At 43.6% G+C, this 57,671-nt stretch carries 51 protein-coding genes and 1 riboswitch (2 of these 52 running past the window's edge); of the genes, 35 read left to right on the top strand and 16 right to left on the bottom strand.

The window, feature by feature from the left end; genetic code table 11:
- From K3G39_RS07170 to K3G39_RS07145, 6 genes are all read left to right on the top strand, one after another.
- Positions 1 to 779 carry the 3' portion of a hypothetical protein gene (locus K3G39_RS07170; RefSeq protein WP_220625500.1) on the top strand. Its footprint begins 232 nt before the window's first position, so 779 of the gene's 1,011 nt are visible here — the last part of the coding sequence; the start codon falls outside the window, past its left edge; it ends in the stop codon at positions 777 to 779.
- A gap of 201 nt (positions 780 to 980) precedes the next feature.
- Positions 981 to 1,517 carry a pentapeptide repeat-containing protein gene (locus tag K3G39_RS07165; RefSeq protein WP_220625499.1) on the top strand — a complete coding sequence of 179 codons (537 nt, stop codon included), beginning with the start codon at positions 981 to 983 and terminating at the stop codon, positions 1,515 to 1,517.
- Positions 1,518 to 1,609: 92 nt separating this feature from the next.
- A complete protein-coding gene (locus K3G39_RS07160; protein ID WP_220625498.1) occupies positions 1,610 to 2,068 on the top strand; it encodes a (deoxy)nucleoside triphosphate pyrophosphohydrolase in 459 nt (152 codons plus the stop codon).
- Between the two features lie 46 nt (positions 2,069 to 2,114).
- Positions 2,115 to 2,528, top strand: coding sequence for a hypothetical protein (locus K3G39_RS07155; protein ID WP_220625497.1), 414 nt, complete (start codon positions 2,115 to 2,117; stop codon positions 2,526 to 2,528).
- A gap of 39 nt (positions 2,529 to 2,567) precedes the next feature.
- Positions 2,568 to 3,371 carry a hypothetical protein gene (locus tag K3G39_RS07150; RefSeq protein ID WP_220625496.1) on the top strand — a complete coding sequence of 268 codons (804 nt, stop codon included), beginning with the start codon at positions 2,568 to 2,570 and terminating at the stop codon, positions 3,369 to 3,371.
- 28 nt (positions 3,372 to 3,399) lie between these two features.
- Positions 3,400 to 4,377 (top strand): hypothetical protein, encoded by a 978-nt coding sequence (locus K3G39_RS07145; protein WP_220625495.1) that lies wholly within the window; start codon positions 3,400 to 3,402, stop codon positions 4,375 to 4,377.
- A gap of 44 nt (positions 4,378 to 4,421) precedes the next feature.
- Here K3G39_RS07145 and K3G39_RS07140 read toward each other — a convergent pair whose 3' ends face one another.
- Together K3G39_RS07140 and K3G39_RS07135 are read right to left on the bottom strand one after the other, a co-directional pair.
- Positions 4,422 to 4,910, bottom strand: a complete 489-nt coding sequence (locus tag K3G39_RS07140) for a YqiA/YcfP family alpha/beta fold hydrolase (RefSeq protein WP_220625494.1) — start codon at positions 4,908 to 4,910, stop codon at positions 4,422 to 4,424.
- Positions 4,911 to 4,919: 9 nt separating this feature from the next.
- Positions 4,920 to 5,906, bottom strand: a complete 987-nt coding sequence (locus K3G39_RS07135; protein WP_220625493.1) for a recombinase family protein — start codon at positions 5,904 to 5,906, stop codon at positions 4,920 to 4,922.
- Positions 5,907 to 6,160: 254 nt separating this feature from the next.
- Here K3G39_RS07135 and K3G39_RS07130 point away from each other — a divergent pair, with 254 nt between their 5' ends.
- The 22 genes from K3G39_RS07130 (at position 6,161) to K3G39_RS07025 (ending at position 30,223) form a co-directional block, all read left to right on the top strand.
- Positions 6,161 to 7,369: a hypothetical protein gene (locus K3G39_RS07130; RefSeq protein ID WP_220625492.1), complete on the top strand. Its 1,209-nt coding sequence runs from the start codon at positions 6,161 to 6,163 to the stop codon at positions 7,367 to 7,369.
- Positions 7,370 to 7,455: 86 nt separating this feature from the next.
- On the top strand, positions 7,456 to 8,106 hold the full coding sequence (locus K3G39_RS07125; RefSeq protein WP_220625491.1) for a hypothetical protein: 651 nt from the start codon (positions 7,456 to 7,458) through the stop codon (positions 8,104 to 8,106).
- A gap of 27 nt (positions 8,107 to 8,133) precedes the next feature.
- Positions 8,134 to 8,646, top strand: coding sequence for a murein L,D-transpeptidase family protein (locus tag K3G39_RS07120; protein WP_220625490.1), 513 nt, complete (start codon positions 8,134 to 8,136; stop codon positions 8,644 to 8,646).
- 157 nt (positions 8,647 to 8,803) lie between these two features.
- Positions 8,804 to 8,900: riboswitch (SAM-I-IV-variant riboswitch) on the top strand.
- A gap of 105 nt (positions 8,901 to 9,005) precedes the next feature.
- On the top strand, positions 9,006 to 9,890 hold the full coding sequence (locus K3G39_RS07115; protein WP_220625489.1) for a hypothetical protein: 885 nt from the start codon (positions 9,006 to 9,008) through the stop codon (positions 9,888 to 9,890).
- Between the two features lie 306 nt (positions 9,891 to 10,196).
- Positions 10,197 to 10,955, top strand: a complete 759-nt coding sequence (locus K3G39_RS07110) for a hypothetical protein (RefSeq protein ID WP_220625488.1) — start codon at positions 10,197 to 10,199, stop codon at positions 10,953 to 10,955.
- Positions 10,956 to 11,000: 45 nt separating this feature from the next.
- On the top strand, positions 11,001 to 11,402 hold the full coding sequence (locus tag K3G39_RS07105) for a hypothetical protein (RefSeq protein ID WP_220625487.1): 402 nt from the start codon (positions 11,001 to 11,003) through the stop codon (positions 11,400 to 11,402).
- 102 nt (positions 11,403 to 11,504) lie between these two features.
- Positions 11,505 to 12,002, top strand: coding sequence for a CAP domain-containing protein (locus tag K3G39_RS07100; RefSeq protein ID WP_220625486.1), 498 nt, complete (start codon positions 11,505 to 11,507; stop codon positions 12,000 to 12,002).
- Between the two features lie 8 nt (positions 12,003 to 12,010).
- Positions 12,011 to 12,400 (top strand): hypothetical protein, encoded by a 390-nt coding sequence (locus K3G39_RS07095; protein ID WP_220625485.1) that lies wholly within the window; start codon positions 12,011 to 12,013, stop codon positions 12,398 to 12,400.
- A 25-nt stretch (positions 12,401 to 12,425) separates the two neighbouring features.
- Positions 12,426 to 13,397 carry a hypothetical protein gene (locus K3G39_RS07090; protein WP_220625484.1) on the top strand — a complete coding sequence of 324 codons (972 nt, stop codon included), beginning with the start codon at positions 12,426 to 12,428 and terminating at the stop codon, positions 13,395 to 13,397.
- 6 nt (positions 13,398 to 13,403) lie between these two features.
- Positions 13,404 to 13,970: a hypothetical protein gene (locus K3G39_RS07085; protein ID WP_220625483.1), complete on the top strand. Its 567-nt coding sequence runs from the start codon at positions 13,404 to 13,406 to the stop codon at positions 13,968 to 13,970.
- Between the two features lie 364 nt (positions 13,971 to 14,334).
- Positions 14,335 to 16,005 (top strand): AAA family ATPase, encoded by a 1,671-nt coding sequence (locus K3G39_RS07080; protein WP_220625482.1) that lies wholly within the window; start codon positions 14,335 to 14,337, stop codon positions 16,003 to 16,005.
- A gap of 8 nt (positions 16,006 to 16,013) precedes the next feature.
- Positions 16,014 to 17,039 (top strand): hypothetical protein, encoded by a 1,026-nt coding sequence (locus tag K3G39_RS07075; RefSeq protein WP_220625481.1) that lies wholly within the window; start codon positions 16,014 to 16,016, stop codon positions 17,037 to 17,039.
- A gap of 5 nt (positions 17,040 to 17,044) precedes the next feature.
- The gene (locus tag K3G39_RS07070; protein WP_220625480.1) at positions 17,045 to 17,491 is read left to right on the top strand and encodes a hypothetical protein; all 447 of its coding nucleotides are present in this window, start codon (positions 17,045 to 17,047) and stop codon (positions 17,489 to 17,491) included.
- Positions 17,492 to 17,521: 30 nt separating this feature from the next.
- A complete protein-coding gene (locus K3G39_RS07065) occupies positions 17,522 to 18,991 on the top strand; it encodes a class I SAM-dependent DNA methyltransferase (protein WP_220625479.1) in 1,470 nt (489 codons plus the stop codon).
- Positions 18,988 to 20,229, top strand: a complete 1,242-nt coding sequence (locus K3G39_RS07060) for a restriction endonuclease subunit S (protein WP_220625478.1) — start codon at positions 18,988 to 18,990, stop codon at positions 20,227 to 20,229. The genes K3G39_RS07065 and K3G39_RS07060 overlap by 4 nt, the downstream gene beginning before the upstream one ends.
- A gap of 6 nt (positions 20,230 to 20,235) precedes the next feature.
- Complete coding sequence (locus K3G39_RS07055) at positions 20,236 to 20,808, top strand: hypothetical protein (RefSeq protein WP_220625477.1); 573 nt, start codon at positions 20,236 to 20,238, stop codon at positions 20,806 to 20,808.
- A gap of 9 nt (positions 20,809 to 20,817) precedes the next feature.
- Positions 20,818 to 21,507 (top strand): hypothetical protein, encoded by a 690-nt coding sequence (locus K3G39_RS07050; protein ID WP_220625476.1) that lies wholly within the window; start codon positions 20,818 to 20,820, stop codon positions 21,505 to 21,507.
- Between the two features lie 31 nt (positions 21,508 to 21,538).
- On the top strand, positions 21,539 to 21,829 hold the full coding sequence (locus K3G39_RS07045) for a hypothetical protein (protein ID WP_220625475.1): 291 nt from the start codon (positions 21,539 to 21,541) through the stop codon (positions 21,827 to 21,829).
- Between the two features lie 3 nt (positions 21,830 to 21,832).
- Positions 21,833 to 22,243, top strand: a complete 411-nt coding sequence (locus K3G39_RS07040) for a hypothetical protein (RefSeq protein ID WP_220625474.1) — start codon at positions 21,833 to 21,835, stop codon at positions 22,241 to 22,243.
- 91 nt (positions 22,244 to 22,334) lie between these two features.
- Positions 22,335 to 25,754 carry a DEAD/DEAH box helicase family protein gene (locus K3G39_RS07035; protein WP_220625473.1) on the top strand — a complete coding sequence of 1,140 codons (3,420 nt, stop codon included), beginning with the start codon at positions 22,335 to 22,337 and terminating at the stop codon, positions 25,752 to 25,754.
- 89 nt (positions 25,755 to 25,843) lie between these two features.
- Positions 25,844 to 28,759: a hypothetical protein gene (locus K3G39_RS07030; RefSeq protein WP_220625472.1), complete on the top strand. Its 2,916-nt coding sequence runs from the start codon at positions 25,844 to 25,846 to the stop codon at positions 28,757 to 28,759.
- 30 nt (positions 28,760 to 28,789) lie between these two features.
- Positions 28,790 to 30,223 (top strand): M48 family metallopeptidase, encoded by a 1,434-nt coding sequence (locus tag K3G39_RS07025; RefSeq protein ID WP_220625471.1) that lies wholly within the window; start codon positions 28,790 to 28,792, stop codon positions 30,221 to 30,223.
- Positions 30,224 to 30,372: 149 nt separating this feature from the next.
- Here K3G39_RS07025 and K3G39_RS07020 read toward each other — a convergent pair whose 3' ends face one another.
- The 8 genes from K3G39_RS07020 to K3G39_RS06985 form a co-directional block, all read right to left on the bottom strand.
- Positions 30,373 to 30,738: a hypothetical protein gene (locus K3G39_RS07020; protein ID WP_220625470.1), complete on the bottom strand. Its 366-nt coding sequence runs from the start codon at positions 30,736 to 30,738 to the stop codon at positions 30,373 to 30,375.
- A 51-nt stretch (positions 30,739 to 30,789) separates the two neighbouring features.
- Complete coding sequence (locus K3G39_RS07015; RefSeq protein ID WP_220625469.1) at positions 30,790 to 31,434, bottom strand: VWA domain-containing protein; 645 nt, start codon at positions 31,432 to 31,434, stop codon at positions 30,790 to 30,792.
- A gap of 70 nt (positions 31,435 to 31,504) precedes the next feature.
- A complete protein-coding gene (locus tag K3G39_RS07010; RefSeq protein WP_220625468.1) occupies positions 31,505 to 32,773 on the bottom strand; it encodes a DUF2130 domain-containing protein in 1,269 nt (422 codons plus the stop codon).
- Between the two features lie 330 nt (positions 32,774 to 33,103).
- Positions 33,104 to 34,036 carry a hypothetical protein gene (locus K3G39_RS07005; RefSeq protein ID WP_220625467.1) on the bottom strand — a complete coding sequence of 311 codons (933 nt, stop codon included), beginning with the start codon at positions 34,034 to 34,036 and terminating at the stop codon, positions 33,104 to 33,106.
- Between the two features lie 69 nt (positions 34,037 to 34,105).
- Complete coding sequence (locus K3G39_RS07000; RefSeq protein ID WP_220625466.1) at positions 34,106 to 34,708, bottom strand: 3'-5' exonuclease; 603 nt, start codon at positions 34,706 to 34,708, stop codon at positions 34,106 to 34,108.
- A gap of 9 nt (positions 34,709 to 34,717) precedes the next feature.
- Positions 34,718 to 35,512 (bottom strand): hypothetical protein, encoded by a 795-nt coding sequence (locus K3G39_RS06995; RefSeq protein ID WP_220625465.1) that lies wholly within the window; start codon positions 35,510 to 35,512, stop codon positions 34,718 to 34,720.
- Between the two features lie 12 nt (positions 35,513 to 35,524).
- Positions 35,525 to 37,027 carry a hypothetical protein gene (locus K3G39_RS06990; protein ID WP_220625464.1) on the bottom strand — a complete coding sequence of 501 codons (1,503 nt, stop codon included), beginning with the start codon at positions 37,025 to 37,027 and terminating at the stop codon, positions 35,525 to 35,527.
- Positions 37,028 to 37,048: 21 nt separating this feature from the next.
- Positions 37,049 to 38,104: a hypothetical protein gene (locus K3G39_RS06985; RefSeq protein ID WP_220625463.1), complete on the bottom strand. Its 1,056-nt coding sequence runs from the start codon at positions 38,102 to 38,104 to the stop codon at positions 37,049 to 37,051.
- A gap of 330 nt (positions 38,105 to 38,434) precedes the next feature.
- Between K3G39_RS06985 and K3G39_RS06980 the strand changes: the two genes are divergently transcribed.
- The 6 genes from K3G39_RS06980 to rmuC all read left to right on the top strand — a co-directional run bounded on the left by K3G39_RS06980 (position 38,435) and on the right by rmuC (position 47,267).
- On the top strand, positions 38,435 to 39,913 hold the full coding sequence (locus K3G39_RS06980; RefSeq protein WP_220625462.1) for an RNA repair transcriptional activator RtcR family protein: 1,479 nt from the start codon (positions 38,435 to 38,437) through the stop codon (positions 39,911 to 39,913).
- A gap of 126 nt (positions 39,914 to 40,039) precedes the next feature.
- On the top strand, positions 40,040 to 40,663 hold the full coding sequence (locus K3G39_RS06975; RefSeq protein WP_220625461.1) for a hypothetical protein: 624 nt from the start codon (positions 40,040 to 40,042) through the stop codon (positions 40,661 to 40,663).
- Between the two features lie 219 nt (positions 40,664 to 40,882).
- On the top strand, positions 40,883 to 44,230 hold the full coding sequence (locus K3G39_RS06970; RefSeq protein ID WP_220625460.1) for a DEAD/DEAH box helicase: 3,348 nt from the start codon (positions 40,883 to 40,885) through the stop codon (positions 44,228 to 44,230).
- 167 nt (positions 44,231 to 44,397) lie between these two features.
- Positions 44,398 to 44,598, top strand: a complete 201-nt coding sequence (locus tag K3G39_RS06965; protein WP_220625459.1) for a DUF4236 domain-containing protein — start codon at positions 44,398 to 44,400, stop codon at positions 44,596 to 44,598.
- Entirely contained in the window at positions 44,598 to 45,533 is a 936-nt protein-coding gene (locus tag K3G39_RS06960; protein ID WP_220625458.1) for an ADP-ribosylglycohydrolase family protein, read from the top strand. The genes K3G39_RS06965 and K3G39_RS06960 overlap by 1 nt, the downstream gene beginning before the upstream one ends.
- A gap of 78 nt (positions 45,534 to 45,611) precedes the next feature.
- A complete protein-coding gene (gene rmuC, locus K3G39_RS06955) occupies positions 45,612 to 47,267 on the top strand; it encodes a DNA recombination protein RmuC (RefSeq protein WP_220625457.1) in 1,656 nt (551 codons plus the stop codon).
- Positions 47,268 to 47,389: 122 nt separating this feature from the next.
- Here rmuC and K3G39_RS06950 read toward each other — a convergent pair whose 3' ends face one another.
- The 4 genes from K3G39_RS06950 to K3G39_RS06935 all read right to left on the bottom strand — a co-directional run bounded on the left by K3G39_RS06950 (position 47,390) and on the right by K3G39_RS06935 (position 51,336).
- Positions 47,390 to 47,893, bottom strand: a complete 504-nt coding sequence (locus K3G39_RS06950; RefSeq protein ID WP_220625456.1) for a hypothetical protein — start codon at positions 47,891 to 47,893, stop codon at positions 47,390 to 47,392.
- Between the two features lie 230 nt (positions 47,894 to 48,123).
- A complete protein-coding gene (locus K3G39_RS06945; protein ID WP_220625455.1) occupies positions 48,124 to 48,999 on the bottom strand; it encodes a lipopolysaccharide assembly protein LapB in 876 nt (291 codons plus the stop codon).
- Between the two features lie 284 nt (positions 49,000 to 49,283).
- Complete coding sequence (locus tag K3G39_RS06940; RefSeq protein ID WP_220625454.1) at positions 49,284 to 50,306, bottom strand: hypothetical protein; 1,023 nt, start codon at positions 50,304 to 50,306, stop codon at positions 49,284 to 49,286.
- 145 nt (positions 50,307 to 50,451) lie between these two features.
- Positions 50,452 to 51,336, bottom strand: coding sequence for a hypothetical protein (locus K3G39_RS06935; RefSeq protein ID WP_220625453.1), 885 nt, complete (start codon positions 51,334 to 51,336; stop codon positions 50,452 to 50,454).
- Positions 51,337 to 51,469: 133 nt separating this feature from the next.
- Between K3G39_RS06935 and K3G39_RS06930 the strand changes: the two genes are divergently transcribed.
- The gene (locus K3G39_RS06930) at positions 51,470 to 52,867 is read left to right on the top strand and encodes a HEPN domain-containing protein (RefSeq protein ID WP_220625452.1); all 1,398 of its coding nucleotides are present in this window, start codon (positions 51,470 to 51,472) and stop codon (positions 52,865 to 52,867) included.
- A gap of 44 nt (positions 52,868 to 52,911) precedes the next feature.
- Here K3G39_RS06930 and K3G39_RS06925 read toward each other — a convergent pair whose 3' ends face one another.
- Together K3G39_RS06925 and K3G39_RS06920 are read right to left on the bottom strand one after the other, a co-directional pair.
- On the bottom strand, positions 52,912 to 56,091 hold the full coding sequence (locus tag K3G39_RS06925; protein ID WP_220625451.1) for a DEAD/DEAH box helicase family protein: 3,180 nt from the start codon (positions 56,089 to 56,091) through the stop codon (positions 52,912 to 52,914).
- 9 nt (positions 56,092 to 56,100) lie between these two features.
- A protein-coding gene (locus K3G39_RS06920; protein WP_220625450.1) for a DNA methyltransferase crosses the window boundary here: on the bottom strand, positions 56,101 to 57,671 show its 3' portion. Its footprint extends 1,480 nt past the window's final position; the window shows 1,571 of its 3,051 coding nt (coding positions 1,481-3,051); its start codon lies beyond the right edge, outside the window; its stop codon occupies positions 56,101 to 56,103.

The raw sequence follows: 57,671 nt of genomic DNA, 5'->3' as shown, positions 1-57,671 counted from the left end.
CACTGGCTACCACCAACGGTCTTACCTGGAGTGAGAATCTGGTAAATTCGGTATGCTATACCAATGCCAGCCTGTATCATGCCATACGTTATGCCGTGCAGCACCCCGAAGTGCTCACCTTCAGTCCGACCAGTGGCTTTCATCATGCCAAACCAGAGCGAGGTGCCGGATTCTGTACGTTCAGCGGTCAGGTAATTGCTTCTGTAAAACTTTACCGTGAATTGGGAATATCCGGGGCCTATCTGGACCTGGACCACCATTTCGGAAATTCTATAGAGGACAGCCGCAGCTTTGTACCAGGCTTGGATAAAGCCATACCTACCTATGCTAACGTGAACCTAAGCGGTACCAACGACAGCTACCTGGTTGACTTATACAGACACTTGGCTACATTAAAAAAGAAAATACTCGCCAAAGAGATTCACTATATCGTCTGGTGCCATGGGGCAGACTCCCATGTGTATGACGACTTGGGAGGCAGCGTGAATACCGAATACTGGTTGTTAGCCGCTGAGTTGTTTTATAAGTGGGTGCTGGAAGTAGAGCAGGAGTTAGGCTATCACCTGCCAGTTGCCATGTCGCTCTTCGGGGGCTATCGAACCAATTCCTACAACTCGGTACTGTCGTTGCACACTGCCGACTTGGTTATGGCTGCCAACACCTTGATGGAGCACTCTATTGCTTACGAGCCAGTGGTAGAGGTTAATCCTTATATTAAGAAGGAGCCGTTTCGGATGGCGATTGCCGCTGGTGAAACAATTATAGATTATTTTGAATAAATAGACCTAGTAATTAGGATTTGTAAATATGTTATTTTGATTATATAGATTTTTTACTTACTTTTGCAGTACAATTCCCCTTTTATTTATTGGTTTAAAGAGTGAAAGTGCCAAAAAGGGCGCTTTGCATTTGCTCGTGCCCTTTTTGGGGTGCGATGTGTTCCTGTGTATCTGTCATTCAACCATATAAACCCTGCTCGTATGAAAAAGAAGCTTTTTAGATGCCGTCCTTTAAAGAATGTTATTAAGGTTTATAATGCGCCGATGGTGCTTAATGAATCTAATAAGGATTTAAGTGGGGTAGATTTGTCCGGTTTCAATCTGGCAGGCTCTCGCTTTGAGCGTGTGAACTTAAGTGGAGCAAATCTAAGCGGTGCCAACCTGACTGGGGCTACATTTTTATGTGTAGACTTAACGGGTGCCAACCTGGAAAGCGCATGCTTGGTTGGGGCTGCCATCGTTGAGTCAGAGGCTGTGAAAGCTAGTTTTAAGCATGTTGAGCTCCGAAAAGCCAACCTTTATGGCACGACGTTTTCTTTTTCAGATCTGACTGGTGCAGACCTGGCTGGCAGCTATCTCGCTGATGCAGATTTTTCCCATGCTTCCATGGATGATGCAAACTTGTTAGGTGTAGACCTGGGTGTTGCAGACTCCTTTGCTTTTGCCTCCTTGTATGGTGCTCATTTCGATGCACCGTATGCAGGGGAATATCTTCACGAGAAGGAAGCTGAGTTTTAACCAACCCATGCAGGTTGGCTTACGGATGCTAGGTGAGTCAACCTGTTTATAACACGGGATAAACGAAATAATGTAGGCTTAAAACTGAACATATGATAGAAGTAGTTGCTGGGGTTGTCCAGCGCAGTGGTCTATACCTGATTGCTAAGAGAGCGCCAGGCAAAAGTCTTGCGGGTTATTGGGAATTCCCAGGCGGAAAGTTAGAAGCAGGTGAGACCCATGAGGCTTGTCTGGCCCGTGAACTGAAAGAGGAGCTGGATCTGGATGTAACCGTTGGGGCATACATTTGCGAATCTGTTTTAGGTGAGAGCGATAACCAGTTTCGCTTAGTAGCCTATGCTACCCGAACGGAGCAGGAGCACATTACTTCCACTGATCATGATGAGGTGAAATGGGTTGGTATTGATGAGTTTGGAAATTATGAATTTGCTCCAGCTGATATGCCTATTGTGAAAGCGCTGTTGGAGAATAGGATAAATTTGCTTGCCACATTGGTTAAGGAAATCGAAATGTATAAGCTTATTTATAACGATAATACTCTCAAGACATGAGCAAATCAATGAATAGTAACGGCAAGGGCTACATAAAAGAGAAGCTATGATTTCGCTTGTTGGCAGTGCATTACCTGCTAACATTCTGGAAGTTTTTCAGGACTATAACAAACGTGTAGAAGACGATGGCAGAAGAAATGTAGGGCTAACTGCCAGAAAGATACTGGAGCGCTTAAACAGGCATGGAAAATTAGCAGACCTGATGCATAATTTGACGTCAACTAGTTACAGTAAGGAGGTGCTAAAGCTAAAACGTGCGTCTTTTATAGATGAAGCTGGTGCTACGGGGCTTGTTAGAAAAGGTGATAGACCAACTGCAAGGTATTATAAGAAACCTATTGTGGTTGATTCCAAAGCCTATTTTCTAACGAACGATTGGTATTCCTCCACTCAAAAGTCTCCTAAACAAGCCAACAATCTTCAAGGATTGTATGAATTAGCAAATGGAGTTTTCAAGTAAGCAGCACAGTATTTTTAAAATCATCTAAAGACAGATTTCATGGAGACAAGTACTACGCACGGTGAGTCAATTATTCACACGGCAAGATGCACTTTGCAAGGCATAGAGGCTAATGTGGATGTAAAGGACAAGCTTGAGGACTTAACACGCAAAACGGCAACACTTTATAAATTAATTCGCAACTATGAAAACATCCATCATGAGGGCATTTCTTCTGATTGTGAAATATTGAACTGGACACTCCCAGTTGTTGAAGATGAGTTGAACGCCGCAGTTTGGAATTTGACTAGTGGATTTTACAAGACCGCTGCCACTTGCCTTAGAGGAGCCTTAGAGATGGGGCTTGCTGCTCTATATTTTCAGATACTTGAAAACGGAAACTTTAATGACGGTGAGTACAACCAGACTTTTGCTGATTGGAATCGTGGTGTAACTGCTACGCCGAGTTGGCAAGAAATGGAGCCTGTGTTAAAACAACATGCAAATGCGAAAGATTTTAGCGTAGGTTTAGGTTATTGCCCTATCAACGAAGTAGGTCAGTACCTTGAGTTGTTGAACCAATTTGCTCATAACTGTTCGTTCTCATCGACGAATGGTGAGGGAGCCAACATTTTGAACATGAAAAGTGGTGCTAGTGGTCACTTTTCGCAAGAAATGTTTGACAGAATGTACGGAGCTGTTAATACAACTATCTCTATTATCGCATCTACCTGGCTTACCATTTATCCGCAAATAATACCTGAATTAGATGGCGAGCTTGCTGAGGCAGTTAAAAGCTTATTTGTTCTGAAGCCTGCTCAGGATGCGTTTGAGTTTGCGAACCAAGCAAGTCAAAATATGTAATCTAGACTGTATTAGAAAATCAATTTATATGTCAAAAAGAACAAACCCAGGTGATGTTGCTAATCTATTTATACGTTGCCTCTTATCTGATGCAGGTGCACAATTAGGAAGTTTTAACAAAAAAGACTGGGAGAACACCTTAAAATTCTTCGATTATAAATGTGCCTATACAGGAGAACCTTTAACAGATAGCTCTGCTGTAAAGGACCATTTAGTATCACATAACAAAACTAGTGTAGGGCTCAACCTCTATGGGAATATCATTCCTTGTACTGCCAGAGCAAATGCTGCAAAAAGAAACTTAACCCTTGAAGACTTTTTCAACTCTAATCATGAAGTATTGAGCCATTTATCAGAGGATGAAAAAGCTTTAAAAATGGAGACAATCAAAAGCTTTGTTAGAGAGAGTAAATACGAAGAAAAAGTTAGTCGTCTTAAAGATTTAACAACTTATTGTCACGCTCAATATGAGATGATAAAAAAGCTGTGCGAGATTAATAGAGAGTATATCGCAAACTCAATTGGAGAGCCAGTAATGGAGGATGACGATCAATTTGATTTGGTAGAAGAAATAAACCTTGAATCTTTTTCAGTTGGAAGTACAGTAGCTCTTTCTCCACCAAATGAAGTTTTCGGTAAGGTCATTGAAGATACTAAAATACAGGATATTGCTAAAGAAGCATTTTTCTTTTTGATAGAGAAAGCGAATTATTCAGATTATCATCAGGACCTTTTACTGAAAGTTCAGAATTTAGAATATTGTAGAGAAAATCTCTTATTAGATTATCCAGCAATAAAAAAGGTTTCTAATCCGAATAAGGCTATGGAGGAGAGAATTGAAAAGAATTATGCCAGATATTATGCCACACTTTATGAGAATCAGTATCTTCTAACTAGTCAATGGTTTAATCCTGAAACTGTAAATCCTACTAAGAAGAAGCAAAAAGATAAGCTTATTCATTGGGTAAAAAACACCTTGCTAGTTGAGGCAACATTTTTTAATTAGGATATAAGGTGGCACACAATCAGAAAAATGACAAGTGTGTCACTTTAAAACTTTATACCCCAAAACCTCACCACCTGATCCTCAAAAACCACGTCAGGTATACGGTGCCCCAAACCGTCAACCTTTACGACCCGAAGATTAGCTAATCCCAATTCCCTAGACACGTACGCTAGGTTATCTCTATACATAATTACGTTATCCAATTTGCCCAGCACAATACTGGTATGGCTGGTTTTAGAGTTAGGTATGGCTATACCACCCAAATCAGGTGCAGGCGATTTGGTAACAAAAGCCGGATTAAACAGCAGCGTAGGTTTATCATAGAGCAAGGAAAGCAAATACGCCGTATGGCCGCCAAAGCTTGAACCAATGATGACATCGGCGGTACGGGCAAGGTCAGTTAATTTCTTAAAGTAATCTGGTTTGTCATAGGCTATGGCGGGAGCCGCCACGTTGCCGTAGCGCTCCAGTATAGCTTGCTTGGCTGGCGAGAGTGAGCCATTGTAGCCGTGCAGGTATAAGATGCTCTTCATACAGTTAGCTTAAGGTTGTATCTCAACAGGCTGAACAGGTATTTCAGTATCCTCCGCCAGCTTATACAGCTCCCTATAATCGTTGCGGTGCAAGTGGTACAGGTATACGGACTGTGGATAGGGGAATCTGTCTTGGTGGGCTTGCAGGTAGTTCAAGAAACGGGTATAGTTGCCTCCCAACCAAGGCGTGAGGCCCAGCTTTTCGATTCGGTGCAGATTGCAATAATGGAGCATTGCCTCAAAACTGGCGTCCTGCTCTTCGCTGCGATAGTAGCGCGGGCGATAAAGCGGCTGCGCTTTGGGTGCCATCAGCTGTAGCTGTCTTTCTTCGGTTGGGGAACAACGTACCATCAACATATCCAGCATGTCGTAGTCGTCCCAAATGTTTTTGTGCTGCAGCGTCAGGGTTCTATTGCCTACGTTAAAGGACACCGCTTTGCCAGGTTGCTTGGTTACACTCCAAACACAGGCGGCATCTCCATAGCGACTGTAATCCGAAAATACACTCGGGTTGATGTACTCAGGGTGCGTCGCGTCGAGCAAATCGGCTTGCTGCGGCAAGTTAAAGAGCTTTTCGCGCCAGCGGGTGCGGCCATAGTAAGTGGGGCAGGCAATGTGCAGGTAGGTGTCTTTGAGGATAGGCAGAATCGTGCCCATGCTCCAGTTGCCGTTAATAGCATAATAACCGCCGCCCTCGTTCAAGCCCTCATTAATACACACAAAGGCGTCGAACTTCAAGCCAGCCTCCTTAAAAGCTGCCGTAGCCTGGAGCGCCGTCATACCGATAATGATGACTTTGCCGCGCACAGCAAAGGTTGAGCGGAAGTTGTAGTCCACCAGCACAATGTGGTCGTAGGGGAGGACATAGTATTCTTTGCGAACTCTGCGACCAGAGGCAAAGTATACCAGGCTTTTGCCAGTTTTGAGGCGCTCGCGTAGCATGGCTGCCAGCGACTTCTCGTCTAATTTGGATTTTGCATAAGGGGCTCTGGGCATATATAGAAATGAAGTGAAAGACGAACCAGCGTTTCTGGCTCTGCAATGCAAAATTGCTTATAAACAGCCGCCTAATTTGAAGTTTGCAAGCTTGTAATTAGAGTTGGCTGTGATTTTTTTGATGTGTTATATCCAGATAAAAGTGAAGATTCTCTGAGGCTACCTATTTCAATATCCCTAAAATTGAATATATTGTGTATGTATTTGAAGACAAACTTATGAACGTACACGTAATCAGAGACAGCGGCTTCTCAGTGGAGAAGTATGAGCAAGTGATGCAGATACTGCAGGCAACTACTGGGCTTATTTCTTTTATCAGAACCAAGGATAGTCTTGACTGTGGAGCCTTAACTGCTAGCGCTGGAGGACCTCTAGGCGAAAGTATGTCTGTGAATAAAAAAGGAAAACTGACAACTAGGAGAGAGCGTTTTCTGGGGCATTCCTTTGGGTATTTCTATAACCAATGCGAAGCCTATCGGGAACGCTGGGCTATACCATCAAAAGATTTTGTGATATTGCTTACACCTGAAAGCAATAGTTTACAACATTTGGCAGCCTTTCAGGACGACGCCCTAAATGTGTTTATTAAAACCAGCGAGTGGGGCGAGTACCTGGATTGCAGCGCTGTATACCCAATCACATTTACTGTGATGACGCAGGTGTTGCATAAGCTTTACTGCAAAACCATGCACATAAGGCGCAAGTTGCATGACAAAGCCGAAGGCTGTATTGGTGACTATTGCACAAATAAGGAAGAGGTTATTTTCAAGTTTCGCACAGCCGACATCTGCATGAAATGCATAAAAGGAATGATAGCGGCTGGCGTTAGTCAGGAGTACTTGCTGCAGGCGTTCCCACTGTTTGAGCAAATGCGCTACGAAATGCTCTTCAAACAAAAGCATCAGTTTGTTTTGGGGCATCGCAGAATCCATATTTCAAGAAGTTTAGGGCGCTCACAGGGTATTACAGTAAGTTTCCCAGATATAAACAAACACGTCAAACTCAACCCAAAACGCGCGACGCTATACCTGTTCTTCCTGATCCATCCTAAGGGTGTGGTTTTGTCAGATTTATATAAATTTGACTATCCTGAAAAATTAACATACCTGTACTCAAATTTGTACAGCCGTACAGCCAAAAAGAAACAGGCGTACGCAGGCGACGAGGAAATTGATAATGCCTTTGAAAACAAACGGATGCTTAATGTTTCCAATGTAATAAACTCTTTCATATTCAAAGACGAGAAGAAGAAAGGACCATTTACCGAACTGACCAATATCCGAAAGGAATTTAAAAAGCAGTTGGTTAACACCGAAGCCATCGAATACTATATAGAAACATTGCCTAACGCCAAGAGAAGTGCGAAAGGTATAAGAGTAGACCGTGATCTGGTAACGTATGATGATGAAGTGAAAGATTACATACTAGGAAAATATTTCCCAAAGGGGAAATCGAGCACCTAAACCTACACTATAATTACAAGCTTGCAAACAGCAAAAACAGCTTGCGCTATATCCTAATTTTGCAGGTATAAAAACTGCAAAGATCCGTGTCGCAACAAGAGTTGTTTGATAAACTGAGTACGCTACTGGCGCCTGCTGGCTATTACATGAAGCTGGTGGGAAACTGGTGTGATGGGAGTGTGCTGTTTAATGTGCGCAACGCTGATATTTTCGCTCACGCTTTTACCTATGAGAATTTGGTGGAATCTGTGGCGGAGAATCTTGCCTACCTGCAGGAAAGAATAGAAGATGGTGATGAAGAGTTAGAAGAAAGCGACTTCTCTTTTCAGTATACCTTGCAGGCTGCCCTTGAAACGTTCTCGGAAGAGGAGCGAACCACCGTGATCAGCTATATCTTTAACCAGCACCTGTTTGATTTCCTGAAAGAAAAACTGGCGGCCGACAACATCGACGTAACTTTGGAGCCTAGGGCAGATGACGAACGCTACAGCTGTGTGCTGTTTGATGTGAAGCTGCCGCACCTGCAGTTTCGGGTGTTCCCTATTTATGGGCGCTGTTTCGACCCCGAGGGTGTGGAAAGGGAAGTGCATTGGATGGCGCAGGACCGCGAGTACGTGCGGCACGGCAATACGCCTGAGTACGTCAAGGCCCTACAGGCTATTGATAGAGGGCTGCAGGAATATTGTGAGAACATACTGATTGATAAAGCAAAAGAGTTGATAGGTAATACTCTTTAATGCTAATCTTTTACGAAACCCTAACCTATGAAAAAACTCCTGCTCCTGTTCATCATTTTTGTTGGTGCCTACTATGGCTACCTTGTACTATCAGAACGGTCTTTGCCCGAGGGCACCAAGATTGACCGCCTGGTGGTGCATAAGTCGGAGCGAAGGCTAGAGGCGTATAGCAGAGGTGAGTTGGTTAAAAGCTATACCATCTCCTTGGGCAAAACACCTGTTGGAGATAAACAGCACGAGGGCGACAACAAAACACCCGAGGGCCGCTATACCATCAACGGCAAGAACCCCCACAGCGCCTATTACAAAAACCTGGGTGTGTCGTACCCCAACGCTGCCGATAGGAGAGAAGCCAAACGACTGGGCAAACCCGTGGGCGGCGATATCAAAATTCATGGCTTACCGAACAAAATGCCCTTTATCGGCAAATGGCACCGGCTCATGGATTGGACTGCGGGCTGCATGGCAGTGACCAACGACGAAATGGAAGAACTTTACCAGACCGTTCCGGTAGGTACACCTATCGATATAAAGCCCTAAATGTAAGTTTATACTGATTCCGAGGCAATCTCATTTTAAACTGATCACAACTAAGATTAAATAGTTTATATGTAACTATTTGCTTAATATATATAAATTTATTATATTTGCATCATGATTCAATACCATCTGTTTAACGAAGCAGTTATCATCTCATAAAAAGCATTCAGAGTGCCCTTAGGCACGGCAACCGGGTTTTAGCTCCATCGGTGCCCCAGACAATGCGCGGCTTCTGCCGAAAAAAAGCTGAAAGCGTTTATCGCCCGTAGCTTTTCTTTTTTACTTTTTGCCTGCATGTGACCGATTGCGTCTTGTGCTGCAGGCTCAGGTTTTATGTTTCATTTTTTAACTGAACAGCTATGAGCGCCTTAAGCACTTTAGTAAACAACTATGACCTTATTCTTGAGAATAAGCTGGAGATTATGGGGCACGCTCCCTACCGGTTTAGCCGGGTGACTTTCCCTAAGATGAGCGATGGGAGAAGGTACAGGACAGGTAGTAACTCTACCAGCATATACGATGGTCACTTGGGTAGCTACCTGATGATATGGCAAAACTTTCAGAAACATTGGCCGGATAGCGACATCATTTTGCTGCGTGCCGCCGGGAGCCCGCTCAGCGGGGCCGTTTTTAACTTTGCCGGGTACGCACGCACTAAAAAGCGATTGGTGCGCGAAAAGCCTGATGGACTCCGCACTGGTCACATGTTGCACTTCCTAGGCCGCTTTCAGCAAATGTTTCCAAAAACTACGCTGGCTGTACCTATCGAGCAGGTAGTGGAAGAGTTGAAAACGAAAGGGCCTTTTAATCATCGGCCAAGTTACCGTTTGCTTACCCTGCGCGAAGATTTTTACTACTTGCTGGCAACAGTTTCCGGTATACATACGGGGGTGCACAGTCATATCACATACAACCTGCTGCAGGATAGTTTGTACCGCCCTGTGGTGCGTGTAGGAGCTGCGCTGCAAATAGAACTTACCCACGACGAGCGCCGCCGTTCCGCACTAAGTGGCTCCGCTGTTTATGTGGCTGACTTGGTGAAAGAGGGAGTGGCCAAACTTAAGCAGCTGGCATACGATTATGGGTTTGAGGCCTACATGCGTCCACAGATAAGCAACAGTGTCGCTGAGATGGAGTTTGACTTGAAGCTGGCTGATTTCGACAAGGCGCTCGAGATGGAGACGATTCAACTCATTACAGAGTTTATGCACGATGTAGACCGACTCTGTAGACGCTTCTACTAAGCTCAGGAACTCCTAATTACAAGCTTGTAGAAACACCAAATCCTGTTTACGTTGCTGTATCTTTGTATTATCAAATTTAGAAAGCATCGGGGATGTGCCTCGCCTTGCCCGCTGCCTGATTTACCTAATTTTTCCCTGTTACACTGCGCTAAGCTATACCTTAGCGAACGGGCATTTGCTTGCCTCTGTGTAACGCATTTATAATTTCTTTGGGTCTTCTGAATATGTTTCACTGCTCTTCCGGAGCAGTACAGGACCCGCTCTGCCTTGTAAATTTTTGTTCAACCATAATCCCATGCACTGCCTATGCGCGAAAACTGTACGTTTGACTTTAAAAACACATTCCTGAACCTGACACAGTACACGGTGCCCCACGGCTATGAAAGCCGGTTGGAGCCCTATCTGCCTGCAGGTGTGCAAAAAGATGCGTTCGGCAACTACTTCCTGCGAGTAGGCACATCCGAAACGCTGTTCGCTTCCCACTTGGACACGGCCTCGTATACCCGCGAGAAAGTAACCCATGAGATAGCTCATAACATCATACGTACGGACGGCAGCACCATACTGGGCGGCGATAACAAGGCGGGTGTCACGATCCTGCTATACCTGATTAGTCAAGGGGTGCCGGGTACTTATTACTTCTTTGCAGGAGAGGAGCGTGGCTGCCTGGGCAGTCGTTGGGCCCTAGAGCAAGACCCTGAGTTTTTCAGACAATTCAAACGTGCCGTGGCTTTCGACCGCAGAGAGACGGGCTCTATTATAACGCACCAGCGCTGTGGGCGCACCGCCAGCGATTCCTTTGCCGATGCGCTGTCCATTCAGTTTGCTCAAAAAGGTATGACTTACCAGGCCGACCCATACGGGGTGTTTACCGACACGGCCATTTACGAGGATGTTATACCCGAGTGTACCAACCTCTCGGCAGGAGTGTGGCATGAGCACTCCAGAAGAGAGTATGTCGATATTGTTCTGGTGGAGCAGATTGCCAAAGCGGCGGCAGGTATAGACTGGGAAAGTCTGCCTGCTGCCCGTCCTATCATGCCAAATCACAGCTGGGTGGCATAAGCCCATCATTTCTTTATGTTTCATTTAAAACACAAACAAAACGGTATGGAAAACCTTATTTTAAGCGTAACTGCGAAGCAGTCAGAGTTGGTGCAGGAGCTTCTGGAGAAAATTCTGGGAGAGCAGGAATTGGTAGCTAGCAGCGCCACCAGTGCCGAAAGAGACTTGAAAAAAGCGCAGTTTACCAGCGAGTGCATAAAGCTGTTGCTCGGAGCACTGCAACAGGGCAAAACAACTGTAGAAGCGCCTGGCCTGATTATGAAGCCTATTTTAAGTCAGCTCAAAACCAAGCTCGAAAGCCAGATGGCGATTATGATGGACCTGATGCAGGACCAAAGTCTGGTAAGCGAAAACCAACTACAGGTATTCACGCGGGGCATAGAACTGCTGCACATCATGCATGCCATGACGCATGAGGCGCTACAGGTGAAGAGAGAGGCAGTTTAAGCTATTCTACCACGCACTGAGCAGACTTGAGCATTCTGCAGCATAACTGGCTATACCCGTTTGTATATTTTTTATCATTATAGCAACACGCAAAAAACTTATATGCAACCATCTCTTTTTATAGCGCAAGCCCTGCTGGTGTACGCCTTGCTGCTTGCTATACCTTTAAGTAGGACTGTTCCGGTACAAAGCCCTGCCACGGAGGTAGATAAAGCACTTGTGCTACAACTGGTGAACAAGCACCGCGGTGCCGGGCAGCAGTGTGGTGCCGAGTACCTGCCACCAACCGAGCCGCTGGCCTGGAGCGCCAAACTGGAGCGGGCTGCCCAGTTGCATGCCTTGGATATGTATCGCCAAAATTACTTTAGCCACAATTCTAAAGACGGCACTCCTTTTCATGTGCGCATCAGGCGCCAGGCATATAACTATTTCACCTGCGCCGAGAACATTGGTTTGGGCCATCACACCGAGTCCGACGTGATAAGAGGGTGGGTGAACAGCCCGGGGCACTGCGCCAACCTGATGAACGACTGGTATACAGAGGTAGCCGTGGCAAGAGCCGGCAACTACTGGGTCATGTTACTGGCTGCACCAAATTAAAATAAGGTATGCTACTACTATTAGAACGAGAGGTACTACAAGCTGATGAAAATAGCATGTACTGCAAAACCTATGATACTGTGCGCGATCTTTACGGTATACACAGCTTTACCCGTGGCACTTTTCTGGAACCAGAATTCCTTCATATTTTCCCCTATAAGGACGGCCTCTTTGTAGTGGTAGATCAGCTGGAACAATACTACGGCATCGATTTAGAGAGGCACCGATTTGAGCTGAGCCCAAAGGAAGCACAGCACTGGAAGTCCATCATCATCAAAAGTTCGACCTGCAGCTGTGTGCAGAGCCGCAGCACGGCTTCGTGCACCTATTGCAGCGGCGACGGCACCATTACCAATACCTTTGGCATGAAGCTGCTGGATTCATTTTTTAAATCATAATTTCAACGCATAACTAAAGTATACCTTGCTTCAAATCATAGCGAACGGATTTTATTTCGGGTTAGTGCAGGATGGCATGGAGATGCTGCCCTGCCAGTACCACCGCCTGTGGCGCATCACCCACGACCTGATAGGCTTCCGGCAGGGAGAGGTGTTTGGCGTGTATTCTATCAGTCAGTTACAGGTGGTGCATGCCCCTGTGCTGCCGGCGGCTATACCTTATTTTAAACAGGCCGATTTTAGCGGCAAAGGCAAAACTACCCGTCCGCGCATGGTGTCGGATTACGGCACCTTCGAAAAGCATAGCATGTACCTGGAGCGCTGCGACTACCTGCTCTGGCGCAACGACAAGCTATACTTGAAAGCTCCCGAGGGAGTGGTGGTGATTGACCGCCAAAAAGGGCTGCGGGCTATACCTGTGAAAAACCCGAACATCTGCGATAACTTGGTAGGGCAGCGCTGCCTGTACGAAGGAGAATATGGCGACCCCACCCTTGCCAAACGGCATCAGTTCAGGTATAAGTCGGCCTATGACCAGCGTATTGACGAGGCTGAGTTTCTGGAGGCATTTGCGAAAGGAGGCGACACAGATTTTAGCTTATTTACAGGTTCGGCAGATTTTGAGGATTTGGATGAGGAAGACGAGGAACCCGATGAAGTTCCGGTCTACAAGACCTACGACTACGACGCCATACCTGCAGCGATTAAGGCTAAATTGCACCAGCATCTGGACCAACTGACAAACAACAAAACCTACGATTGGCTGGCTAGGGTGCTGATTTATATGGCTTGGTGCCATGCCAATGACTATGTAACCTATACCCGGCTGGGCGAGATGGTGCTGGACCCTGAGTATGCCTTGCCGCCGGAGGATGCCGAGCATATCTTTGATGCCGCGATGCTTTACGAAGCCCATCACATGGACCAGTTGCAGCACTTGCTATACCTGTCGCCTATTACAAACACCTATTACGAAGTGCTGGCCAACGAAAACTAAACCCAAATGAAACTATTCAAACGCACCGTACTGGTCCTTGGACTAATCTTATTGCTGACCGCGCTTTTCGGAGAGCACATTGGCAAAGGTTTAAGCGGGCATGTGGCAGGTATAAACCAGCGCCTGCAAAGCAGGCAACTCACCACCTTCGATAAGCTTCAGTGTTATACCTTGTACCACGCCATCATAGTGGCCGGCATGCTCCCCTACCCGGAAGCGGCGGACATCCTGCAGCACTACGTGTACGGCAAAGGCGAGAACCTGTACCTAGAGCCTGACTACCTGAAAACATCACCTGTGATTGCAAAGCACCTGCGGCAGATGCGGGTAGGGGAGGCGCGCACTGTTGGCCTGAAGCAGCAGGAAGACTGGCGCCTGTCCTATGCCCTAAACGGTTTCACGCTAAAAAAGACACAAGGTAAAGCGGAGTTGTCGCAGTACATCGTTTTCTCTCGCAACCCCCGCATTTACACCGACCTGAATCTGTACCTGTTTACCGTCCGCATACCCGATGGGTTGATCCATGCCCTGGAGCCCACGCCGTTTATTGTGTATGCGGAGTGGGAGCTGTAGCCAAGACCTCATAGCATCCCCGAAAGCGTTCGGGTCAGGCTTCTAAGCCTACGAGCATCTATGCGCCACCCGTCAGTTTCTGATAGGCAATACCTATGCCTGACACACGATACAGTGAGTGAATGCTTTCTTGAGACGCTGAAGCACAGTTTAATATTGGCACAACACTTGAAAATGCAGCTCCTCAGGTAAAACAAATCACATCATTTTGTGCTTCAATGTTTTGCCTATGAAGTCAAAATAAAAGAAAATAACAGCAGGTGTACCTAAAACGATTTCTGTATATTTAGCAAAAGAAATATGCTTGAGCTAATAAGGCAATGCATATGAAAACAAACTAACAACAACTACATCATCAGCCACTATGACTCAGATTACAGGTATAGGATTTTCTAACTTTCGCGTTTTCAGCCAACCTACATTCTTTGACTTAGCACCTATTACGATCTTTACCGGGACGAATAGCTCGGGGAAGAGTAGTGTGTTTAAGGCTATTAAGTTATTAAACAATAATTCTGTTGATCCTGGATATTTGAGATTCACAGGTGAGGGGCACAAGCTTGGGACATTCAACTTAGCCAAATCAAGGAATTCTGATTCAGACACTATCAGATTCTTACTTAAGTTTGGAGATGATTTTTTGATTATAACTGATTATAAGGCTACAATATCAGACTTTGGAGAGAATTCACATTGCCATCGATTTATGATTTCAATGGATACTAAATTGAAAGACAATTATGATCAGGCAATGCTATTAATTGATCTTATACCCTCTTTTGATGAATCTGGCTATAGAGTCTTTTCTAATCTAAAATATCTCAAAAAAAGGTTCTGTGCAGAAAGTTGTCTTATTGACCCTATTAAGCTAATTACATTAATACCAACATTAAAACAACAAGAAGCTTTAGAGATAAGCTTGCAGATTGAGGGTATATTACTGTCGAGATATGCTTATCAAATTGTTGAAGATGTAAATACCATAAATATTACAAGCGAGCCAATTAGGAAAACTCTTTATGAATTATTAGAGGAACTGAAAATAACAGATGATTATTTTGCTGGGAACCCTGTCAACCTATTTGATAATTCGGAACTAGATTATAGTTTGTTACCATATTTGAAGCAGGTAGATATTAGCTCACTTATAAATGACTCTACTTTCAGAAAATTCAAATCAGGGGCAAATAAATTAATTGATAGAATAAGTCGCTCTATTTATGGAACTACTCGTAATGTCCATTACTTGGAGTCAATCAGAGCAAACTCTCAACGTTTATATACTAACCAGTCACAGGGTACTGCATTTAATGAGCTTCTTTTAAACCTAGATAAAATATGGAGTAAAGAAGAGAATCGAAATTTATATGGTAACCTTGAATTTGCTGATAAATGGTTACGAAAGTTTGGTATAGGAGATAAAGTTATCATTAACCGTGTAAAAGGTATAGCCACTGAAGTTGTAATAGAAAAAGACGGACATAAGGTAGATTTGATAGATTTGGGCTACGGTGTTACCCAGTTTTTACCTATCCTGTTATTTATAAGCTCTGGTTTAGAATTAAAAGAAGAGCATGTATTTATTGGTGCAAGTTCGCTTTTTGATGATATGAGTGATGAAGATAAGGATACCATACCTAAGAGTATAGACCTGCCACGGCTAGGAGGCCCCCTTCTACTAATTGAAGAACCTGAATCAAACCTGCATCCAAAACTTCAATCCCTCCTAGCAGACTTCTTCATCGACGTGGCCCAAACGTTTGAGGTAACTCTCCTTATCGAAACACACAGCGAATACCTGATCCGCAGGCTGCAGGTGCTTACTGCATCTGGGGAAGTAAAACCAGAGCACTCAGTTATTTACTACCTTGACGGCAACATGCCGAGCGACTCCGACAAATTTGTTCGCAAAATCAATATCAATGCTGATGGCAGCTTAACTAATGATTTTGGACCGGGCTTTATTGACGAGGCGACCAATTGGAAGCTTGAGTTGATGAGGTTAAGGAATGCACATCTCTATAATGTAAATTAAGGACATCTATGGAGATTGTAATCGACAAAGGTTTTTTGGATGGGTTCTTCAGGTATAATTTTACCGAGGAAAAGAAGGCGGTATATGACAGCTTTATCCATTTCATCAAGAACATTAAGCGAGGCGTAAAAGTAATCTGCGACTTTGATGATTATGATGAGTTGGAAACTTATGTGACTGCCAATCCGCTGCTGCATGCCATTGAAGAAAGAGAGCCGCATTATGAGTTGAAGTCAGACCTTTCACAGCTTGTGAAGCAGGCTGGTTTTTATAATCATGGCAATGCCTTTAAAATGTTCTTCTTAAAAACGCCTTGTGAAGAATGTAATGTGTTGGAGGGTCAGGTAGGGTACAGCTTTATGAATGCAGAGGACTTAAACCAAAAGTGGAAAAGGTTTCTAACAGCCAAGGAGCTCACCAGATATCATATATCAACAAATCCTGAAATTGACCCAAACGAACGCTTTGATGCTTGGGGCAAAATACAGGACTATCCCCATCCAGTAAATTCCATTGTGATAGCAGATAAGTATGTTTTGTGTGATAAGTCTGGGCAGAGAATTGAACATAATCTAAAGCCGCTTTTGTTGGAGTTGATCCCAAATAGGAAAATGCTGGTGCCAGTTGATGTTACAATTATCGCTTCTCAAAAAGAAAGTAATCGTGAGTTCAGCCAGATTAAGTCTGAATTGGATAGTTTTTTTAAAATGAAGTTGCCGCTGGTTCAAGTAAACTTGACTATCATTGATTTTGATGATAAGGTAAAGGCGCATGTTGAAAGTGAGGTCGACTCTGATTTCCACGACCGACGCATCGTAACTAATTACTACTGGTATGAAGTGGGTAAAGGTTTTAATCTTTTTAAGCGTGCCAATCAACTCCGACCATCTAATTCAAAGTTATATATGGGATTTAACTTGTATGGCTCTAACCAAGTAGATGTGAAGCTCTTATTAGAAGAGTATAGTGCCTGCGCAGCTGTGGCAGAAAATGTGCATGGCGAAAATAAAAACAGATTATTAAATTTAAACTAATCGACATGTCAGATATTCTTCAATACATTGCTAGTGCAGATTCTCAGGCACTACTCGAAATGAATAAAGCAGTTACGAATCATCTGCTGTTTAATCATCAATTAATAGCGGGTTTCAAGGTTCGAAATAAGATTGGCGGTCCAATTATGCTTGTTCATGGCTTCATACATAATCACACAAATCTTGACCATAGAATAGATAGTAGAGTGGCTGTTGGGAGTTATGCTAAAATGCAATTAAATAAAGATGGCTTAACTTATAAACAAATTTATAATCGCACTAATACAAGCGACGACGTTCCTCCTTTTATTTTTTATAAAGACCTATTTTCAACAGAACCAGATAGTGCAGGAAGTAACCTACTAATAGTATGTAAATATTGGTCTGACAAAGAAAATGACTTTGTGTTGATTGTTGAAAAGTTGCACGAATTAAAAATTGTAAAAGAGTAGCTTTTTCGCATACATTTTTTACCCCACCCCATGATCACAGGAGAATTAAAAAATAGAGTAGACCGCATCTGGGAGGCCTTCTGGACGGGCGGTATTTCCAACCCGCTTACCGTGATTGAGCAAATTACCTACCTGCTCTTTATCCGCAGGCTCGACGAGTTGCACACGGCTAAAGAGAAAAAGGCCAGTTTGCTCAAGCAGCCTCTAAAAGACCCGATTTTTAGCGAAGAGCAGCAGCACTTGCGCTGGACCCGCTTCAAAGACATGGACGCCGAGGAGATGCACCGCATCATGAGCATGGAGGTGTTTCCGTTCATCAAAAGCTTCGGGGCCAACGACAGCGTGTTTACGCAGCAGATGAAGGACGCCACCTACATGATACCGACGGCTAACCTGCTGGAGCGGGTGGTGAGCATGCTCTCGGCCATCGACATGAGCGACCGCGACACCAAAGGCGACCTGTACGAGTACCTGCTCTCGAAAGTGGCCACGGCGGGCACCAACGGACAGTTTCGGACGCCACGCCACATCATCGGCATGATGGTGGAGATGATGGCGCCCTCCCCACACGATACCATCTGCGACCCATCGGCGGGAAGCTGCGGCTTTCTGGTGGGGGCGGGGGAGTACCTGCGCCAAAAATACCCAAACATACTGACCACCCCTGACTTGTGGCAGCACTTCCAGCACAGTATGTTCAACGGACTGGAGTTTGACGCGACCATGGTGCGCATCGGGGCCATGAACCTGATGCTGCATGGCATCGAGAACCCGCAGCTGCACTACCGCGATGCGCTCTCCGAGGCCAATACCATCAGCGAGGCCTATACCCTGATTCTGGCCAATCCGCCGTTTAAGGGCTCGCTCGACCACGATTCTGTGGAGAAAAGCCTGCTCAAAACAGTGAGCACCAAAAAGACAGAGCTGCTCTTCCTGGCGCTGATGCTTCGCATGCTAAAAGCGGGCGGTCGTGCGGCTGTGATTGTGCCCGATGGCGTGCTGTTCGGCTCGAGCAAGGCGCACCAGGCCCTGCGCAAAGAGATTATTGAGCAGCAGAAGCTGGAGGCGGTTATCTCGATGCCGTCAGGGGTGTTTAAACCTTATGCGGGGGTGAGCACGGCGGTGCTGGTGTTTACCAAAACCAACTCGGGCGGTACCGACCAGGTATGGTTTTACGACATGCAGGCCGATGGCTACTCGCTCGACGATAAGCGCACGCCGCTCGATGCCAGCAAGCACGAAAACAACAACATACCCGACCTGTTGGCCCGCTGGCAGCAGCGCGACCAAGAGCGCAACCGCGCCCGCACCGAGCAGAGCTTTATGGTGCCGCTCGCCGACATACAAGCCAACGCCTACGACCTGAGCATTAACCGCTACAAAGAGGCCGTGTACGCAGAGGTTAGGTATGATTCTCCGAGAACCATTCTGGCCGCTATCCGCCAACTGGACGAAGAAAGACAACGTGAACTGAAAGAGCTGGAGGAGTTATTAGGATGAGGTGGGAAGTATTAGAACTTGGTAAACTCGCTGATACAAGTAGTGGAGGGACTCCGTCTAGGAGTAATAATAAATTTTGGTGTGGAAACATACCATGGGTAAAGTCAGGACAACTACAAGATTGCTACATAAATGACTGTGAGGAATATATAACCGAGTTGGGCTTGGCGAACTCTAGTGCTAAGACCTTTCCTGCAGGAACGTTGCTATTAGCACTATATGGTGCAACTGCAGGAAAATTAGGAATATTAAATTTTCCTGCCACAACTAATCAGGCAATCTGCGGAATTTTTCCTAAGAATGGAGTTCTTCATACTAAATACCTTTACTACTTCTTATTATCAACGCGTAACCAAATAATTAAAGATAGTATAGGCGGTGCTCAACCTAATATCAGCCAAGCCTATGTTCGTAATATAAAAATACCACTTCCTCCGCTGGAAGAACAGAAGCGAATTGCCCAAGTGCTAGATAAAGCCGACCGCCTGCGCCAGAAAGACCGCCAGCTACTCGCCCACTATGACCATCTTCTGCAGTCCGTTTTTCTAGATATGTTCGGCGACCCAGTGAGAAATGAGAAGGGGTGGGAGAGAGGAACAATTAGGGAAATCATTACTGAAGCGAAGTATGGCACGAGTAAGCCAGCCGAACTCGAAGGAGAGTACCCATACCTAAGGATGAATAACCTGACCTATTCTGGATCAATGGATTTTACTAATTTAAAGTACATTAATCTTGAAGCCCAAGAGCGGGATAAGTATTTGGTAAAAAAAGGCGACCTACTTTTTAACAGAACAAATAGTAAAGAGCTAGTTGGCAAAACTGCTGTTTACCGTTCAGATACTGAAATGGCCATAGCTGGTTATCTTATTCGGGTACGTACCAACAATAGAGCAAATACAGATTATATTTCTGGTTACCTAAACTCTATTCACGGAAAAGATACTTTAAAAGGCATGTGCAAGAGTATCGTGGGGATGGCCAACATAAATGCACAGGAACTTCAGGATATCAAAATCCTAATACCACCCAAAGCGCTTCAGGATAAGTACGCAGGTATAGTTGAGAAGGTGGAGGAGATGAAACTTACAGTTACTAGAAGTATAGATAAATCCGAAACCCTCTTCCAATCCCTACTTCAAAAAGCTTTCAAAGGCGAGTTGGCGTTGCAGGAGGTAGAGGCCGTGGAGGAGCAGGTGAGTGCAAAGCCGAAGTTTGTTATATCATCTATATTATAAGCCCATATGACTCCGTCTGTTCCTGATAAATGGTATTCCCTTAACCAATTAGGCAAGGTATTAAAAGCTGGTGACACAAAGGAATCAGTCATTTCTGATGAAGCATTTTACTATATACTTCAGAGGTATAGCTATAGTAATGAAACCCGTATTTACCTTAGATATATAGTACATAATACTGTATTTGAACCTGCCAGTTTGAAGTACAATGGAATAGCTACAGAAACCTCTTTAGCATCTGAAACAGGTGATAAGCGTTTCCCTAATTCCAGGAGGATTGATTTTAAGCTAATTGATAAAAGTGGACACACGGTCAGAAAATCGTTTACAGCTGGGATTGAAGCTTTCTGCGAATGTATAACATACATGAACACATTAGGCAACTATGGATCTGGCGAAGCGATGGAGCTCGCTCAGAAACTAAATCACTCTCAAGAGGAAGCTGAGCGTGCTGCAAAAATCATTTCTGAACTTGAAGCAAAGAACAGAGAATTACAATCAAAACTTGACTGCATTTACGAAAGCAAAAATGATTTAAGGAAGTTAACGGAGCTTTTGTTTAATAACAGTTTATCATAATTTATATCTATGCCTACTAAAGAAGATAAACCTTACCCAGACACATGGCATGTAATCACTTATGATAATGAACATAGGTCAGGCAAATCGAAACGTATGTTAAAGGACAGTAATGCTAAATACTATATTCGTGAAAGCTACTCCTATCATAACATCTCGGCAAGTGCTGGCAATAGGTATGATTTTAATGAATTTAAAGTCTATGATGAGAGTTTAAAGCCTGTGAAAATCGAAGAAGGTGGGGTGATTTTAATAGACTTCACTACTGAATTTTGGGATAGAAGTGGGTTTGGAACAAAGCAGGTAGGCTTCACAATACAGGATAAGGTTGGAGTACAAAAAAAAGAGTGGGTTAAACTTAGTGGTATTTATAGCTTTAAACACTGCATAGAAGTGATGCAGCATCTTAGTAATTATTACTCTTGGGATGAATATGACTTAGCTCAGAAAGTAGAGAAACAGAGCAGTGAGATTTTAAATCTTAAAATTGAGAACAGGAGGTTAAAAAGATATAAGGAACAAGTAGAAGAGGTAAAAGATAACATTAAGAAACTGCACCGAGTATTATTTGCCTTAGATATTGAAGCAGGTATAAAGCACCTTTTAGATGCAGAAATTATCACTGACAAAGATATAGCAATCGCTTTTAACACTACCCAAAAGAGAATTCGTGAAATCAGGAAATCCTTAAATAGCTAAGATTTCATAGCCATAAAATCACATAACTGACATGATAGAAATATTACTTGGAGACACCTATTACAACCAGAACTTCTTCAATGTAAGCATTGAGTTTACAGATCTTTTCGCAGGTCATAGAGATCCAATAACAATACAGCTTGGAGATAATCCAAATGATACAATTCAAGGGCATATAAACAGAACAGCTAACCAAAATGGTGCTCCCAGAATTATGGGAGGTGTCCAAATGAATGATTGGATTCAGGCAAATTTCAATCAATCTGAAATTATGACCGTTCAAGTGCTGAATCCACAAAGCATCGTGCTGATGCCGAATTAATACATGGACTCCAAACTGACCTACGAAACCGAGAAAGCCATCATGAACTGCGCGACCCGCTTCGATGGCTACGCTTATTACGAAACCATCAAAAAGTCAGGTATAGAAGCACCCGCATACCTTGATGAGGCCCAGAAATATTTCTTCAGCAGCGGCAAGCTCTTTGGCAGCCCTGTCAAAAATATGCTGGTTAATTTCTTCCTGCACCGTCAGTTTCACCACTGGGGATGGTTGCCAAGTGCCTATTCCGAGCACTGGTATTACATGGTATACCTATACCTGCATACCTACCGTCTGCCCACCCCCGATAAGTACCGCCACAGCAGTATGACCAAAGACTGGGAGCAGCGCCCCAAAGGCTCCGCCGAAGCCGCCGCTGCCGAGGTTCGGAAGATGCTGATGCGACGGCTTTAACTAGGTTCGTGCTATACTTGTGGTAAAGCAGAATTTTATGGTAGAGGTATAAAAATATTGTGCTATTTTTATACCTGTCACTCCACAGCCTATGAAGTCGAACTTTACTTTTTTGGAGGCCAACTGGCCCGACCTGTACCAAGTTGCCGCCGAAGCCGAAAGTCACATTCACAGTGCCCCGCGCTACGCTGCCCTTGGCTGTCGCATCGCGCTGGAGAACGCCGTGCGCTGGCTCTTCGACAACGACAGCTCGCTGCGCCTGCCGTATCAGGACAACCTGAGCTCGCTGCTGCACGAGCCCACCTTTAAGCAACAGCTGCCCTATACCTTGTTCGGCGGCATCAAGCTGGTCTGGAAGCTGGGCAACGCCGCTGCACACCAGAAACGGGCCATCACCCCTGGCGAGGCATTCGATTCGCTGCGCAACCTCTACGGCTTTCTGGTATACCTGGCCACGGCGTATAGCGCCGAGCGTCCCGCTATACCTGCTTTCGACGAAACGCTGCTGCAGCGCACCCACGCCAAACCCGACGCTACGCTGGCCGAAGCCAAAAAGCTGGAAGCGCAGTACTTGGCCCAGCAAGCCGAACTACAGCGCAAAGACCAGGAGTTGCAGCAAAACCAGCAGCTGGTCGCCGAGCTGAAAGAGCGTCTACGCCAGACCGAGGAGATTAAACAACATAACCTCCAGCAGCCCATTGAGGTGAAGCTGCCGATAACCGAAGCCGAAACCCGCCGCCGCTACATCGACCTGCTGCTGCGCGAAGCTGGCTGGAACACCACCGCCGCCAATGTATGCGAGTATGAGGTAACAGGCATGCCCCTCAGCACCAACGCCAGCGGCAAAGGCAAAGCCGACTACGTGCTCTGGGGCGACAACGGCAAACCCCTGGCCGTTGTAGAAGCCAAAAAAGCGCTGGCCAGTGTAGCGAATGGCCGTCGGCAGGCCGAGCTGTACGCCAACTGCTTGGAGCAAATGACAGGCCAGCGCCCGGTTATCTTTTATAGCAACGGGTTCGAGACTTATCTCTGGGACGATGTGCCCACGCCCGGTTATACCCCACGGCAGGTGCAGGGATTTTATACCAAAGACGAACTGCAGCGCCTCGTCAACCGCCGAGGCATGCGTCAGCCGCTACAGGAAGCCGAGATAAACAAGGATATTGCAGGCCGCTATTATCAAGAGGCCGCTATCCGGCGGGTAGGGGAGCAGCTTACCAAAAAAGAGCGAGGTGCCCTGTTGGTAATGGCCACCGGCTCCGGCAAAACACGAACGGCCGCAGCTCTCGTGGAAGTGCTCAGCAAAGCCAACTGGGTTACGCGCGCCCTCTTCCTTGCCGACCGCAACGCGCTGGTGCGTCAGGCCAAAAACGCTTTCGGGGAGCATGTGCCCTACCTGTCTTCGGTTAACCTTACCAAAGAAAAGGAGAAGGACGCAAGCCGTATGGTGTTTTCCACCTACCCCACCATGATGAACCTGATCGACGGTGCCCGCACCAAAGAAGAGCGCTTCTATAGCCCGGGCCATTTCGATCTAATCATTGTAGACGAAGCACACCGCTCCGTTTACCAGAAGTACCAAGCCATTTTCGAGTATTTTGATGCTATGGTTGTTGGCCTGACCGCCACACCACTGGCCGAGATAGACCGCAACACCTACGAACTGTTTGGCTTGGAGAGTCATCAGCCGACCTACGCCTACGAGCTGCAGGATGCTGTGAAGGATAAATACCTCGTGCCGCCTAAGGCAATGTCTGTGGAGCTTAAGTTTCCTCGGCAGGGCGTGAAGTACAGCGAACTGAGCGAGGCAGAAAAAGAAGAATACGAACTTACCTTCCGAGACGAGGAAACCGGCAATCTGCCCGACGAGATAGAAGCGCAGGCCCTGAACAAATGGCTCTTTAACCAAGACACAGTAGACAAGGTGCTGCTATACCTGATGGAGAACGGCCTGAAAGTGCAGGGCGGCGACAGGCTGGGCAAGAGCATCATCTTCGCCCGAAGTCACGAGCACGCTCTGTTCATTGAGAAGCGCTTCCACAAGCTGTTCCCGCAGCTGGGCGGCGGCTTCCTCCGCATCATCGACAACTACGACCCTAAGGCCCAGAGCCTGATAGACGACTTCTCTGAAACAAACAAGGAGCCACAGCTGGCCGTGTCCGTAGACATGCTTGACACAGGTATAGACGTGCCTGATATTGTGAATCTGGTTTTCTTCAAGCCCGTTCGCTCCAGCGCTAAGTTCTGGCAAATGGTGGGTCGTGGCACCCGTCTGCGCCCCGATCTGTTTGGTCCGGGGCAGGACAAGGAGTTTTTCTACATCTTTGATTTTTGCGAGAACTTCGAGTTTTTCGAGGCCTTTCCGGAGGGTATAAAGCCCACAGTGCAACGCAGCCTGAGCGAACAGATTTTTGCAGCACGTCTGCAACTGGCCGAGCAACTGCGCCACGAAAGCCACCAAAACGAGCCGGAGCAGCAGCTGCGCCACTCCCTGCTCGATACCCTACACCATACCGTGGGCACCCTCGACCGCGACAGCTTTATGGTGAAGCGCCACCTCCGCTATGTGGAGTACTTCAGCCAGCGCAGCCTGTGGGACAGCCTCAGCAAAGCCGACCGGCAGGACATTGCCCGTTACCTCGCCCCACTGGTTCCTGTAGAAGGCAATGACGAATTGGCGCGCCGCTTCGACCTATTGCTGCTCAACCTGATGTTGGCGGTGCTGGAGAAAGATACTCGCTTGCCCGGTTACATCAACCGCGTTCGCGAAACAGCAGGCCTGCTGCTCCGCAAAGAGGCTATACCTGCCGTCAAAGCGCAGATGAATTTTATCAGAGCGGTGCAGTCAGGCGAGCTCTGGCAAGGTGTAGACCTGCCTGCGCTAGAGCAAGTGCGCCAAAATCTCCGCGATCTGGTAAAGTTCATTGACCGTGACAAGCAGGCCATTGCTTATACCAATTTTGAAGACGACTTTAGCGGCGATGTGGCCGAACGCGATATTCTGGAAATTGGCGGGAGCAAACTCGACTCGTACCGCGAGCGGGTAGCACGCTACATCCGCGACAATGCCCACCATGTGACCATCAGCAGGCTGCGCACCAACCAGCCCATAACACAGGAAGAACTTAACGAACTGGAGCGCCTCGTGTTCGACGGGCAGGAGCGCGGCACTAAAGAAGACCTGCTACAGGAACTGGCCCAGCGTAACGAAGAACCCAAACCACTTGGAGCCTTTATCCGCAGTATCTTAGGTCTGGAAGTAAATGCCGCCAAAGAAGCCTTCGCCGAGTTCCTGAACGGCCGTCACCTCAACCCCGACCAGATCGAGTTCATTAACCGCCTGATCGGCTATCTCACCGTCAACGGCACCATCGACAAAGGCAAGCTCTTCGACAGCCCGTTTACCGAAATTAATGCCAACGGTATAGACGGGGTGTTTAGGGAGGAAACTCAGGTAGTGCAGCTGTTTGGGATTATTGATGAGATTAATGGGAATGCGGGAGTGGCGTAGGGGATACAAGTTACAACTATAGAGTATTAATGGTTGGCAAAACCAATCAACAGGATTAATATTAATTAAACTTTACTAATTGAATCTATATGGCACTTGAGATTAGGCATAACAGGGCCGATCATACGCATGAAAATGAACAATTTAGAAGAATTGCTATATCACTAAAGCTATTATTTAAGCAAAGAAACTGGAGCGGTTTATTGATTGGAAATCCATTTAATGAGAATTATAGTCGTTTCAGAGCTGATGCTATATTACTTTATGATCATGGTCTAGTTATCATTGATTTAAAGGATTATAAAGGAACTATTAAACTCCCACCTAATGAGCAGGAGTTTAAGATTGCGAAGTGGTACTCTGAGAGTGACGTAGACAAGCAGCGTATAGAAATTAAAGCTGGGGCAAGATTTATAAATCCATTCAGACAGTTGAGTTCTTACAGAGATTCTATGTTTGAAATCATTAAGAATAGCATCGTTCTTAATAGTAATATTAAGGCTAACCGTGTGTGTGCTCTTAATATTTTTACAGGACCAATAACTCTATTATATCAAGTACCACGAAATATTCCATACTACAAATTAGTTCAGGAAAAAGACTTAAGCACATTTTTGTATGATTTTTCAAGTGAGAATACATATGATGCTGACTCAGCTGATGCTTTAAAATCAATTTTTGATGCTAGTCTCTGGGATGAGAAAATAGAAGTTCCACTACATTTCGTTCAGAAGCAACCTGTAATTGAAATAGATAGCGATGTTGAATCTGAGATCACTAATTTTCTGCAGGAGAAAACTAGTGGTATCCTTGTCTTAGAATCCATGCATGCCCAGGATCGTGATAATTGGATGAGATATGTTTTGTCTGAGGCTGTAGAATATGCAGTTCCACAAACAGAAGTATGGACTCATTCTTTAAGAGTCAGTAAAAAACTTACTGATAGAACAGGTGTTTCTGTGAATGGTCTTTTTGGAAGAATTTACGGAGGAACAGATACACTTGTCTCTAATAATGAGAATGAAGAAAATAGTAGTGATCTCCAAGAGATAGTAAACATCAGACCTGATAATCTTATAGATGAATCTGCTGTAATAATCTTACATGAAGCTCATTTAATTAGCCGCAGTCTTTACCAATCAGAGTTATTAAAATTTGGATCGGGAAGACTGTTAGAAGACTTAATGAAATTCTTATCTCTTGACAATACTAAAAGAAAATTAATATGTATTGGCGATCCTTATTCTCTTTCATATGGGAAGCCCGAAGAAAGTGCCGTAAACATGGAAACTTTAGGAAGTTTATTTAATGGTAAAATTAGACATCATAAACAGCAACTCAAAATTATAGGAAATGGTGGTAAGTTCAATTTAAGAACTAATTTGGCTCGTAATATTGAACGAAATATTTTTAATACCTTAGATTATAATTGGATTGAGGAGGACATGATTCATGTCAATAAAGATAAAGCTACCGATCTTTTATACAATTGGTTTAAAGAGCCTTTATTTAGTGAACCTAGAAACTGCTGTTTAGTTTACACAAATAAAGATGCAAAAAAGATTAATCTTTGGGTAAAGAATAAGTGCCTAAATAACGGCTCAAGCTTAGCTCCCAATGATTTACTTATGGTTCATAATACAGTACACATTCCTGATCATACTGGCTTCGGCCAACCTACAAATTTGACCAATGGGATGTACTTATTAGTAAAGGCTAAGCATGAGACAAAAGATGAGCCGGTTATTATTAGACAAAGCAAAACTCCTATTAATTTAAGTTTCACAAGGTTAACAGTATCGTGCTTAAGCGTTACAAATAAGCCTGAGACTGATCTATGGATCTTAAATAATTATTTCTTAAATGAAGATCAACTCTCTAAGAATGAGGAAATAGCTTTACAAGTTTTCATTAGTAAGATGATTGATGAAAACATTAGAAAGCATCCTTTTATTAATTCAGAAGAACATATAAAGCTATTGCAATCCCCTGCCTACCTAGCACTCAGTAAAGAGGAACAGTTAGCGATTGAATATCTTGTCAATGAAAAGGGAGCCACGACAACAGCAGCAGCTAGATCATTACTCAGCAAATATAGAAAGCTCTACAGAAGTACAGTTTTACAAATGGTTGCACAACAAAACCCATTTGTGAATGCTGTGAAGGTGAGTTATGCTTGGGCCATCACCGTGAATAAAGCACTAGGAGCTACCTTTAGTAATGTTTTAATAAATGCGTATCAGGGAGAGAATAGAGGCATTAGTAATTCATCTTACAATAGGTGGCTATATTCTGCCTTAACTACTTCACGTCAAATAGCATTCATTGCTAACCCACAAACAGTTCACCCTTTAATAGATTGTGATTTTGAAGAAACTTCCAACACTGAAGAAATTAGCAGGAGAGAAGCTTTACTGTTTCCTGGTTATGAAGTTGTTGAAAAATATAATGACTTGATTAGTGATACATTGAACGAACATGTTAGAGGTGCTATTAGTGAGTTCTCATTATTCATGGAGTCTAAGGGTGCTTTCTTGAGATCAGTTCGACCTAGTGGGGCATACATGACTAAGGCGGAATACTCTTTAACTGGTAAGCCAGAATCCCTTATTATGATTTTTAGTAATAATGGTACTGGATCCGTCACATCAATAAGGGTCGAAAGATCAGGAGGATTGTCAGAAAACACCATAAACGAGTCTATTGAGACCTTATTTTCAACTGCAGGAAGAGCAAGTAAATCAACAGTCTTGGAGTTACCAATGGATTTTAGACAAGAAGTATATCAAAATTGGGCTTTAACTCTTAAGCAAAAGGGGTTTGATATGCAGCTTAAAGGAAGCCATAAATATCACGACATAATCGAAGCTTCAAATGGAGATCAAAATTTTAAATTCCGAGTTTACTACAACGATCGAGGTTTCTTTACTAAGATTACAATTTTAGAAAAGTCTACTATTGATCTAAGTCAATCTGTAAAAGGATGGCTTTTAAATCTGAATTAAAACAGCTTAAATAATAAATTTTAGTATATAATGGCTTCACTATTCGATTTCAGTAGTGCGATTTCCAAACATATAAGGGCAAAAGAGTATGGCGCGGCATTAACTCATTTTAGAGAAAATAAAGCTCACTTTAGGCCGGAACAGATAGCAGGTAATGAATATCTTATTTCCGATATGCTTTCTTGTTTGCGTCATACCAAAAATTTTGATGCTGCTTTTAAATTCTTAAACATCTATAATGTTCAGATAAACGGATCAACAAAAGAAAGAGTTCTTTCAGCCTACGGGTGGCTTCTCTATATTAAGTTCAAAGCTGATAATTCCGATAATGGGATTGCAAGTTTTAATGAACATGAACAAGATTTATTTGATGAGGAAGAAGTAGACTCTATGCCTGTTACTAATCTTAATAAATCAGACCTGCTTAAAAGAATTGAAACGTTGATTCCTTTATTAAGAAATTCAAAATCAGATTTCACTTATAGTGTTATTTCACAACTCTTTACCATAGTAGTAAAGACAGAAAAGAAAAAGCCAGCGCCTAATTGGAGGGTTGTAAATGAGTTTTGTGATCTATTTGATCCTAACGAACTAAGTACTAATTGCAGAACAATTGAGGTCGAGAGAAAAGGCAAAGTGCAGGAAATGGAACTCGCTTCTGACAAAGAAAATTGGTTTGCATATAAATCTAAGGCTTTAATGAAGCTAGGTAGGTATGAGGAATGTTTCGAAATATCAAAACAGGGTCTTGAGTTATTTGATAAATTACATTATTCTAATGATGCTTGGTTTTCAAGAAGAGTAGCTCTATCTAAAAAGAACCTTGGTAATACTGAAGATACAATTAACGAATTAAGAATTATACTAAGGAAAAAGAAGGAATGGTTTATTCAGAAGGAATTAGCAGAATTGCTTTTAGAAGCTGGTAAAACAAAAGAGGCTTTCGATTACTCCATTCAAGCAATTAATAATTTTGGAGATTTGGAGTTCAAAGTTGACCTGCTTTACTTATTAGGTAAAATCTTGCTTGAAATGGAAGAGGAAGAAAAAGCCTTCAAACACTTTACTTTATCAAAGTTGATACGTCTGAGCCTTGAATGGAAAATACCTCAAAAGCTACATGATGAACTTCGCCGTTTTAAACAAACTGAAGTTCCACTAGATAAACTGAAGAATCTTAAAGCTGAGCTTAAAAATTACTGGAATTCATTTAAGCAAAATAATCCGGAAGCAAAGAGTAGGCAGGGGGAGTTATTAATAGGTAAAATTAAGAATATCCTTAATGATAATGAAAGAGGTAAGAATGGCTTTATTGAATTAAAGGGTATCAGTTATTATTTTTCCATAAATCCAGATTCAAGGTTATTACCTGACATTGTTGTTGGAAAAGAGGTGAAGTTTCAAGTCATGCCTGCTAGAGAGGGTAAAAAGGAGTTGGCAAAAATTATCAAGATTAGTGGGTAAGGGCGATAATTCATCTAGAGTTATAAAACATGATTGTAACTTAATCCATTTGGTAATATCAGCTTCATCATAATCCTACATTATAGACTTAATTAATAAAATAAGACCCAGCTTAAAATTGTGAATAAGCTGGGTCTTAACTTTCAAGGTTAATCTACTTCTTCACCATATTTATTTTTAAATTTAAATGGTGTAAACAGCAGCTGACCTTTCTCAGCAAGCTGTGGTAATATGTCATCTTTCTCGATTTCTTCATTGCCAAACATCCTGTAAGGTTGGTTAAGGTCGTATGTTAAACAGCCTCCATCATCATAGACATGAAAGCCAATAGCCGCATGACCGATCGAGCTGCTAATATCGCTCCATTCTTCTGTTGTGCTTCCTTCAGGCGCAAAATCACAGTATTCCATTGCTTCATAGAGACCAACATCCAAATCAGGAAATTCCTGCAGCAGAAAATCCTTGTCTGTTAACTCTAGCATTATACCTGATGGTACTTCTTTTATTATGAACATACAGTTTCTGATTTAAATTTTAAAAAATAGAGTTAGTACAAATCCCAGACACTATTCGGTCCCCTCTGGCTTATCATCAAAATAATCACGCTGCACATCCTCATTGCGGCTCAGCTTATCCAGATAGGATTTCCGGGCTGAACGCTCCCGCTCCCACATTTTGGCAGAGCCTTGCAGCGTGGACTCAAAAACCATGTAGTTGTTGATGGAGATAGATGTCGCCACCTGCGCTACATCGTGGTTGGCACCGATGTAGGTGAAGGTCCAGCCTTTAGCTTGCAACTTGTCAATCAGCTGTTTGATCTGCGACGCTGTGTATTCCTTAGAAGCATTTTCGAGTCCGTCAGTTAGGATAGTAACCAGCACATGCGTATCTGTTTCTTCCGACAGGTCATACTGCAGCCGGGTTGCGCTCATGCCTATGGCATCGAACAGCGGTGTCATGGCATTGGGCTGGTAGATTTTACCGTTGATCTCCTCCAGTTCCGAAACCGGCACATTGTAAAGCTTCGTTTTAATGCCATCGCTGTTGAAGGTTACCAAAGAGATAAAGTGCTCCTGCTCCGGATGGTTTTCCTTAGCACCTTTTATGGTTTGCACAACTTCGTTGAAGCCAGAAATAGTAGGCTTCTTGATGGACTCCATCGAGCCGCTTTCATCCAGAATAACCAGGTTGTAGATTTTCTTTTTATTCATGATTTGGGATTTTAGATAAGACAAATGAGGGAAGAGGGGCAGCACCTGACACGGTGCTGCCGACTGCATACTAGTTCAGCTGTGGCTGTGTGATAGGAGGGAGCGCCTGCTGGTCCGGGGAGTCGAGCAGGTTAACATCCTGTAGCGAGCTCCCCGCTATACCTTTCACGGAGCCATAGATGCCGACGATATTGAGCAGAGACTTCTCGAGCTGCTTTTCGCGCTCTTTCCAGAGCTTCTCCATCTGGGCACGCTCCCGGGTAGTGCCGCTCTTCAAGCTGGCTATACCTTCGGCAACGGCCGTGAACTGATGGCTGAACTCTGTGCTGGTCAGGTAGTCATAGAGCATCTGCATTTTGGTGCCCTTGTTCTCCTGACTTGCCGTGGCAGCCGACACTTTAAGCAGGCAGTCGCGCAGAACCGTCACCATAGGGGTCAGCTCTTGGTAGGTACATACCCATACGCCTTCGTACAGACCAAAGTGTTGCATGCCCTTCGGCAGTGCCTCTGTTACGAGCACCATCATATCAGCTTTGCTGGCCCGGGCATCAGTCTTCAGCTTTTCGATCCAGTCGTTGCCAAAAGCCTTGGTGCGCTTGCTTTCGTACATAATCGTGCCACAGTCCTCACCCATGGTGCTGCGAACCGTCTGGATGGCATCTGCGCCTTTCACTCCCTTGCCCACTTCTGCTATCAGATCGAATGGGAAAGTCTGTTGCAGCTTCTCCTCTAAGGCCAGCTCTTGTACCTCGCCCTGCAGCTGCATGGAGCCCTGCTCGCTCTTGCGTTTCATTTCCTCCACTAAGCGCTTCATATCATCAATCTGCTTGTCCTTTTCCTTCAGCTTCAGCTCGGTCTGCTCGCTTTCTGACTGACGGATCTTCTGCTCCAACTCCGTTCGAATGCTCATAATACGCCGCTCTGTTTCCAATTCCAGTTCACGCTCCTTGTTCTCCAGTTCACGTTGGCGACGAAGCAGCTGCAGTTCTCTGTCCTGCTTTTCCTTCAGCTTTTGCTCCATCGAGGCTTTTTCTTCTTTTAGCATGGCCAAGTCGTTGCCCATGCTTTGGCTAAGCTCAGCCTTTAGCTTATTTTCGAGTACGCTACGCTCACGTGCTACCTGCTCCTGCACCAGTTTATCTTGCTGCTGGCGCATTTCCTCCAGTTGCTGTTTTTCCTTTTCCATTTCAAGGCGACGGGCCTCGTGTTGCTTGTGGAGCTGATTGGCTTGTTCAGCAAACTTGGATTTCAATTCCTGCTCTATGCGCGATGCAATGGCAGCTTTGGGGTTGAACTCGTGTGAGCACTGTGGGCAGGAAATAGCAGTAGCGTTATTCATATTCTATATAGCATTTTGGTGATGCATACCAATTGGCAAAGCCTATGCCAACGCCAAAAACCGCTCTAACCTCTGTTCTGTGTGCATGCTTGGTGTCAAAAATTTATTTTGCCTATCGATAATAGATGCGTGTTCAGGTGGCGATTATGAGAATCATGAATACAGTACAGAGTACCAATAGATAATAGTCAGGAAGGCACTTATACAGATAACTTATAAAACGCCAAAACCCGCTTACTTGGTTGGCACGCGGGTTTTAGTATGTATAGAGTAAAAAATACCCCCTCAAATGCTTCAGGTATAGCTGAGCACAGGTATGGGGCATGTTTTTTAGTTAAAGGCTAATTCGTCCAACACTAGTTTTAAAAATATTTGTGAGTCTGTTACATCATGGGTAATTACACCATAGTTAGTGTGCCTGCGATTTGCTTCCCATTCTGCTAGCACAGCTTTGGGTTCATCATCCGAAATAGTGCTCTCCAGCGTGAAATAGCGGTAAGGTGCTCCTGCCTGGCGAATCGCAATAGCTTGCCAGGCATCGGTCATGCCGACTGGTTTAGGGAATGTGAACTGAATGATTTCATAGCCTTGCTGGTTGATGCGGCGCAAGGTATAGCCTGTGTTGGCAGGGTAGTCTTCGAGCTCAGTATGGAACCAGGCTTCGCGCCAGGTGTCCGCCAGAAAAGCTTCATCGGGGTTGTCAGGCGTTTGCCCCAAGGTATGGAACTCCAATATCGATTCAAGATCAGAAATTAGGTCGTTCACTTGCCCGTCTGACAAATCTTCATCATCTTTTTCAGTTTCTAAAAAGTCTTCATCCGCGGCATCAAAGTCATTATAAGCGGAGTCTGTGTTATAGTCATTGTCTTCACCAAAAAAGTCATCGGCTACTTCGTCGTCCAGCGGATATCCCTCAGCATTGGCTGGGTCAATGTTTTTTCCGAAAGGAGGGAGGACGTCTTCGAAGTCGTACAAGCCCATTTTCAGGCGCTTTTCTTCTTGTTCGGCAATGTGTTGTTGTAGCTCGTCATCGATGCTTGCCTGTGCAATAGCATGTGCTGTCTCCGGGTCGTCTTGCTGTGCTGTGTCAGGTATAGCGGCCGTGCCAGCTTCACTGAGTAATCCTTCCCCTGCCGGATTAGGCTTTAGGTGCTCGTCTACGTTCTCAGATAAGATAATTTCGGGCAGCACTTGATGCGCTAAGGTATAGTATAGGCGGTGCAGGGCTTCAAGACGCTGTGCATCGTTAGCGTTTTGTTTCATGGTAGGGTTGAAGGTATCTATTGTTGTTAAAAAAACGGCAGGTTCTTATACCTGCCGTAGTTAGATTTATTAAGCGTGTGCTGGACTATTGAGTGACAGCGAACCAAAGAAATTGCGGTTTTGCAGTTCCCAAAAACAACGGGCCATAGCGCTTACGTCGGCGTATCCGTCGTGGGCTTCTGCGAACTCCTGCCCGAATACTTTGCGGTGCAGCTCCGAAAGTGTAGGCCACTTATATCCATAGTTGCCCGGTAAAGCGCAGTAGTTGGTAGTGCGCTCCATGGTGCAGATGTGCTGCCGCTCAAAAAGCTTGTGGCGTATTCCTGCCCGGATAAACTCAGCGCCTACTATGTTTTTATCGAAATTGATATTGTGCGCTACCACATGCGAGCAAGCCGCCAAGTCGTTAGCAAAGCGCAATAAGGCATCAGCTAGTGCCACCCCTTCAGCAAGCGCCCTTTCCGTCGTGATACGATGGATGCGGCTTGCTTCGGCAGGTATAGTAAAGCCATCAGGACGAATAATGTAATTGCCAGTGGACAATAATTGACCCTGCGATGTATATACCTGCCAGGCCAGCTGCACCATACGTGGCCAGTTGTTTATATCCGTATGCGGGGCTTTCCAGTTGCGGGGGAGGCCAGCGGTTTCTGTGTCAAAGAAGAGGAGCATGGGGTGGAGTTAAATGAGTTCTACGTCAATATTAAAGCCATTAAATATTTTAATCCAGTAGGCTTCCATTTTAGCTTTCCCTTCTTTTGCTGATGGAAAATAAAGCCTAACCTTAATGTTTTCAGCAAGTTTTATAGTATTGAATGAATATAATTGTTTGATCGTATTTATATCTTCATCTGCTAACCTATTAGCATCATCAATGGTATTGATTTTATTTTTATGAAAATCTCTTCTTCCAGCAGTATTCATACTTTCTTCCATATCGCTGAAAATTAATACCTCCATTCTATCACCAGTATTCAGCTTGTCCGCATCTAATTTTATTTTATTTAAAATACCCCAAGCATCTGTCTGGTTAATATGTATTGAGTTGCCTTCTTCTTCAAAATGTTGAAGAAGATTAGTTTTTACCTCTTTTTTCAGGACAAATAAGTTACGGTTATACTCTTTTTGGGCATTTTGCTGATCTAGATATCCGGCGTTTGAATCAAGCGTTAGATCAAAGTCTAACTCTGCATCTGGTACTCTATTACTAGCGCTCTCAGTTATAGCATCAATGTAGTAGGCCTTAACCTTGTCGCCTTTTACTTTTAGATTGTCTGAAGCTTCCATAATAACATTTCTATGACTTTCAATCTCAGTAGTGCCATATGTTGCTGTATTACTAAGTGTTTTGTCGAAGAATAATAAAGTATAAGTGTTTGGAGAAGCCACTGGATCTGTATTAGGGATGTACTTATACGCCACGAAAGCAACAATTATTATCCCAAAAAGAATTAAAGCTTTATTTTTAAGAGACATGTCTATCAGTTATTAGTTAAGTTTTCTTTCTTGTATTAGCTTTCTTAGCTTTTGGTGAGCATATGTAGGTTTAGCATCCTCATTTGATGAGGCTTGCGAATTTCCTAACAACTTAGTAAACCACTTAGAATTATTAGATTGAATTACAGGTTGCTCGGAATTCAATAGGCTAGGTTTGTTATCCTTCTCTATACTATTTAAACCATCTACTTCTTTCCAATAGATCGTTGGTCTGCCTTCAACATCATAGGAGATAGCTTCTGCATATGCGTCTCTATAAGTATCAGTTAGAGCCAAGGCTTTTATTTGATGGTATTTAAGTACATTCTCAGAAATATTAACTTGTAGTTCCTGAATCTTGCTAACTAAGGTTTCTGGGGCGGCCAACTCTTTCAATATGACTTCAGACTTAGATACAGTAGCTTTGTTGTCAGCTATATGCTGCTTTGTGATCTTCTGCTCATCTTCTAGAGATTTTAACTGTTTAAGTAACTTCTTTGAATGGTTTGTTAAATTGTCTTTTCTAAAGTGCTGTTCTAATGAAGGAAACGCTATACTTAAACAGACAGCACCCGCTAGAGCAAACATTACTGCCAATGCAATGAATGACCATCGTTTGGCTGGGTTTTCTAATAATTTAGCATTTAGATCGGAAAGCTCGCCTCGAATCTTCGTTAGTTCAGTTTCTTCAATCTCAGTAAGAGAAGTCTTGCTCATTAAAACTTCTTCTCTATGTTCCTTAGATTTAATTTGAGACATTAACCCTTCAGCATCGGATCGGAAAAAACCTAACAAGGAGAGTGAGAATAGTACTAACAGTGCTACTATGCCAATAAACCAATGATTACGTTTTTTAGCAGCTATACTTCCATCTTTATAACTCTTCTCGAAAATCCTATCAACGGCTGGTTTAACTGCAAAAGCCATCATGGCCATAGCTGTTGCGAAAAGTGTAGCTTCTGTTCCACCCAAGTTCATGCCTTTTGCGACTATTTCCATTGAAACAACATAGTCGGCAGCTAATAAAGCTGCACCAGCTATCAGAAATAGTATAGCAGGTACCCAATCATAAGCAGGATTTATACCTTCAATTTTCTCCAAGAATGACTGCTGCTCTTGTTTAATCTCATCAACTTTTTCTATGTTTTGCTCTAAGAATTGCTCTTGGAGCGTGATATTTTCTGTAGACCCTGCGATCTCTACTCGTAATCTTTCACCTTCCGTTTCTGCACGGTTAAGTTGATTTGTTAAACGTGCAAGTTCACCTCGCTGTACACCAAGGTTATGCTTTACGACTTCAAGCTCTTCGCTATGCGTAATCCAAGATTCAAAAGGTGATTTATCAATTTCAAGCACACCGTCCTTAAAACCTTCTTTTCTAACATCAACCAAGGTTACATTTTGCTGTGAATTAGAAACAGGTTGATCAGCAGTTGATTGTGGTACTAAGTCACTTTTTGGCGTTATAGGCCTTACCCTGCCAAAACGGTCTGTAAAAAACTTAACTATAGACATGAGAATGTAGCTTATCTTTTATTATATAGTTTCTTTAGTTAAAACACCATCTGCGGTAATGCTGCTGATTTGATGATGGGTTAAGGTTTTGAGGGCTTTTTTAGCTAGCTCATATTCACCTTTGAATAAACTGATGAGCGCACTACTCTTAGCTTCTAGTTGGTGACGTTCTTCCGCTGTATCATATAGCTGAGTTTGTAATTCTTCTAATTTCTGCGAGGCTGTCTTTTGTTGTTCTTTTTGCTCCGTCAGCTTCTGTTGCTGTTGCTTGATTTCAAGCTTTCGTTGTCTATTCAGCTTTCGGTTTGTACCTAGGGTAGCAAACTCATCACGTAGTTTTGTGATTGTGCTTAGTAAACTTTTGCCTGCAATCAGGAAAATAACGAATGTTGCTACTACAAACAGAATGCTCATAAATATAGGGCGATCATTCCATCCAAAGCTTACTACAAGTACTGAAACTACAAGCGGAACTGAAAGCTCCTCAAATAGCACTTTCCATACTTCAGGTCCACCTTTTTTCTCACTATCCTCCTTAATGGCAGAGTTTGATTTGAATAGTATAGAGCGTGAACTAAAGAGGGCAAAAAATCCAAGAGCAGTTATTCCTACAGCCATTGGTATGGGAAATTCAAAGTAGGACTTTATCATTTCGTAAATGAAATAACCATAGCCTACACACATAGCAATATATAGCACTAAGCCAAAAAAGTGGCGCACTATTGCCTGTAGTGCGCTAGGAGGGAGGACAGATAGTGCCAGTAATTTTTGCTCTATTTGGTGACAGAGTTGAGCTAATTCGGATTCCTCCTGTTTTGCTTCTTCACATCTTATTTTAAGACTTTCTAGCCTTTCTTTAACTACTGCTACTTTGCCTGAAAAGTAAGCTTCAATGGTACTAATCTTGTGTACTGGATCACTATCAGCCGCTGCAGCTAATACTGCTTCGTCCTTTAGCAGATTTTCATCTTCAATCCATGTCATAGCAAGCTGGGTAGAGTTTGCAGTATGCTTGGTAGGTGCTTCTGCACTAGAAGTCTTACGCCCAAACAGGCGGCTCCAAAAAGATTGCTTCATGGTGAGTGTATAAGGGTGTTTTGTTCTTCTTGTCAAAATTTCATGCCGGATTGGCAAATTGCACCTATAGGCTGCAAACGCACTATTTCATCTTAACCAAATAAGGGTAAGGTGTCTGATTTTGTACAGGCAAATCAATAACTGATAGGCTTGTGGGGTTGGAAAGACTGAGAATGTAACATGCGGTGGCGCTGTAACACAAGGTGTGCGGCCTTAAGTCAAAGCAAAATTAAAAGCTTTATCTGATAATCATAATATTCTAATATAAAATTTTAGCCATATAATATATTTACTAAATTTAGACCATCGGTTAAACATTGGTCTTCCATTATGAGCAAGCTCTTAGTATCTTGGATTGCGCGAGCGCATGATTTTAAACGTAATGAGACTGGCGGATTCGATGGGGTGGCAGCTAATGGGCCACACTGCCAGTTCTATGAGCACTTTTACAATACACGTGGCTATGATGGCCATGTGCTCTTGTATTCATCAGCTGATCAGGAACTATGGGCAGAACACTTAAAGAGTGCACTCAAGCAGGTTAATCCCAATGCCGACATAGACCTGAGGCTGCTGGAGCTCCGAAATGTGATTAGCTTGGAAGAGATCAAGCCTAAAATTGAAGCGCTTTTGCTGGGCTTGGGTGAGCATGAGATCGACATTTTCTTCTCACCGGGCACATCCATCATGCAGCTCAGCTGGTTTATGTGCCACCAGTCATTAGGGCTTAACACCCACTTAATCCAGACGAGCGAAGGCCGGTTTCATCCCGATAAAAAGCCACGTTTGGAAGAGCTGCTTCTGGAGCCTAGTCGTACCCCGTTTGCCGCTACTATCAAGCAGGTGCAGTCCGATCAGGCGAAAACTGAGAGCAATTTTAAGTTGACCCCAAGTATAGAGCCGGTATACGACCGGGCCAAACGGGTGGCCCACACCGATCGGGTAACCGTGCTTATACGCGGTGAAAGTGGTACAGGCAAGGAGCACTTGGCCAGGCATGTGCACCTGGAGTCTTCTCGTCGGGATGCTTCGTTTATGGCTATAAACTGCGCCGCCTTTGCTGACACCTTGCTGGAATCGCGACTGTTTGGCCATAAGAAAGGAGCCTTTACCGGAGCCGATGCTGATGCCAAAGGTGTATTCGAAGAAGCGAACGGCGGCACTGTTTTCCTGGATGAGATTGGCCATATCAGTCCGCAGATGCAGCAAACCTTGCTGCGTGTGCTGCAGGAAAAGGAGATACAACCGATCGGGGAGAAGCCACGCCAAGTAAATGTGCGCGTGATCGCTGCAACTAACGCCCCTCTTGAGGAAATGTGCAAGGCCGGGACTTTCCGTTGGGACCTCTATTATCGACTGGCTGTGGCTGAATTGGAATTGCCTTCGCTATGCGATAGGGGATCAGCTGATTTTAAAGAGTTGCTGCAACACTTTGTTGAGATCAAACAAAAGGAGTTTAAAAAACCTCAGAAGCTTCATTTTTCCACTGATGCCATGTCCGCTATACTGGCCTATACCTTTCCGGGCAATATAAGGGAGCTCGAGAATATGGTGGACACACTTTATGTGTTTTGTGACGATGAAGTGGGCTATGAAGACCTGCCCAAGCGCCTACGGGAGTCGGGTGCAGAAAGCTCCTTGCTGCTCGATGATGTGGAGCAGGCCCATATCAGGCGGGTATACAATCTAAAGAACGAGAACCTGACGCATACCACGCAGGCCCTTGGCATTGCTAAGAATACGCTCAAAACCAAGTTGCGCAGGTATGGCCTGCTAAAAGATGAAAAGGAGGAACTGCAGGAAGCATAAGCCTGTCAGTTTCTGACAAGCAAATGTGCTGTTTTAACAGGTTTTGTACTAAAATCTGGTTGATATTTGGCCATTTGGCATTGGCAGCAGGTTTGTAACAGGTATGGCATACCAAGCTATACCTGTATGATCGAAAAAGAGAACCTGCTTTCCCAGATCCGACTGCTACTGCACCATGCCGGCACACCACTTTCAGCTTACGATATCGCCTATCGACTGCTCAGCCAGCGTCTGCAGCAGGCTGATTCTGTCGAGCAGTTGCGGCAACGCGTCTTATCCGTGGTCATCTATTCTCCTTTAGAACTTTTGTTCCACCAAGGCAAGGTAAAGTTAGCCATATGGACAAATGCTCAGAAACCTACGGTGCAGGCCCTGCACAGGGTATTTTGTCAGCTCCTGTCTTCTGATTTACCCGGTCTTTCCGATTGGCACCAACCAGCTATGCTTAGCCTGTTGCTCTACCGGTTTACCTCAGAGCATTATCCGGAGATCCTGGATGGTCAGCTGAAATACAGCTTCATAATACAGCATTTCACGCCGCCAGCATGGCCAGAACAATTGGGAGAAGTAATGCGGACCATGAGTTTGCCGGATTCCAGGATGCAGCGAATGTCTGCGTTCGGAGCTCAATTTCTGCCCCAGGTCAATCCGACTACACTATACCAGATGGTGCAGCAGGTAAGTGCTGCTGATATGTCAGGTATAGAGCCGCTGGCATTTCCCTCTGTGTTCCGGAAACTCTTTACGTAGCAGCTTCGCGTGGCTAAAAATCTGCTATACCAAGCGGGTGCTGGATCATGGCAGGAGCCAGACGCCTAAATAATTTTCCTTAGCAATCAGCTACTTGTACAAAATCATACAGGCTGTGTTAAGGAGCTTGTTGATTTCATGGATTTAAATATATACATTGTAATATAGTAATATTAAATGTGTAACATCGACTGAGTTTATAAAATTTATCGAAAACGAATGAGCATCCTATCTCCCGATTCCGCCAATTACTATTATGAGCAGATCTTGTCCATCGACGCTGCTGAAGGACCTAAGAAAACAGACAAGTTCAAAGACCTTCGCTCGGTGCTGGACTCGCTTTTTAAAGAGCTGACCAGCCAGGAGAAGCAGTACTTCCAGAATACGTTCAGCCGCTCTAATTTCATTTTCGATAAGTATGATGTAGCTCCGGATCTGCGCGATGAAGTGCACGGACTGCGTGTGCGGGCGAACTATGTGGTGCACAATGTAGGAACCGATGTGTCTGACGATGACCTGCTGACAGGTATGCGCGCACTGGCGCTGGCTGTTAGCCATTTTGGGAACACGCCGGAGCCGCCTCAGTTGAGTGCCAGGTACAGCAACCGGCCGGAGCTGACCTTCAGACAAAAAAGGAGAAAGAACCATACGCATATCAGCGAACTGCAACTGACGGTAGTGGAAGTGAAGCACGAAGACGCAACTTCTTCCCGAACAACACTGCGTGGTGATGCCGGGGATCTGGGAGAGGTGGTGATCAACCTGTTCAATCCTAAGGAACAGAAAGACTTCTGGCGCAGCTGCTTTGCCGAAGTTGGCAAACGCCTGAGCAAGTATACGCATGTGGCTTTCTACAACATCCAGTTAAATGAAGGCACCGAAAACATATACAGCACCACGCCACATACCCTGATGGTGGTGGAGCCGGACTACCTAGTGGAGGCGTCGAAGCTGGCAGAGTGCTTTGACAAAAGTGGTCTTAACCCGAACATCTATCTGCTGGGCAAATTTAAGCAGTCGGAGACCAATTACAAGATGATGCTCGGTAATGTAGCCAACAACATCCTAGACAGGCTGGCACTAAGTCCGGGTACGACCCAAGCCGATGTGCGTACGCAACCGATGGGGGAACAGGCTTTCGGGCTTTTGTGCGTATCGCAGCAAGGCGGGCGCTTTAACCCGGCCATGCTCGACAACATGCAGCAGGATGCGGCACCACACACAGGTGTCATTGCCGGGGTGCTGGGAAACTACAGTAACCATAAACTGCTCATAGAGCCTACCTATTTCTCTACCCGTTTCGGATTGCATGGTCGTCTGGACATGCTGGCCCAGGACCCTGCTGAAGAGAACCGCAAGAACATCGTCGAATTGAAAAGCGGCAGTGCACCCGGGATCAACTACAACGGAGGGCTCTGGCATAACAACAAGGCACAGGTACAGTGCTATAACATGTTGCTCGAGTCTACTTTCCCGGGCCGCTCCGGCGACAGTGCCATTCTATATTCAGATGCTGGCCGAAACGAAGGTCGTCCATTGCGCAACCATTCCGAGTCGGTGCAGCTGCGGCAGGAGCTCATGACCCTGCGCAACTTCATTGTGCTCAACGACTTCCTGATGGCGGAGAAGCCTGAAAAGGTACTGGGGCGTTTTAATCCGGAAAACTTCGGCGCCCGGGCACAGTTTGATGAAGAAGCACTGCAGGGTATATGGGCGGGCATGAAGAACGCAGCGCCATATGAGCTAAAGTACTTCCGTGACTACGTTGGTTTTGTTGCACGAGAGCAGCGTACGGCGAAGATCGGCAGTGACGAGGTGGAAGGTACGCTCGGCTTTGCCGCCCTTTGGCGCTCTGCCCGCGCCGACAAACGCAATACTTTCTCTATACTCGACTACCTGGAGTTCGATAAGCTGACAGCAAGCAGTGAAGTATACCTGAAGCGGGGACTGCTTTCAGACAAGATGAGCAACCTGCGCGAAGGGGATATCACTATTCTGTACCCTTTTGTAGAAGGAGACGAACAGGCAGCCATTAAAAACCAGATCCTTAAGTGCAACATCAAGCGCATTACCGATCGGGAAGTGGTGGTGTCGCTGCGCTCCAAGACCATGGATGCCGATTACTTCAAAAAGCATCCTTTTTGGGCGCTGGAACGCGACCTCATGGAAAAGGGCTTCGATGATATGTACAAGTCACTGGCCTGTTTCCTGCAGGCGCCGAAACCTAAGCGGGATCTGCTGTTTGGACTGTGTGAGCCGGCCTTTGGCGAATTGCCTTATAAAGTAACCGGCAACCTTTCGGATGAGCAGCGTGAACTGATGGAACGTGCGCTGAGTGCCAAAGACTATTTCCTGTTGCAGGGACCTCCGGGTACCGGCAAAACATCTTATATGCTGCGCAACATGGTGCAGAGCCTGCACGACAGCACTGAGGAGAACATCATGGTGATGGCCTTTACCAACAGTGCTGTAGAAGAGATCTGCCGCCACTTGGATAAGGCAGGGCTGGCACATCTGCGCCTTTCCCGAAGCGGCTCGGCAGCCAACTGCTTCAATAAACTGGCAGAGCAGAAAACTGTGAGTGAGCTTAACGACTTGGTTGTGAGCACCCGCATTTTTGTGTGCACGCAGGCGTCGTTTGGTAACTTCAGCCAACTGGCTAAGCAGAAGAAGTTTAACACCGTGATCGTAGATGAGGCTTCTCAGCTGCTGGAGCCACACCTGGTAGGTATACTGCCACTATTCGAGCGCTTCATTCTGATCGGTGACGAAAAACAGTTGCCAGCCGTCGTGACACAGGCTGATAAGTATACCCAGGTAGAAGATCCCGCGCTCACAGCCATCCACCTGAAATCGCTGAAGAACTCACTCTTCTCTCGTTTGCTGGCCACCTGCCAAGCCAATGGCTGGGATAAGGCCTATGGCATGCTGACCAGGCAGGGGCGTATGCACCAAGATATTTGCACCTATGTAAGCCAGGAGTATTATGAGAACAAGCTGCAGCCCTTTGCAGGTGAGCAATTTGCAGAGCAGACCACCTTCCAAGCTGACGCAACGAACAAGTATGAGCGGGCTTTGGCAAAGTCACGGCTCATTTTTGTGCCGGCCCCGCGCGAGCCGAAAGCGAAGGTAAGTGAGGCAGAAGCCATGATCGTGGCGGGTTTCATAAAAGCTGTTCACAAGGCATATGGCGACAATTTCTGCAAGGACAGTGTAGGTGTTGTAACGCCTTACCGCTCCCAGATCGCCACCATCAAGCGTAACGGCAGCGTGGAGGCTGCTGTCATGCAGCTTGTTGACGTCGACACGGTGGAGCGTTTCCAAGGCAGTGAGCGTGATGTGATCATTATTTCGCTGGCAGTGAACCACCACAAGCAGATGCAGTTCTTGGAGTCACTCACTGACGATGGTAAAGTAGACCGCAAGCTGAACGTGGCCCTGACACGAGCAAAAAAACATGTGGTGGTGGTAGGCTGCGAAAGCGTTCTCCGCTCAAGCAGTAGCTATCGTACGCTGCTAGAGTACATTGTTGCAAACGGTGGCTACGCGGATTTGAAAGAGATTTAATAGGTTATGCTCTGAAAAGTCTCTTGCCTGTCAATAGTTGATAGGCAGGAAGTTGTTTTGATCCTTTTATGCCTGCCAGTTCTCTCAAAAAGCCATAAAATGTCCTGGCATGATCTTCCCCTTAAGCTATCCTTATTTGATTCCTTACTCTTATATAATTTATTACCATGGCCTTCTTCTTTCGAAAATCATTTAACATCGGTCCTATCCGCATCAACCTTTCCAAGAGTGGGGTAGGCTTTAGCATCGGCGTTCCCGGTGCCCGAATAGGTAAGACCGCTTCTGGCAAAACGTATGTGAGTAGCGGAGCTCCGGGCACAGGTATTGGGTATAGAAAGTATCTAGGCACTAAAAAATCAAGTAAATAATGAAGTCCACAACACAGGATAGAGGCAGAGGTGCCCTGTTAGGTTTAGCCATTGGTGATGCCTTGGGTACCACCCTGGAATTTACGCAGCCCGGCAGTTTTGAGCCGATAAATGATATAGTAGGAGGTGGCCCCTTCGACCTAGAGCCGGGGCAATGGACGGACGACACGTCCATGGCGCTATGCCTAGCCGATAGTCTGTTGCACTGCAAGGGTTTTGACCCGAAAGACCAAATGGAAAGGTATGTGCGCTGGTACCGCGACGGGTATAGAAGCTCCACCGGCCACTGCTTCGATATTGGCAACGCGACACGCACAGCCCTGTACCAGTTTGAGCAGACCAACAATCCTTACAGCGGCTCAACGAATCCGCAGACCGCAGGAAATGGCTCTATTATGCGACTGGCACCGGTGCCACTTTTTTACCACCAGCAGCCTGAGCTGGCATTGCAATATGCAGCAGAAAGTTCGCGCACCACGCACGGTGCCACCACCACGATAGATGCCTGTGTGTATATGGCAGGGATCATCGTAGGTGCCTTGGAGGGTAGGACAAAAGAAGAGTTACTGCAGCCGCTGTTCACGCCGGTCGAAAATTACTGGGAAAACTATGTCCTTTCTCCAGAAATTGAAGTTGTTGCCAACGGTTCTTTCAAAGAAAACAATCCACCCTTCATAAAGGGAAGCGGCTATGTGGTCAAATCATTGGAGGCAGCGCTTTGGGCTTTTTACATCAGCAGCTCCTTCGAGGAGGGTGCCCTGCTGGCTGTGAACCTGGGTAACGATGCTGACACGACGGGTGCGGTGTATGGACAGATTGCCGGCGCTTATTATGGGGAACAGGGAATTCCGGAACGTTGGAGGGATATGGTGTATGATAAAGAAGGGATACGTGCTGTGGCTGTAGGTTTGATAGATCAAGCTAAGACTGGATAATTGACAGATGAATAAGCGGATTAGGCTGCAATCTAAAAATAAAGTGAAACAGATTTTAAACCTTAACTATTAAGCACAATGGATCTACTGTCAATTTTTCTGGGATTTCTATTCGGGTCAATCCTATCCTTTATCATTGCCAATTTGCTGACGAAAACAAAGCATGTTTCCAAGGCAGACTATGATGCTTTACATGCTAACTTCAATGAAGTTAACACAAAGCTTAAAGTTGCAGAAGACAGAGCTTCGGGACAACAGCAGGAATTGACTAAGCTAAATTTGAAATTAGAATCAAAGGAGTCTGAGTTTAATGAACTTCAATCTACAGCAGCTTCACTAAAAACAGTTGTTACGAATAATGAGCAAAAAATCTCTGAATTGGCTACTTCACTAACCGAGCAGACAAACTTAGTTTCAAAACAGCAGCAGGAGATCAATGTATTGAATCAACGTTGCGCACAGGAGAGTGCTAGTAACAGGTCTTTGGTAGAAAATATTGAACAGCAGAAGATTTTGCTTAAAGGCAAAGATGAACATATAGCCGAAATTACTGAACGTAATAATCAGCTTATTGCTGCAAACAGTACTTTAACAGCTAATAACAGCTCCCTGAATGAAAAAATAACTACCCAAAAAGATGAAATAACAAAGATCCAAGAAACTGCGCTTCTGCAGTTCGAAAAAATTGCCAATCAGATACTGGAGGAGAAGTCAGGTAAATTCACAGATGTGAATAAGGCAAATATTGAGGCGCTACTAAAACCACTTGGCGACAATATCGACACTTTTAAAAAGAAGGTTGAAGAAACTTACGATAAGGAGTCAAAAGAGAGGTTCTCTCTTGAAGCTAAAGTGAAAGAATTAGTGGAGCAAACAAATAAAGTTAGTACCGAGGCGAATAACCTTGCCACAGCGCTTAAGGGGCAATCTAAAAAGCAGGGCGATTGGGGTGAAATGATCCTGGAGAGTATTTTGCAGCAATCCGGATTGGAGAAAGAGAGGGAGTATTTCCTGCAGCAGACGATAAAGGATGAAGAAGGAAATAGCTTAAGGCCAGATGTTTTGGTGAAACTGCCAGATGAGCGTGTCATCATCATCGATTCTAAAGTTTCACTTGTTTCTTACGATAGATACTTTTCCGCAGAGACGGCTGAAGCTCAGGAAATGCACTTACACGAACATCTAAAAAGTATTCGGAAGCACATAGACGACTTGCAGGGTAAAAAATACGACAACCTGGAGTCTTCTCTTGATTTTACTATGATGTTTGTGCCAATAGAACCCGCCTATATGATCGCTATTCAGAACGATAGGGAGTTGTGGTCCTATGCTTACTCAAAGAGAATACTACTGATCAGCCCAACCAATTTAATTGCTTGCTTAAAGCTAATGGCTGACCTATGGAAGCGGGAAATGCAGAGTAAAAATGCCATGGAGATCGTGAATAGGGGAGAAAAACTTTATGAGAAGTTTGTAGGCTTTGTTTCAAAACTGGAAGATGTTGGAAAGCATTTAGAGAAGTCAAGAGATGCATATGACCATGCTATAGGACAACTCAAGACGGGTAGTGGAAACCTGATTGGGCAGGCTATCAAATTAAAAGATCTCGGACTAAAATCCAGCAAAACTATTTCTGCAGCAATGCTCCCAACAGAAGACGAGCCAGAGCAAGTCATCATTGATCCTATATTGCTCAATGATGGGAACGATGTAGAGCCTTTGATGGCCAATTAAAACACATCTACTGTTCTGATTAAGACACCCGGCATGGACTAATTTGCTGGGTGTTCTTATTTTATACCTGATTGGGTACAGAAAGATCTAATATAGCCTTCTGTACCCAATCAGGTATAAGTTTATCTGACACACGGGAGCCTATACCTTGGTCTACGGGGAAGGACCGTTACCAGCCCGTTCCAAGTATAGGTAGACGCTACGCCGTCACTATAACGGATGCGCTGCTCCATGGGCTCTTGGCGCACTAAGCGAATGGCTTCGCGTGGGATGTCGTCTAACGTGAAGATGTGCCTGTTGCCTTTGAACAAGCCAGGGTCTCGACGCCATGTGGTGTTAACAATACGTGTATCAATTTCCCAGATGTCGTAGATGCGTTCAAGGGCATTTGGATCATCTTGTTCCCACATCTCTTCGATGAACGGCCACCAAAAGAAACTGTTGAATACATCGAGGTTGTTGGCGAATACAGCATCAGGATAGCCGAATTTAGGCCCGAAGCGGATATCGTTGCGGGAGAGGATGCCGAGGCGATCGATAGAGTCGCGGTTGACGGCAGGGGAGATGTGGTAAACGTAGCGTTTCGCTTTAATAAGCGGCTGGTTGAGGTACTTTTCTCTGCACATAACAAAAATGTTAAGATTTTGAACATGCCACTCCTGTTATAGCAGTTTAGGCTGCCTTTCAGGTAATGGATAAATAGTTTAAAATCTGGTGTGCAGAGCAGCAGTAGCTGCTAACTTATAGAGTTATGTCAATTGCTACGGTTTAGTAACTGGTTTTATAGTCTTGATCTAATTTATTAACCTTCGTGAAGCACCTAATTATAGTAAGTGCTTCACGAAGTTTGTTTCTTTTATTTTAGAAGATAGGCTTCTCTATAATCTTCTAGAGCACCTTCCAGGTTATTTAACCTTGCCTTCAGTTCCGCCCGAAGAGCATAGGACTCAGGTTTATTGTAGATTTCAATAGCCTCATTCAAGTCTGCCATTTCTCCAGCGTCATCTAGTATAAAGCTTCTTTTTGTTGAAAGCCAAGTGTAATAATCATGAGTTGTGTCAGCTTTCATGTAGGCTTGCTTTAAAATACGTTCAGCTTCATTATCCATACCCATACCTGCATAGCAGAATCCTTTTAAAACAAGATAGTCTGGTTGCTCAGGATTCATTGCCAGAGCCTGCTCACAATCGTAAAGAGCACTAGACCAGGTATCTTCTAAAGCATTTACCTGAGCTCTTCTTAAGTAAAGCTCCTCTAACACTTTAAGAGGTATTTCTTCGTCTGGAGCAAATAGTTTGATAGCTGCGGTTAGATCAGCGATAGCAGCTATATGCGCAGCATTTTTAATAAACTGTTCTGCACGTAGTGCAAAGTACTCGTAAGCCTCATCATTTAACTCGATAGCTTTGTTAAGGTCATTAAGTGCACTGATTTCCTTACCAAGATCAAGCTTTAGAGTAGCTCTTCTGTAATAGGCGTAATCATCAGTAGGGCGTAATTTTAGCACCTGATCATAGTCATTCTTTGCATGACTAAGTTCATTTGCCATAATAAGGGATTCAGCTCTTTCTATGTAGTATGCTACATTATCAGGCTGTAAACCAATAGCTTTAGTATAGCAGAAAATTGCCTGAAGCCAATTCTGTTTGGCATCGTAGGCATTACCCTTTTCAAAGTAAAAGTTAGCTGAGTTAGATGAAGTAGCGATAAGATTTTTTTCTGGCTTGCACATAATTAAAAAAGTTTAATATTTTGAACATACCAATCCCGTTGACCTCTTTGAGCAACTTATTAGGAATTGGAAATATTTAAACTCTTGTGTGCAAATACACTTTAATTATCGGCTACATCATATTAGATAGGTCTTCTAAGTTTAGAATTTCAGGAGCAAATATATTTATTTTTAATATATATCAAAAATAAATTTTAAAAAATATAAGATTATATAAAAAGTATTTTCAATCTCTATAGCTGATAGTAGGTTTTAGAGGGATATAGTATGTATTGTTGTGCTTATCATTTTAGGAATTGAAACTGGCTTTTATAGCTATTATAGAAATCAAGTACCCGCTGTAAACAAAATAAACATACTTCCAGATCTTTGGCACTCATATTTTCAGGGTTTCTTTTTGCAGCTGTGGCACTATGAGCTTCTGCATTACCGAACTCACGTAGCACATGCATGTAACTCTGCACCCACTTGGCTATACCCACATTGTCTAATAATCGGATATTATGAAGCAAACTATAGCCGTGGCTATATTCAGGTGAGATGTCAGATAATATAAACTCTACCATTTTTCGGGAGTTTACGCCTAAGTCAAAAGACCTGCACTCGCCTGATATGATGCGTTTTAACTCTTTAACAAGATGATTTGCCACTCCCAAAGCTTCTATCTTATCCAGCTCTCGAAGTATCTCTGACTTTAGACCATCTATCATTGGGCCATGTGGCACGCGTACATTGCTACGGCCTAAAACCATATCCATTACTTCGTTCAGTTCTTCTGCCTGCTCCTCGTCCCGCACCACAAAAATAACTTTCTTCAGGTAGCGGGCGTGCATCAGAAAGTCCAATGCCTGGTTAACCAGTATCGGCACAATTTCTTTGGGGTTGATGCGCTGGCTACCGGTGCCTAGCATGGGCAAAGCAATGGTTTTGTTACGGTAACCTTTTATTTCCAGCACGGACAGAACAGAGAACAAATTACGGATGGCTTCTTCAAAGGTAAATCCCGTACCCCGTATCTCAAGACAGATCAGGTTCTTGATATTCTGAACTTCTAAAGGCTGTGAAACCCAGGTGCCGAAGCTATCGCGCAGGTCCAGCAAAGGTTTTTCTGCCAACGCTTCCACATCTATACCTTGCTCATAAAACGACCTGATTACTGAACCCGGCGTTGGTACATAGCTGCCTTTATATGCCGAAAAAGCCACTAGGTCTACTTCAAAGCCCAGGTTAGTAATATCTCCCGTATGTAGTTCAAACTCGCTGTAACCTGACTTGGTTTTAATCTCTATGAAGTTGATAAGGGGCATGGGGGATATTTAAGGGTTATTATACTTAAATTTTGATAATTGAAATTTTGCCTATAAGATTTATGCAATTAAGTCCTTCAACAAAATAATATGATTGTACAAGCTGATAAGTTTGAAAACAAAAACTTTCTGAATTAATGATTTACTATAGGTCAGTTTCAATATAAGGTCTAGGTTCAAAGATGAAATGTTCGTTATTCAGAACAAAATCTACATGTTCCTCTAACTGCTCTCCGCTACTAAATTCTCTATAAATAAAACATTCAGACTCCTCATCGTAACTTATTACATCAAAAGTAGGGGCAATTTTAAGGGCTCCATCTCCATCTACTACAGCATAGTAATAATGGTACTTATATAGCTCATAATAACTTCTGAAATCTTTGTGCATATAAGCTGCATCAAATCGGACAATAAAAAGATCATGTTTATCAACTACCTCTATAATACAAGCTATATCCCTATATACTATATTGCCCTTGATGTCAATAATTGATTCAAGTAGATGCCCGTTCCAGTATTTGTAAGAAAGACGTATAAACCTTTCAGTATTGCCAATAAAATTGGCTTCGCAAATATCTCCATCGACCAATTGATTTAAATTGAGCCATTTGTACCCTCTTTTTAAAAAAAAGTAAGGCTCAGGCTTACTAAATTCATTTTCTACTACAATCCTATGAATTAATCCATAATCTGAAGATTGAAAGTCTTTTACAAAGTTTGATTGGCATGAATTGAATTTAACGCTTCCATTTTCTAAATCATTGATAACATAATCAATAGATTCTAAATCTTTATGTATTATGTTACCATTTATGTCAATAACCGCATCAACTTCACACCCATCACAATTCTTATAAGATAAGTGGATGTATTTTTCTTTTTTGTCAATGAAAACAGAATCATAGACATCTCCATCTATTAATTGATCTAGATCAAGCCAAAGGGAATCTCTCTTATAAAATGTGTAATATTTAGCTATGCTATTTTCATTTTCTAAAATGTACCTATGAATTATCTGATGTCGCATAGTTAACAAATTTAGGGTGGTGAACATTCCTGCCTTATAACAGGTATTAAATATACTGTATATTTATGAAGTAAAATAAAGGTTTTAGAGCACTTGCTTATAGCTATCATAATCAATTTTCAAGCATTCTCAGATGAAAACAGCCTACCTCCAAAGCATCCAAACAAGCTTTACACCCGATTACATCCTGAAGAAATTTGAAGCTAAGATGCCAGCAAGGGATGAGCATGACGGAACTCATTTAAGACCATCTATTACCCTGTATTACCCTAAAGAAATTGATGGCTATTCCTATGCCGATTATCTAAAAGATGTAGAGCAATTCTATTTGAGTGCCAGCCATGAGTATAGCGAACAGTTGGCGCAGGTGTATACTTTCTTTTTTCTGAGCATTTATAACGCAACCAAAAGCGCGCGCACAGCTACAGACAAACTTGCCAAGAGTTTTACAAAGGCAAATTTGCAGATGGTGTTTCCAATGAAGCTGCACTATGCTGAAGAAGAGTATTTGAAGCTGGAGCGCTTTCTGTTCGGTAAGTTTAAGGCGCAGGATGTTAAAAATATTATTAAACGTAACATACCTACTACCGATTATTGGGAGCGATACATAAAGTATAATAAGCTAAATGAGCTGGTGGTAGAAGATTTCCTAGCCATACACCGTGATAGGCAGGAAATAAAGGTGTTTAACCTTTTAGAGCTGTACAAATATCTTCCTGACGGGTACCGTGACTTTGTGTATGATGTATACTTCGAAGCGTTAAGTGAACTGAAGTGGCAGCAATTTTGGAGCGAGTTTAGCCAAGATCTGGCAGATGCTGTGGCATTCGGTATGGCCTTCTATGATAAGCGGATTTTCTATGAAATGGGCTTAGGCGATGGCACACAGTTTACCATGTTTACGCATATAACTGGCAAACCGGACCAAGGCTGGATGATTCCAATCCAAACATGTAATCATCAGATACAGTATGGTTGGCGTCATAGTATAGAGCACGTAAACCAGGCTGTTGAAGCCTATCAGGAAATGAAGCAAAGGGGCGAGAGTGAGTTCTTGCACCTGCACGATGTACTGAAATCTTTTGCTACTACGGCCGCTATACACTTGCAGGACGACCGATCAGCAGATGCTTTCATTAACCTAACGGCTGGCCTAGATGCGGTGCTTAACTCCGATACGGAAGAAGCCAGATCTAACACGCTGAAGAACCGCATGGCTATACTTACTTTTAAACGGTTAAGAGTGGAGTTTAAGCCACACTACTATGCCATGTCAGAAATGTATAAGCTGCGGAGCGAATTTGTGCATGCTGGTAAGCCTATAGAGCGGGAGAAGGTAAATGAACTGTTTAAAGTGGTTGACCAAGTAATGTTGGCATTACAGCAAATGCACCAGCTGCACCACAACTATGAAGACTTTATCAAAGCCAACTGGTACCAAGATATGGACAGCCTAATAAATGACGCACATAATAGAGTACCATTGGATACTGAACTATTGGAAAATATTGGAGCCTTAGCTCTTAAGTAAACAGAAAAGGTGCCTATAAATTAAGAATAGGCACCTTTTCTATATTATTGAACTTCCTCTTGCTGTTCTATAGCAAGACTAGCTTGCAACAGGCTAGATATATAAGTTTCGCTTTGTTCTTCCTGAAAGAAAATATGATTTGAATTGAAGTCCTCAATATCTTCCTGATCTTTCCAATAGCTTAGTTGGCCGTACGGGGTATTAGAGATAATAAAAGAATTTAAAATAATATCCGGGTCGTTCAGTCTTGGTTGTATAGTCTCCCTTATAGTTTTATGTAACTTAACTTTAGGATCTTCGAAGCCCTGTATCTGGCGTAAACCTTTGGGATCTATAAAAGAAATATACTGTCTCCCATTTGCGACTAACCAAAGTATAAAATCCGGGAAAAAATTATTAGCCTCAAAAAAGCCAATGCCTCTCTTGCTCATATTCCGCAGAAGGTATAGCTGCTTATTAGCATAGAAGTCATTTTCTGCTTCAAAATGAGCTTTTAAATCCTCCACAAACTGTTTTTCTCCTTTGTTCAGAGCTACAGGCTTTATTTTAACAACTTCAGAATAGCTACCATTTGTAACAGAAATTAATGGCTGGTAAAGATGCAGGTTAGAATAGAGCGCATCAAAATCCGCAGCAATATTGAAATTTTCACTAAACTCGTTCCTTTGTACAATATTTCTTAATGCTTTGATTCTATCGATCAGAGTAGTTTCTGATCTCTTTACTAAAAGCTTATAATCTTGCTCAAAATTAGGATGAGAATTGTCCAGAGTTGCGACTTCTATTCTTTCGCTGTAGAAGGCGCTCTTTTTATAGTTATAAAGCCTTTCGATATATGCCTTAAGTAGTACAGTTGAAAGTTCTTGCCAGATCCTTACTTTTCTGTAGTCGTTTAGCTCTAATTCCGCAGAAGGAATTAAGAGCGTATACCAGTTTTGCTGCTCTAGAATACTCTTAAGCTCATCGATAGATAAGTTAAGGTTGTACCAGCTACGTTCGTTCTTAAACTTTTGTATCTCAAAGTAAATCTGGGTCCAGTTTAAAAAGGCCAGGTGCGTACCCTCTAGTTTGCCTTCCTCTATAGCTACTACTTCCGTAATGTTTGTGGTTCTGGCGCTTTTCAGAACTTGTACCTTCGGGTACCAGTTTAACACTATAGGAGGCACACCTTCTGCTAGAGTGGCATCCACATGCGCTTCTTTCTTGAAGTTTGATCCATCTTGTACTTTTATGTATTTTAGGTTCTTTTCAGAAAGATTAGTGATGGTTGGAAGTACATCAAATGAAATCTTCTCATAGTCTGACTCTGCCGGTAAACCTTCTTCCTCCAGGTAATCTTTAAACTGCTGCATGTAGTCTGCACGAAGGCCGAATATATTGAGTGTTTCAAGAATAGGGAGAACAGCAGGTATACTTTCTGGGCGCATGCTGTGATCTAAGGCAGTACTTCTTTTAAGAGAAAATTTATAGCCTTTCAGGCGCACGCCTCGGCCAAACAGCTGAATAATTTCAGAACCTTCGCCACGTCCAATGTTAAGCAATCCCATGGTACTCACACGCCAGCTGCTCCAGCCCTCTGAGAACTTCTTAGAGCCTATCAGGATGTTAACCTTACTCTGTTTATCGTTGATGGCGTGAAAGAGAGATGATGAAAAAGCTTTCTCTGACACAGAAAGTTTCTTCTCCTCACATATTTTTAGCAGGCCTTTATCGTCACCGACGTTTATCACACCGAAATAATCAGCATTGCCGATGCGTAAGCCGATTTCACCATCCTGCCCTTTTAGGTTATCCAGGTGAAGGTAAGCGCCTGCCACGTCAGAGTTAAATATTTCTTTTAATACGTCCTTGTACACAGCGCCAGCTGGCTTACGACTTTCTCTAATTACATGGAAAGCATTACGGAAGATAGATTGCCCATGCTCGTTGTTCAGGCCTGTTGTGTCATCTAAGATGCGCTGAATATAATCTATTGATTGAGTTTCGTTTTTTACAAATACCTCGAAGAACCTTAAGACCTCAACTATATCAGATGCTGTAGTTGCGTTAATACTTTTGGTAACCTTACCACCAACAAAAATGGCCAATGGTTTATCGATCAGGTAAGGAGCTATTTCCTGATTGTTGTCGCGATAAACTAAAAGCTGCTCATAGAAGGAGAGAAGGGAAGCCGTTAAGTATAACCGCACGTAACCCTTCTCTTCCCATTCCTCATCTAGGTTTAATATCTGGTAATCCTTGCCGTACCCATCCTTGTAAAAATAGCGATAGGAGTAATCGAATAAGGTAGCTTTACCATACTCGCTTAGTAGAGCCTTTTGCTTGGCTCCAGTTAATGCATGTACAGCTTGTCCAAAAGTAGCTGAGTACTCGAAAGAAAAGCCTGATTCACACAGCCTGTTTCGCTTGTCTTTCCAGCTGTCGCCACTCGCTCCTCTGTGGCCTTCATCTACTAGTACCAGATTATTACCCTCAAAAGACTCTACTGCAACTGTTTTGTCGCCAGACGTTTCTTCCAGTTTATGAATATCTATAATCTCTATTTTCTGACCTATAAATAATGCTCCGCCGCTTTTGTCAAATAGCTCGGCCTCCATACCTGACTGAGCAAACTCTTTCAGGTGCTGTTTGGACAGGCCTTCGTTAGGAGTGAGAACAATAATACGGTTAAGGTTTCTGGCTTTATTATGCTTCTTCAGATAGTGCTGGTATTGCAAAATATTAATGTGCATTAATAAGGTTTTGCCAGAGCCTGTTGCATTCCAGTAGGCGAGCTTGTTCAGGTCGTTTTGATCCTGTAAAAGCTCATAGTCTGGGATAGCTGCAAAATCGTTTCCATTGCTGCTATTTTTCTCTTCTTTAAACTTATTAAGCTCTTTCCTAAGCGCTTCGCTATCGGTAAAGTACTTGTCCAGGTAGATTTCTGTAAATAGTAAGGCCAAGTACTGGAAGTACTTCCATTTTATAGGTTCTTCCCGCTTCTGACTTATTGCTTGTGTATGCGAATAGATGTTTTGGTCGTATTGCAGTAATAACTCTTTAGGCAGGTTTTCGTTACCGAAAAGGTGTACCACCAATGCATGATGAAAACGGGAGATATTGTTTTCATCGTAGCCTTCAAGTGCGGAGTCTTTTAAATGCTGGGATAATGCCTCTAAATCTGTTGACCCAAAAAGGCTTAGTATATACTTGTTTAAGACAAGGGAATCTGATAATCTCGGCATAGCAGTAGTTTAGGCGTTCTCAAACATTCTTTTCTTAAACTCTTCCTCTATCAACACTACTTTCCAACGCTCGTCGCCTGCTTTCAGATTTTCAACATTATTGTCACCGTTCACATAAATGCGATCAAACTCACTATCAAGCGGATTGTAATGGCTTTTTTTGAGGAAATCATTTAGCGCCTTGTTATCATGTTTGGTGCAATCGCGCCACACTACTAATATTTTCTCGCCAGTTAAGCTTTTGCCTGTTATCACTACATAACCATCTTTAGGCGCAGCATAGCTTTCTACTATGAGACCTATTAGATAGTTAAATGTCTCAACTAAATCAACTTTAGTAGGCCTTTTTCCATTATTGCGAGTTACATCTAGTTTGCAGTCAAATGGATTCTCAAACCACTTTAAATTTAATAAGCTATCTTGAGTTTCTACATCCAGCATATAGTTAAGTGTATAGCCTTCTTTAAAAGATGGGTTAATTTCTAAAGCTTGCTGCTGCTGGTCTGTTAGATTCAGTTGAAGATTATTAAGTGTATCTTCATAACTTTCTAAGCGGATATACTTAAAGAATCCCCCACCTTGCCATTTTGTATCGTTTGTTACACCTGACTTATCACCATAAAGAGTATTCTTCATCCTCTTCAAAGTTATTTGGTCAAAATAACTACCTTGTTCAACACCTATCCACTTTCGATTAGACTTTTGAGCTACTGCACAACTTGTAGCACTACCTGCAAAGAAATCCATTACAAGTTCCCCCCGCTTTGAACTCATTTCAACTATCCTGTGAATTAGTCTTTCTGGTTTTTTACCTTTTCTTAAACTAACACCACCTTCATTATGAAGATCATTAGGTAGCACATCATCCCAGATGTCGGATACAGGTTCTCCAGGAACTAAGCGTCCTCCAATATCGATTAATCTATCTTTATAGAAAAGAATTGCATTTCCATTCAAAATGTAGTAGTCATTCCTGTCTTCTCGTTCTAAATGATAAATTTTATCTGGATTAGATTTTGATTGATTTTTTAGTTCGATAGCATCCGAACTGATGCTGTTTTCATCAAGACTAGCTAAACGAATTACTTTAGAAGCATTTCTAATCACAAAACTTAAGAGTTCGGTATCATAATCTTCTCCTAACTCTTTCTTTAATTTTGATTTCTTTATTTGCTTCTCTTTTGCAAATGCATCTAAAACACTTTCAAACTGCCAATTTTCAAATGGAGCTTCAATGTTTTTTATCATCGTACCATATCTTGAGTCATAACCTTTTTCTCTAAAGGCTTTTTCTGGACTCCAATATTTCTCATCGGAAGAGTATGCGATAACATATTCACTTACATTGACTACTCCAGGATTAATGACTTTAGCACCTGTAACAGAACCTCGTTTTACTGTTATTGAGCTTTTTCGATTTTCCTCACCATAAATGGTGTCTAACAATGCTATAGTTTTATCAACTTCTTTTAGGTCTATACTTATTGCTATAGTGCCTTCAGGTTTAATAAATGAAGTTGACTGAAGTAATCTATCAGACATCATACTTAACCAACTACTATGTTGGTAATCATCTTTAT

Source organism: Pontibacter sp. HSC-14F20, assembly GCF_019599265.1.
In the GTDB taxonomy this organism is placed as follows: domain Bacteria; phylum Bacteroidota; class Bacteroidia; order Cytophagales; family Hymenobacteraceae; genus Pontibacter.
The sequence above is the reverse complement of the archived record's forward strand: the minus strand, read 5'-3'. Positions and strand labels throughout refer to the sequence as shown.

Coding starts and splice junctions, on each gene's coding strand:
- K3G39_RS07165 (WP_220625499.1), top strand. CDS start 981: ATGAAAAAGAAGCTTTTTAGATGCCGTCCTTTAAAGAATGTTATTAAG.
- K3G39_RS07160 (WP_220625498.1), top strand. CDS start 1,610: ATGATAGAAGTAGTTGCTGGGGTTGTCCAGCGCAGTGGTCTATACCTG.
- K3G39_RS07155 (WP_220625497.1), top strand. CDS start 2,115: ATGATTTCGCTTGTTGGCAGTGCATTACCTGCTAACATTCTGGAAGTT.
- K3G39_RS07150 (WP_220625496.1), top strand. CDS start 2,568: ATGGAGACAAGTACTACGCACGGTGAGTCAATTATTCACACGGCAAGA.
- K3G39_RS07145 (WP_220625495.1), top strand. CDS start 3,400: ATGTCAAAAAGAACAAACCCAGGTGATGTTGCTAATCTATTTATACGT.
- K3G39_RS07140 (WP_220625494.1), bottom strand. CDS start 4,910: ATGAAGAGCATCTTATACCTGCACGGCTACAATGGCTCACTCTCGCCA.
- K3G39_RS07135 (WP_220625493.1), bottom strand. CDS start 5,906: ATGCCCAGAGCCCCTTATGCAAAATCCAAATTAGACGAGAAGTCGCTG.
- K3G39_RS07120 (WP_220625490.1), top strand. CDS start 8,134: ATGAAAAAACTCCTGCTCCTGTTCATCATTTTTGTTGGTGCCTACTAT.
- K3G39_RS07115 (WP_220625489.1), top strand. CDS start 9,006: ATGAGCGCCTTAAGCACTTTAGTAAACAACTATGACCTTATTCTTGAG.
- K3G39_RS07110 (WP_220625488.1), top strand. CDS start 10,197: ATGCGCGAAAACTGTACGTTTGACTTTAAAAACACATTCCTGAACCTG.
- K3G39_RS07105 (WP_220625487.1), top strand. CDS start 11,001: ATGGAAAACCTTATTTTAAGCGTAACTGCGAAGCAGTCAGAGTTGGTG.
- K3G39_RS07100 (WP_220625486.1), top strand. CDS start 11,505: ATGCAACCATCTCTTTTTATAGCGCAAGCCCTGCTGGTGTACGCCTTG.
- K3G39_RS07095 (WP_220625485.1), top strand. CDS start 12,011: ATGCTACTACTATTAGAACGAGAGGTACTACAAGCTGATGAAAATAGC.
- K3G39_RS07085 (WP_220625483.1), top strand. CDS start 13,404: ATGAAACTATTCAAACGCACCGTACTGGTCCTTGGACTAATCTTATTG.
- K3G39_RS07080 (WP_220625482.1), top strand. CDS start 14,335: ATGACTCAGATTACAGGTATAGGATTTTCTAACTTTCGCGTTTTCAGC.
- K3G39_RS07075 (WP_220625481.1), top strand. CDS start 16,014: ATGGAGATTGTAATCGACAAAGGTTTTTTGGATGGGTTCTTCAGGTAT.
- K3G39_RS07070 (WP_220625480.1), top strand. CDS start 17,045: ATGTCAGATATTCTTCAATACATTGCTAGTGCAGATTCTCAGGCACTA.
- K3G39_RS07065 (WP_220625479.1), top strand. CDS start 17,522: ATGATCACAGGAGAATTAAAAAATAGAGTAGACCGCATCTGGGAGGCC.
- K3G39_RS07060 (WP_220625478.1), top strand. CDS start 18,988: ATGAGGTGGGAAGTATTAGAACTTGGTAAACTCGCTGATACAAGTAGT.
- K3G39_RS07055 (WP_220625477.1), top strand. CDS start 20,236: ATGACTCCGTCTGTTCCTGATAAATGGTATTCCCTTAACCAATTAGGC.
- K3G39_RS07050 (WP_220625476.1), top strand. CDS start 20,818: ATGCCTACTAAAGAAGATAAACCTTACCCAGACACATGGCATGTAATC.
- K3G39_RS07045 (WP_220625475.1), top strand. CDS start 21,539: ATGATAGAAATATTACTTGGAGACACCTATTACAACCAGAACTTCTTC.
- K3G39_RS07040 (WP_220625474.1), top strand. CDS start 21,833: ATGGACTCCAAACTGACCTACGAAACCGAGAAAGCCATCATGAACTGC.
- K3G39_RS07035 (WP_220625473.1), top strand. CDS start 22,335: ATGAAGTCGAACTTTACTTTTTTGGAGGCCAACTGGCCCGACCTGTAC.
- K3G39_RS07030 (WP_220625472.1), top strand. CDS start 25,844: ATGGCACTTGAGATTAGGCATAACAGGGCCGATCATACGCATGAAAAT.
- K3G39_RS07025 (WP_220625471.1), top strand. CDS start 28,790: ATGGCTTCACTATTCGATTTCAGTAGTGCGATTTCCAAACATATAAGG.
- K3G39_RS07020 (WP_220625470.1), bottom strand. CDS start 30,738: ATGTTCATAATAAAAGAAGTACCATCAGGTATAATGCTAGAGTTAACA.
- K3G39_RS07015 (WP_220625469.1), bottom strand. CDS start 31,434: ATGAATAAAAAGAAAATCTACAACCTGGTTATTCTGGATGAAAGCGGC.
- K3G39_RS07010 (WP_220625468.1), bottom strand. CDS start 32,773: ATGAATAACGCTACTGCTATTTCCTGCCCACAGTGCTCACACGAGTTC.
- K3G39_RS07005 (WP_220625467.1), bottom strand. CDS start 34,036: ATGAAACAAAACGCTAACGATGCACAGCGTCTTGAAGCCCTGCACCGC.
- K3G39_RS07000 (WP_220625466.1), bottom strand. CDS start 34,708: ATGCTCCTCTTCTTTGACACAGAAACCGCTGGCCTCCCCCGCAACTGG.
- K3G39_RS06995 (WP_220625465.1), bottom strand. CDS start 35,512: ATGTCTCTTAAAAATAAAGCTTTAATTCTTTTTGGGATAATAATTGTT.
- K3G39_RS06990 (WP_220625464.1), bottom strand. CDS start 37,027: ATGTCTATAGTTAAGTTTTTTACAGACCGTTTTGGCAGGGTAAGGCCT.
- K3G39_RS06985 (WP_220625463.1), bottom strand. CDS start 38,104: ATGAAGCAATCTTTTTGGAGCCGCCTGTTTGGGCGTAAGACTTCTAGT.
- K3G39_RS06980 (WP_220625462.1), top strand. CDS start 38,435: ATGAGCAAGCTCTTAGTATCTTGGATTGCGCGAGCGCATGATTTTAAA.
- K3G39_RS06975 (WP_220625461.1), top strand. CDS start 40,040: ATGATCGAAAAAGAGAACCTGCTTTCCCAGATCCGACTGCTACTGCAC.
- K3G39_RS06970 (WP_220625460.1), top strand. CDS start 40,883: ATGAGCATCCTATCTCCCGATTCCGCCAATTACTATTATGAGCAGATC.
- K3G39_RS06965 (WP_220625459.1), top strand. CDS start 44,398: ATGGCCTTCTTCTTTCGAAAATCATTTAACATCGGTCCTATCCGCATC.
- K3G39_RS06960 (WP_220625458.1), top strand. CDS start 44,598: ATGAAGTCCACAACACAGGATAGAGGCAGAGGTGCCCTGTTAGGTTTA.
- rmuC (WP_220625457.1), top strand. CDS start 45,612: ATGGATCTACTGTCAATTTTTCTGGGATTTCTATTCGGGTCAATCCTA.
- K3G39_RS06950 (WP_220625456.1), bottom strand. CDS start 47,893: ATGTGCAGAGAAAAGTACCTCAACCAGCCGCTTATTAAAGCGAAACGC.
- K3G39_RS06945 (WP_220625455.1), bottom strand. CDS start 48,999: ATGTGCAAGCCAGAAAAAAATCTTATCGCTACTTCATCTAACTCAGCT.
- K3G39_RS06940 (WP_220625454.1), bottom strand. CDS start 50,306: ATGCCCCTTATCAACTTCATAGAGATTAAAACCAAGTCAGGTTACAGC.
- K3G39_RS06935 (WP_220625453.1), bottom strand. CDS start 51,336: ATGCGACATCAGATAATTCATAGGTACATTTTAGAAAATGAAAATAGC.
- K3G39_RS06930 (WP_220625452.1), top strand. CDS start 51,470: ATGAAAACAGCCTACCTCCAAAGCATCCAAACAAGCTTTACACCCGAT.
- K3G39_RS06925 (WP_220625451.1), bottom strand. CDS start 56,091: ATGCCGAGATTATCAGATTCCCTTGTCTTAAACAAGTATATACTAAGC.